The 56223-nt window shown below is 73.8% G+C and carries 51 protein-coding genes, 1 pseudogene and 1 riboswitch (1 of these 53 cut by a window edge); of the genes and pseudogenes, 33 read left to right on the top strand and 19 right to left on the bottom strand.

Annotated elements, in window-relative coordinates:
* On the top strand, nucleotides 1-360 hold the 3' end of the coding sequence (locus ACFWIC_RS19680) for an LLM class flavin-dependent oxidoreductase (RefSeq protein WP_329950505.1). It extends 717 nt beyond the left edge of the window; the window shows 360 of its 1077 coding nt (coding positions 718-1077); the start codon falls outside the window, past its left edge; it ends in the stop codon at nucleotides 358-360.
* Between the two features lie 251 nt (nucleotides 361-611).
* Here ACFWIC_RS19680 and ACFWIC_RS19675 read toward each other — a convergent pair whose 3' ends face one another.
* Nucleotides 612-1601 carry an aldo/keto reductase gene (locus tag ACFWIC_RS19675; protein WP_380519570.1) on the bottom strand — a complete coding sequence of 330 codons (990 nt, stop codon included), beginning with the start codon at nucleotides 1599-1601 and terminating at the stop codon, nucleotides 612-614.
* A gap of 553 nt (nucleotides 1602-2154) precedes the next feature.
* On the opposite strand from ACFWIC_RS19675, the gene ACFWIC_RS19670 reads away from it, so the two are divergent.
* The 5 genes from ACFWIC_RS19670 to ACFWIC_RS19650 all read left to right on the top strand — a co-directional run bounded on the left by ACFWIC_RS19670 (nucleotide 2155) and on the right by ACFWIC_RS19650 (nucleotide 6103).
* Nucleotides 2155-3192, top strand: a complete 1038-nt coding sequence (locus ACFWIC_RS19670) for an LLM class flavin-dependent oxidoreductase (protein WP_329950506.1) — start codon at nucleotides 2155-2157, stop codon at nucleotides 3190-3192.
* Between the two features lie 212 nt (nucleotides 3193-3404).
* Nucleotides 3405-3971, top strand: coding sequence for a TetR/AcrR family transcriptional regulator (locus tag ACFWIC_RS19665; protein ID WP_380519569.1), 567 nt, complete (start codon nucleotides 3405-3407; stop codon nucleotides 3969-3971).
* Between the two features lie 73 nt (nucleotides 3972-4044).
* Nucleotides 4045-4620, top strand: a complete 576-nt coding sequence (locus ACFWIC_RS19660; protein WP_380353362.1) for a DUF4865 family protein — start codon at nucleotides 4045-4047, stop codon at nucleotides 4618-4620.
* Nucleotides 4621-4637: 17 nt separating this feature from the next.
* The gene (locus tag ACFWIC_RS19655; protein ID WP_380519568.1) at nucleotides 4638-5171 is read left to right on the top strand and encodes a carboxymuconolactone decarboxylase family protein; all 534 of its coding nucleotides are present in this window, start codon (nucleotides 4638-4640) and stop codon (nucleotides 5169-5171) included.
* Nucleotides 5168-6103: a phosphotriesterase gene (locus tag ACFWIC_RS19650; RefSeq protein WP_380519567.1), complete on the top strand. Its 936-nt coding sequence runs from the start codon at nucleotides 5168-5170 to the stop codon at nucleotides 6101-6103. The genes ACFWIC_RS19655 and ACFWIC_RS19650 overlap by 4 nt, the downstream gene beginning before the upstream one ends.
* Before the next feature lie 85 nt (nucleotides 6104-6188).
* On the opposite strand, the gene ACFWIC_RS19645 is transcribed toward ACFWIC_RS19650, so the two are convergent.
* Nucleotides 6189-6953, bottom strand: coding sequence for an SDR family NAD(P)-dependent oxidoreductase (locus ACFWIC_RS19645; RefSeq protein ID WP_380353354.1), 765 nt, complete (start codon nucleotides 6951-6953; stop codon nucleotides 6189-6191).
* A gap of 191 nt (nucleotides 6954-7144) precedes the next feature.
* Between ACFWIC_RS19645 and ACFWIC_RS19640 the strand changes: the two genes are divergently transcribed.
* The gene (locus ACFWIC_RS19640) at nucleotides 7145-7765 is read left to right on the top strand and encodes a TetR family transcriptional regulator (RefSeq protein ID WP_355406053.1); all 621 of its coding nucleotides are present in this window, start codon (nucleotides 7145-7147) and stop codon (nucleotides 7763-7765) included.
* Nucleotides 7766-8114: 349 nt separating this feature from the next.
* Nucleotides 8115-9257 (top strand): alpha/beta hydrolase, encoded by a 1143-nt coding sequence (locus tag ACFWIC_RS19635; protein WP_380353351.1) that lies wholly within the window; start codon nucleotides 8115-8117, stop codon nucleotides 9255-9257.
* A 72-nt stretch (nucleotides 9258-9329) separates the two neighbouring features.
* Here the strand turns inward: ACFWIC_RS19635 and ACFWIC_RS19630 are convergent, their stop codons facing one another.
* Nucleotides 9330-9659 carry a MoaF N-terminal domain-containing protein gene (locus tag ACFWIC_RS19630; protein WP_329880511.1) on the bottom strand — a complete coding sequence of 110 codons (330 nt, stop codon included), beginning with the start codon at nucleotides 9657-9659 and terminating at the stop codon, nucleotides 9330-9332.
* Nucleotides 9660-10179: 520 nt separating this feature from the next.
* Nucleotides 10180-10328: riboswitch (cyclic di-AMP (ydaO/yuaA leader) on the top strand.
* Nucleotides 10329-10337: 9 nt separating this feature from the next.
* Here ACFWIC_RS19630 and ACFWIC_RS19625 point away from each other — a divergent pair.
* Complete coding sequence (locus tag ACFWIC_RS19625; RefSeq protein ID WP_380519566.1) at nucleotides 10338-11597, top strand: hypothetical protein; 1260 nt, start codon at nucleotides 10338-10340, stop codon at nucleotides 11595-11597.
* A gap of 42 nt (nucleotides 11598-11639) precedes the next feature.
* Here the strand turns inward: ACFWIC_RS19625 and ACFWIC_RS19620 are convergent, their stop codons facing one another.
* Entirely contained in the window at nucleotides 11640-12164 is a 525-nt protein-coding gene (locus ACFWIC_RS19620; protein ID WP_329950512.1) for a hypothetical protein, read from the bottom strand.
* Nucleotides 12165-12431: 267 nt separating this feature from the next.
* Complete coding sequence (locus ACFWIC_RS19615; protein ID WP_380519565.1) at nucleotides 12432-13253, bottom strand: IclR family transcriptional regulator; 822 nt, start codon at nucleotides 13251-13253, stop codon at nucleotides 12432-12434.
* A gap of 182 nt (nucleotides 13254-13435) precedes the next feature.
* Between ACFWIC_RS19615 and aceB the strand changes: the two genes are divergently transcribed.
* A complete protein-coding gene (gene aceB / locus ACFWIC_RS19610; RefSeq protein WP_380519564.1) occupies nucleotides 13436-15085 on the top strand; it encodes a malate synthase A in 1650 nt (549 codons plus the stop codon).
* Between the two features lie 353 nt (nucleotides 15086-15438).
* Here the strand turns inward: aceB and ACFWIC_RS19605 are convergent, their stop codons facing one another.
* From ACFWIC_RS19605 to ACFWIC_RS19575, 7 genes are all read right to left on the bottom strand, one after another.
* Entirely contained in the window at nucleotides 15439-16824 is a 1386-nt protein-coding gene (locus ACFWIC_RS19605) for an 8-oxoguanine deaminase (protein WP_380519563.1), read from the bottom strand.
* Between the two features lie 57 nt (nucleotides 16825-16881).
* Nucleotides 16882-18369 carry a nucleobase:cation symporter-2 family protein gene (locus tag ACFWIC_RS19600; RefSeq protein WP_380519562.1) on the bottom strand — a complete coding sequence of 496 codons (1488 nt, stop codon included), beginning with the start codon at nucleotides 18367-18369 and terminating at the stop codon, nucleotides 16882-16884.
* 198 nt (nucleotides 18370-18567) lie between these two features.
* Nucleotides 18568-19482, bottom strand: a complete 915-nt coding sequence (gene pucL / locus ACFWIC_RS19595; protein WP_329950517.1) for a factor-independent urate hydroxylase — start codon at nucleotides 19480-19482, stop codon at nucleotides 18568-18570.
* Nucleotides 19483-19510: 28 nt separating this feature from the next.
* Entirely contained in the window at nucleotides 19511-19846 is a 336-nt protein-coding gene (gene uraH / locus ACFWIC_RS19590) for a hydroxyisourate hydrolase (RefSeq protein ID WP_329880501.1), read from the bottom strand.
* 59 nt (nucleotides 19847-19905) lie between these two features.
* On the bottom strand, nucleotides 19906-20409 hold the full coding sequence (uraD, locus tag ACFWIC_RS19585; protein WP_380519561.1) for a 2-oxo-4-hydroxy-4-carboxy-5-ureidoimidazoline decarboxylase: 504 nt from the start codon (nucleotides 20407-20409) through the stop codon (nucleotides 19906-19908).
* A gap of 201 nt (nucleotides 20410-20610) precedes the next feature.
* Nucleotides 20611-20991 carry a helix-turn-helix domain-containing protein gene (locus ACFWIC_RS19580; RefSeq protein WP_329880499.1) on the bottom strand — a complete coding sequence of 127 codons (381 nt, stop codon included), beginning with the start codon at nucleotides 20989-20991 and terminating at the stop codon, nucleotides 20611-20613.
* Complete coding sequence (locus tag ACFWIC_RS19575) at nucleotides 20988-21254, bottom strand: thiamine-binding protein (RefSeq protein WP_329950530.1); 267 nt, start codon at nucleotides 21252-21254, stop codon at nucleotides 20988-20990. Before ACFWIC_RS19575 ends, ACFWIC_RS19580 begins: the two co-directional genes overlap by 4 nt.
* A gap of 192 nt (nucleotides 21255-21446) precedes the next feature.
* Here ACFWIC_RS19575 and ACFWIC_RS19570 point away from each other — a divergent pair, with 192 nt between their 5' ends.
* The 14 genes and pseudogenes from ACFWIC_RS19570 (at nucleotide 21447) to ACFWIC_RS19505 (ending at nucleotide 36662) form a co-directional block, all read left to right on the top strand.
* Nucleotides 21447-22310: a TIM barrel protein gene (locus ACFWIC_RS19570; RefSeq protein WP_329950520.1), complete on the top strand. Its 864-nt coding sequence runs from the start codon at nucleotides 21447-21449 to the stop codon at nucleotides 22308-22310.
* Nucleotides 22311-22376: 66 nt separating this feature from the next.
* Nucleotides 22377-23264: a 2-hydroxy-3-oxopropionate reductase gene (locus ACFWIC_RS19565; RefSeq protein WP_329948904.1), complete on the top strand. Its 888-nt coding sequence runs from the start codon at nucleotides 22377-22379 to the stop codon at nucleotides 23262-23264.
* A 366-nt stretch (nucleotides 23265-23630) separates the two neighbouring features.
* Entirely contained in the window at nucleotides 23631-24773 is a 1143-nt protein-coding gene (locus tag ACFWIC_RS19560; protein ID WP_329948903.1) for a glycerate kinase, read from the top strand.
* 111 nt (nucleotides 24774-24884) lie between these two features.
* Nucleotides 24885-26345 carry an allantoinase AllB gene (gene allB / locus ACFWIC_RS19555; RefSeq protein WP_380519560.1) on the top strand — a complete coding sequence of 487 codons (1461 nt, stop codon included), beginning with the start codon at nucleotides 24885-24887 and terminating at the stop codon, nucleotides 26343-26345.
* Nucleotides 26342-27397, top strand: a pseudogene (gene alc, locus ACFWIC_RS19550) (allantoicase); the annotation flags it as partial. The gene allB and the pseudogene alc, both read left to right, overlap by 4 nt.
* 391 nt (nucleotides 27398-27788) lie before the next feature.
* Complete coding sequence (locus ACFWIC_RS19545; RefSeq protein WP_329948900.1) at nucleotides 27789-29249, top strand: catalase; 1461 nt, start codon at nucleotides 27789-27791, stop codon at nucleotides 29247-29249.
* 347 nt (nucleotides 29250-29596) lie between these two features.
* On the top strand, nucleotides 29597-30376 hold the full coding sequence (locus tag ACFWIC_RS19540; RefSeq protein ID WP_329880488.1) for an IclR family transcriptional regulator C-terminal domain-containing protein: 780 nt from the start codon (nucleotides 29597-29599) through the stop codon (nucleotides 30374-30376).
* Between the two features lie 233 nt (nucleotides 30377-30609).
* Nucleotides 30610-31524: a metal-dependent hydrolase gene (locus tag ACFWIC_RS19535; protein WP_380519559.1), complete on the top strand. Its 915-nt coding sequence runs from the start codon at nucleotides 30610-30612 to the stop codon at nucleotides 31522-31524.
* Between the two features lie 95 nt (nucleotides 31525-31619).
* The gene (locus ACFWIC_RS19530) at nucleotides 31620-32753 is read left to right on the top strand and encodes a PDR/VanB family oxidoreductase (protein ID WP_380519558.1); all 1134 of its coding nucleotides are present in this window, start codon (nucleotides 31620-31622) and stop codon (nucleotides 32751-32753) included.
* 30 nt (nucleotides 32754-32783) lie between these two features.
* Nucleotides 32784-33680 carry a M24 family metallopeptidase gene (locus ACFWIC_RS19525; protein ID WP_380519557.1) on the top strand — a complete coding sequence of 299 codons (897 nt, stop codon included), beginning with the start codon at nucleotides 32784-32786 and terminating at the stop codon, nucleotides 33678-33680.
* A complete protein-coding gene (locus ACFWIC_RS19520; RefSeq protein ID WP_380519556.1) occupies nucleotides 33677-35473 on the top strand; it encodes an SDR family oxidoreductase in 1797 nt (598 codons plus the stop codon). Before ACFWIC_RS19525 ends, ACFWIC_RS19520 begins: the two co-directional genes overlap by 4 nt.
* A 72-nt stretch (nucleotides 35474-35545) precedes the next feature.
* Nucleotides 35546-35743: a type II toxin-antitoxin system VapB family antitoxin gene (locus ACFWIC_RS19515; RefSeq protein WP_329880480.1), complete on the top strand. Its 198-nt coding sequence runs from the start codon at nucleotides 35546-35548 to the stop codon at nucleotides 35741-35743.
* A gap of 58 nt (nucleotides 35744-35801) precedes the next feature.
* On the top strand, nucleotides 35802-35933 hold the full coding sequence (locus tag ACFWIC_RS19510) for a hypothetical protein (RefSeq protein WP_329948896.1): 132 nt from the start codon (nucleotides 35802-35804) through the stop codon (nucleotides 35931-35933).
* Between the two features lie 99 nt (nucleotides 35934-36032).
* Entirely contained in the window at nucleotides 36033-36662 is a 630-nt protein-coding gene (locus ACFWIC_RS19505; protein WP_329880477.1) for a LysE family translocator, read from the top strand.
* Between the two features lie 10 nt (nucleotides 36663-36672).
* On the opposite strand, the gene ACFWIC_RS19500 is transcribed toward ACFWIC_RS19505, so the two are convergent.
* Nucleotides 36673-36966: a hypothetical protein gene (locus ACFWIC_RS19500; RefSeq protein ID WP_329948895.1), complete on the bottom strand. Its 294-nt coding sequence runs from the start codon at nucleotides 36964-36966 to the stop codon at nucleotides 36673-36675.
* 158 nt (nucleotides 36967-37124) lie between these two features.
* Between ACFWIC_RS19500 and ACFWIC_RS19495 the strand changes: the two genes are divergently transcribed.
* Complete coding sequence (locus tag ACFWIC_RS19495; RefSeq protein ID WP_329880474.1) at nucleotides 37125-37421, top strand: hypothetical protein; 297 nt, start codon at nucleotides 37125-37127, stop codon at nucleotides 37419-37421.
* Between the two features lie 60 nt (nucleotides 37422-37481).
* On the opposite strand, the gene ACFWIC_RS19490 is transcribed toward ACFWIC_RS19495, so the two are convergent.
* The 5 genes from ACFWIC_RS19490 to ACFWIC_RS19470 all read right to left on the bottom strand — a co-directional run bounded on the left by ACFWIC_RS19490 (nucleotide 37482) and on the right by ACFWIC_RS19470 (nucleotide 44393).
* A complete protein-coding gene (locus ACFWIC_RS19490; protein WP_380519555.1) occupies nucleotides 37482-38681 on the bottom strand; it encodes an XdhC family protein in 1200 nt (399 codons plus the stop codon).
* 167 nt (nucleotides 38682-38848) lie between these two features.
* Entirely contained in the window at nucleotides 38849-40339 is a 1491-nt protein-coding gene (locus tag ACFWIC_RS19485; protein WP_380519554.1) for an NCS2 family permease, read from the bottom strand.
* Nucleotides 40340-40627: 288 nt separating this feature from the next.
* On the bottom strand, nucleotides 40628-43024 hold the full coding sequence (pucD, locus tag ACFWIC_RS19480; protein WP_380353306.1) for a xanthine dehydrogenase subunit D: 2397 nt from the start codon (nucleotides 43022-43024) through the stop codon (nucleotides 40628-40630).
* Complete coding sequence (locus ACFWIC_RS19475; protein ID WP_329880469.1) at nucleotides 43021-43509, bottom strand: (2Fe-2S)-binding protein; 489 nt, start codon at nucleotides 43507-43509, stop codon at nucleotides 43021-43023. The genes pucD and ACFWIC_RS19475 overlap by 4 nt, the downstream gene beginning before the upstream one ends.
* Nucleotides 43506-44393: an FAD binding domain-containing protein gene (locus ACFWIC_RS19470; RefSeq protein WP_329948891.1), complete on the bottom strand. Its 888-nt coding sequence runs from the start codon at nucleotides 44391-44393 to the stop codon at nucleotides 43506-43508. Before ACFWIC_RS19470 ends, ACFWIC_RS19475 begins: the two co-directional genes overlap by 4 nt.
* 420 nt (nucleotides 44394-44813) lie before the next feature.
* On the opposite strand from ACFWIC_RS19470, the gene ACFWIC_RS19465 reads away from it, so the two are divergent.
* Nucleotides 44814-46406 (top strand): PucR family transcriptional regulator, encoded by a 1593-nt coding sequence (locus ACFWIC_RS19465; protein WP_380519553.1) that lies wholly within the window; start codon nucleotides 44814-44816, stop codon nucleotides 46404-46406.
* A gap of 139 nt (nucleotides 46407-46545) precedes the next feature.
* Here ACFWIC_RS19465 and ACFWIC_RS19460 read toward each other — a convergent pair whose 3' ends face one another.
* The gene (locus ACFWIC_RS19460; protein ID WP_329948889.1) at nucleotides 46546-47673 is read right to left on the bottom strand and encodes an alpha/beta hydrolase-fold protein; all 1128 of its coding nucleotides are present in this window, start codon (nucleotides 47671-47673) and stop codon (nucleotides 46546-46548) included.
* Between the two features lie 355 nt (nucleotides 47674-48028).
* Here ACFWIC_RS19460 and ACFWIC_RS19455 point away from each other — a divergent pair, with 355 nt between their 5' ends.
* The 7 genes from ACFWIC_RS19455 (at nucleotide 48029) to ACFWIC_RS19425 (ending at nucleotide 56079) form a co-directional block, all read left to right on the top strand.
* Nucleotides 48029-49045: a substrate-binding domain-containing protein gene (locus tag ACFWIC_RS19455; protein ID WP_329948888.1), complete on the top strand. Its 1017-nt coding sequence runs from the start codon at nucleotides 48029-48031 to the stop codon at nucleotides 49043-49045.
* Nucleotides 49042-50073 (top strand): ABC transporter permease, encoded by a 1032-nt coding sequence (locus tag ACFWIC_RS19450; protein ID WP_380353299.1) that lies wholly within the window; start codon nucleotides 49042-49044, stop codon nucleotides 50071-50073. The genes ACFWIC_RS19455 and ACFWIC_RS19450 overlap by 4 nt, the downstream gene beginning before the upstream one ends.
* On the top strand, nucleotides 50070-50987 hold the full coding sequence (locus ACFWIC_RS19445) for an ATP-binding cassette domain-containing protein (RefSeq protein WP_380519552.1): 918 nt from the start codon (nucleotides 50070-50072) through the stop codon (nucleotides 50985-50987). The genes ACFWIC_RS19450 and ACFWIC_RS19445 overlap by 4 nt, the downstream gene beginning before the upstream one ends.
* Nucleotides 50984-52090 (top strand): ROK family glucokinase, encoded by a 1107-nt coding sequence (locus tag ACFWIC_RS19440; protein WP_380519551.1) that lies wholly within the window; start codon nucleotides 50984-50986, stop codon nucleotides 52088-52090. The genes ACFWIC_RS19445 and ACFWIC_RS19440 overlap by 4 nt, the downstream gene beginning before the upstream one ends.
* A 463-nt stretch (nucleotides 52091-52553) precedes the next feature.
* Complete coding sequence (gene ggt, locus ACFWIC_RS19435; RefSeq protein ID WP_380519550.1) at nucleotides 52554-54356, top strand: gamma-glutamyltransferase; 1803 nt, start codon at nucleotides 52554-52556, stop codon at nucleotides 54354-54356.
* 151 nt (nucleotides 54357-54507) lie between these two features.
* Nucleotides 54508-55311: an exodeoxyribonuclease III gene (locus tag ACFWIC_RS19430; protein ID WP_329880456.1), complete on the top strand. Its 804-nt coding sequence runs from the start codon at nucleotides 54508-54510 to the stop codon at nucleotides 55309-55311.
* Between the two features lie 153 nt (nucleotides 55312-55464).
* A complete protein-coding gene (locus ACFWIC_RS19425) occupies nucleotides 55465-56079 on the top strand; it encodes a hypothetical protein (RefSeq protein ID WP_329948884.1) in 615 nt (204 codons plus the stop codon).
* The last annotated feature ends 144 nt before the right edge of the window (nucleotides 56080-56223 follow it).

Below are 56223 nucleotides of genomic sequence, written 5' to 3'. Positions count from 1 at the left end.
TGGGCCGCCGCGGACCGGCTGCTCGACGTCACCGGCGAGGCCACCTACGCCCGCCAGCTCGGCGACGCGCGGGGCGAGGACGGGGTCGGCTGGCAGCGGCAGTTCCGCCAGCACGGCGGCAAGGTCCCGGCGCGGGCGCGGGAGTTGGAGGTCTACCCCAACCTCTGGCCGGGGATGAGCCTGTTCCGTCCCGGCCCGGGGACGGCGGTCGTCGGATCGACGGCCCAGGTGGTCGAACGGCTCCAGGAGTTCGAGTCGCTCGGGGTGGACACCTTCATCCTCTCCGGCAATCCACTGCTGGAGGAGGCCCACCGGGTCGCCGAGACGGTGCTACCGGCCCTGGGTGTCAACCGGCGGTAGCGCGCCCGGTCCGAGGGGGAACGGAACCGGTGAGGTCAGCGCCAACTGGCGGGCGAAACGGACGACGGCCCTGAGCAGGTAGGTCCGCACGGTGGCTCCCGGGTGTCTCGACGGTCGCGTACGGACGGTCCAACGACAGCGGCACCCGGTCGGTCACGCACCAGTGACCGACCGGGTGCCGCTGTCGGGCGCCACGGCGGGCGCGTCGCCTGCCGCCGCCCGACCGCTCAGCCGCTCGACTCCTCGGCCGTTCAGCCGCTCAGCGAGTCGATCTCCGCCAGCTCCTCGGCCGTCAGCGGACCGCCGGCCAGCGCGTCGATGTTCTGGTCCAGCTGCGCCACGCTGCTGGCCCCGATGATCACCGAGACCACCCGCGGGTCCTTCAGCACCCATGACAGCGCCAGCTGCGCCAGCGTCTGGCCGCGCCGCTCCGCGACCTTGTTCAGCGCCCGCAACTGCTCCAGCTTCCGCCCGGTGAGCGCCTCCTCCTTCAGGAAGTGCCCGACCGACATCCGCGAACCGGACGGCACCTCGCCCGACAGGTAGCGGTCCGTCAGAAGACCCTGGGCGAGCGGGGAGTAGGCGATCAGACTGGTCTGGGTGTCGCCGACCGCGTTCAGTACCCCGTCCTCCACCGACCGGTTGAGGATCGAGTACGGGCACTGGTTCAGGAGCACCGGCGTGCCCAGGTCGCGCAGGATCGCCACCGCCTCCCGGTGCTGCTCCGCCGGGTAGTTGGAGATGCTCGCGTACAGGGCCTTGCCCGCCCGGACGGCCGAGGCCAGCGCGCCCATCGTCTCTTCCAGCGGGGTGTCCGGGTCGTAGCGGTGCGAGTAGAAGACGTCCACGTAGTCCAGGCCCATCCGGTCCAGCGACTGGTCGAGGCTGGCCAGCAGGTACTTGCGGTTGCCGCCCTCGCCGTACGGGCCGGGCCACATGTCGTAGCCCGCCTTGGAGGCGATGAAGAGCTCGTCCCGGTACGGGCGGAAGTCCTGCGCGAACAGGTGGCCGAAGTTGCGCTCGGCACTGCCGTACGGCGGGCCGTAGTTGTTCGCCAGGTCGAAGTGGGTGATGCCCCGGTCGAAGGCGCGGCGCAGCACCGCCCGCTGGACGTCCAGTGGCTGGGCGTCACCGAAGTTGTGCCACAGGCCCAGGGAGACGGCCGGCAGCAGCACGCCACTGCGGCCGGCCCGGCGGTAGGTCATCGAGGCATAGCGGTCATCCGCGGCGAGGTAGCTCATGCCGGACATCCTGCCAGGCCGGGGGCGTTCGGCCGAGGGACTTGCCGAGCCCGTGGCGCTGCTCGCCCGGCGACCCTTGCCTCGCTCCTGACCGGTGCCTATGCTCGCGGTGGATCGTGTGTGTGCGAGACGAAGGGGGAGCCGGATGTCCGTTCGTACCACCCTCCTTCGCTGTTGTCGTTCCCGCAGCACCTCGCGCTGAGCCGGCCGGAGCTCCGGCTTCCGGCGTGACCCCCTTCCCGGTGCTGCCCCGGCGTGAGCGACCGTCCGTGGTGCGCTGCGCCGGGCTGCCGCGCCGGCCGTCCGGCCCCGTCGAGCCGCACCCCGGCCGCCGTCCGACCCCGCCCCCGACCCCCGTCCCGGCTCCGGCCCCGGTGAACCCACCGGTGCCGACGCCGCCGGTGTCCCGGGCCCCGCGCACCTCCTGAGCGTCGCCGGATCCCCGGCCCTCCGGACCTCGGAGCCCGGAGCCCGGACCCCGGAGCCCGGAGTCCGGCGGCGCTCCCGGGCGGTCCCGACGGGCACCCCATCGAACGTCAACAAGGAGACCGTCGTGCGGTTCACCGTCTCGTCCCTCGTGTCCAACGGGCCCGACCCCGTCACCGGCGTGCAGCGCACCCCGTCCGAGAAGCTGCACAACGTCATCGACCAGGCCGTCACCGCCGAGCGGCTCGGCTTCGACGGCTACGGGGTGGGGGAGCGGCACGGTGAGCCGTTCCTCTCCCCGGCGCCGCCCGTGCTGCTGAGCGCCATCGCCGCCCGCACCTTGACCATCAGGCTGTTCACCACCGTCACGGTGCTCTCCGTCCTCGACCCGGTGCGGGTCGCGGAGGACTACGCGCTGGTCGACCAGCTCTCCGGGGGGCGGCTCGAACTGATCATCGGCAAGGGCAACGACCCGCGCCACTTCGACCTGTTCGGCCTGCCGGAGGACCGCCAGTGGGACGCGCTGGCCGAGAACTACGGCCTGCTGCGCAGGCTCTGGCGGGAGGAGGGGGTCAGCTGGGAGGGCACCACCCGGCCGGCGCTGAAGGAGGTCACGACCTGGCCGCGCCCCTACCAGACCCCGATCCCGGTCTGGCACGGCAGCGCCACCAGCACGCTGTCCACCGAGCTCGCGGCCCGCTACGGCGACCCGCTGTTCTCCGCGAACGCGTTCCACCCGCTGCCGAAGTACAAGGCGCTGGTCGACCACTACCGCGAGCGCTGGGAGCACTACGGCCGCGCCCCCGAGGACGCCCGGGTGGGGACCGGGTTCGGCGGGCTGTTCATCGCCGAGCGGTCGCAGGACGCGGTGGAGGGGTTCCGCCCGTACTGGGACGCCCTGTTCGACTCGGCGGCGGGCCGGCACAACAAGTCGCCGTTCGAGTCGCTGGAGGACGCGCTGGAGCGCGGTTCGGCGCTGGTCGGCAGCCCGCAGCAGGTGATCGAGAAGATCCACCGCTACCACGAGGCCTTCGGCAACGAGGTGGTCGGGATCGGGGTGGACGCGCTCACCGAAGACGTCCAGCACGAGCAGCTGGAGCTGTTCGCGAGCGAGGTCGCCCCCGTGATCCGGCGCGAGCTGCCGTCCGTCCGGCCGCAGGCGTGACGCTCCGTGACGCCCGGCGGTGTGCGGAGTGATGCGCGCCACCGTCCTGCGGTGAATGCCGCCCGGCCCCGCCGGGGACGACGATCTCGCAGGGCCGTGGACCGCCGGGGGGCGGCCCACGGCCCGTGGGCGTCTCCGGGCCTTCGGGCCTCCCGAGGGTTCTGTACCTACTGGTATGTACATCGCGCCCGCCGGTGGGTACCGTGATCGTCATGGCAACCCAGGACCGTCTCGTCGAGAGCACCCAGGAGCTCCTCTGGGAGCGCGGCTACGTCGGCACCAGCCCGAAGGCCATCCAGCAGCGCGCCGGCGTCGGCCAGGGCAGCATGTACCACCACTTCGACGGCAAGCCCGACCTCGCGGCCGCCGCCCTGCGCCGCAGCGCCGAGCAGATGCGCGCCGTCGCCGAGGCCGACCTGGCGGCTCCCGGCACCGCGTGCGACCGGATCGCCGCCTACCTGAACCGCGAGCGCGACGTCCTGCGCGGCTGCCGGATCGGCCGGATGGCCCAGGACCCGGAGGTGGTCGCCGACCCGCGGCTGCGCGCCCCCGTCGAGGAGACCTTCACCTGGCTGCGCGGCCGGATCGCGGAGGTCGTCGCCGAGGGGCAGGCGACCGGCGAGCTCCGCTCCGCCGCCGACCCGGCCGACCTCGCCGCCGCCGTGGTCGCCGTCGTCCAGGGCGGCTACGTCCTCGCCCGCGCCGCCGAGAGCGCCGAACCGTTCGAGCGGGCCGTGCGCGGTGTCACCGCCTTGCTCGCCGCGCACCGGGCCGGCTGAACGGGGCCGCAGGACCGCCGTCCCGCCCGCGTCGCACCCGCCCGCGTTCCGCCGACCCCCGGGGAGTCCGCCCGTGCACGCCATGCAGTACGAGATCACCCTCCCCGCCGACTACGACATGACGGTCGTCCACCGGCGGATCGCCACCAGGGGACACCTCCTCGACGGCCACCCCGGTCTCGGACTCAAGGCCTATCTGGTCCGCGAGCGCGGCCTCGACGGGTCGCCCGTCAACCAGTACGCGCCGTTCTACCTCTGGCGCACGGCCGAAGGCATGAACGGCTTCCTCTGGGGCCCGGGATTCCGAGGGCTGAGCGCCGACTTCGGTCGGCCCGCCGTCCGGCACTGGCTGGGCGCGGGCCTGCGCCGGGGCGGCGCGCCGGGCACCCCGGCCGCCGCCACCCGCCGCCTCTACCGGCTCCCCGAGGACGCCGACCCCGCCGAGGCCGTCGAACGGGCGCTCGCCGAACTGCCCGACCACCCCGACCTGCACACGGCGGCCGTCGCCGTGGACCCGGGGCGGTGGGAACTGCTGCACATCGCCCTCTGGCTCCGCGCCGCCCCCGAGGACGCGCCCGGCACCCGCTACCGCGTGCACCACCTGTCCAGCCCCGAACTCGACCGGCTGCCCGTCGGCCGCCACTGGTGAAAGGACCGCCCTTCCCGATGGACCTCGCCGATCCCGCCGCCACCGGCCCTGCCGCCACCGGCCACACCGCCACCGGCCTCACCGCCACCGGCCCCACCGCCACCGGCTCCGTCCCGGCCGACGTCACCGCCGCCGGCCTCGTTCCCGCCCCGTTCGACCGCGCCGCCGGCTACGCCCTGCTGGACCGGCTGGCCGACCCGCGGACCCGGACCGGCACCCTCGGCCCGCTCGACGAACTCGCGCCCGGCTTCCCCGACTGGATCGTGACCACCCTGTTCGGCGGCACCTACCAGCGCCCGGGGCTCGCCCTGCGGGACCGCCAGGTCGCCAATCTGGCCGCCCTCACCGCCCTCGGCGGAGTGGAACCGCAACTGGCCGACCACGTCCGCAACAGCCTGCGGATCGGTCTGACCAGGGAGGAGATCACCGAGGTCCTGGTCCACCTCGCGCCCTACGTCGGTGTCCCCAAGGCCCTGGCCGGGCTGCGCGTCGCGGCCGCGACCTTCGCCGAGGCGGACGACGCCGCCGCCGCGGGGGCCGGGGCGCCGTGAGCACCACGCGCCCTTCGGTCCGCACCGTCCTCGGCGACCTCGACCCCGTCGACCTCGGTGTCTGCGACGCGCACGACCACCTCTTCCTGCGCAGCCCGCTGCTTCCCGGCGAGGAGCTCGACGACCCCACCGCCGCCGAAGCGGTCCTGCGCGACTTCACCGCGGCCGGCGGGCGGGCGCTGGTCCAGTGGACCCCGTTCGGCATGGGGCGGCGGGCCGAGGAGCTCGCCGCCCTCTCCCGGGCGACCGGCGTCCACCTGGTCGCCGCGACCGGCCTCCACCAGGCCGTCCACTACGACCCGGCGGAACTGGAACGGCGCTACGACGGGCTCGCGGGGCTGTTCGTCGCCGAGCTCACCGTCGGACTGCGGGGTGCCCCCGAGGGGGTCCGGGCCGGGTTGATCAAGGTGGCGGGGGAGTACCACGGGCTCGGCCCGCACACCCGCCGGGTCATGGCGGCAGCCGCCGAGGCGCACCACGCCACCGGCGCGCCGATCGCCGTCCACCACGAACTCGGCACCGCCGCACCCGAGGTCCTCGATCTGCTCTGCGGTCGCCACGGCGTCCGGCCGCAGCGGGTGATCCTCGGCCACCTCAACCGCCACCCCGACCTGCGGCTGCACCGGGAGCTCGCCGCGTCCGGCGCGTACCTCGCCCTGGACGGTCCCTCCCGTGCCCACCACGCGACCGACCACCACCTCTTCGACACCGTCGCCGCGGTGGTGGAGGCGGGCCACGGCGACCGGCTGCTCCTCGGTGGTGACACCACCACCCGCTCGGCCCGCCGCGCCCCTGGTCCCGCACACCTGCTCACGGCCCTGGCGCCGCGGCTCTCCCGGGCGTTCGGCCCCGATCTTCCGCACCGGCTTCTCACCGCCAACCCGGCGCGGGCCTTCGCCGCCGAGTGGCTCGGGCCGGGCCGGCCGGCCTGAGCGACCGGAGCGGCCTGAGCGACCGGAGGGCCCGCCCGGCCGACGCGGGCGGTCGGTGCGGGCGGGCCCCAGGCGGCGCCACGCCTCACATGTGGGTGCCGCCGTCGATCCGGATCTCCGTCCCGGTGACGAACGCGCCGTCCTCCGAGGCGAGCATGGCGATCACGCCCGCGACCGTCTCCGGTCCGGCGAAGCCCTGGCCGAGGGCGGGGGAGAGCTTGGCCAGCAGGCCGAGGTCGGCGTCCGCGGGCAGCCCCGGGTCGTGGGTCATGCCGCTGTCGATGCTGCCGGGTGCGACGCAGACCGCACGCAGGCCCTGCTTGGCGTATTCGGCGGCGATCGCGTGCGTGAAGGACTGGATGCCGCCCTTGGTCGCCGCGTAGGCGGCCATGTAGGGGTGGGCGAAGGTCGCGGAGGTGGAGCTGAAGTTCACCACCACGCCCCGGCCGCCCGCGAGCAGGGCGGGCAGGGCCTCGCGGGTCATCAGGAAGGTGCCGGTCAGGTTGACCGCGACCAGCTTGTTCCAGAACTCCAGGCTGGTCTCGTGGGTGTGCGAGGAGCGCAGGATGCCGGCGGCGTTCACCAGGACGTCGAGCCCGCCGAGTCCTGCCACCGCCTCGGCGACGCCCGTCCGGACGGCGGTCTCGTCCGACACGTCCAGGACCACGGTGGTGAGGCGGTCGGCGGTGCCGTCGGCGGTCGCCCGCTCCAGGGTGGCCCCGAGGCCGGTCCCGTTGACGTCGGCGGCGACGACCCGCCCGCCCTCGGCCAGGATCCGGTGCACGGTGGCCTGTCCGATGCCCGAGCCGCCGCCGGTGACCAGGACGTTCCGTCCGTTGAAGCGCTCCATGGTGGTACTCCGTTCCGTTCGTGGTCTCGCGACCTCACTGGCACCGTACGCCCATGTGGCACGTCGTGCCAAAAAGGCGTGACGCGTCACCTGTGCTCCTCGCGTCACATCGACCGGCCACGCCCTGCCGTCTTCCCGTGCCAGGGCGGCGCAACGTGTCACCGGGCCCGCCGTCCGCGTAGCCTGACCCCGTGACCGGACGCCCCACCCTCAACCAGCGCCGCCGCGAGAGCACCCGGCTGGAGATCGCCCGCGCCGCCGCGGCGCTCTTCGCCGCCCGCGGGGCCGAGGCGACCACCGCGGAGGAGATCGCCCAGGCCTCGGGCATCTCGCTGCGCACCTTCTACCGCTACTTCTCGGAGAAGGAGGACGCCGTCGCCCCGCTGCTCGCGGCGGGCGGCGAGCGCTGGGTGCGGCTCTTCGCCGAGGGTTCGGCCGGCCTGCCGGTGCGCGAGGCCCTGGAACGTTCGGCGGCCGAGTCGCTGACGCCGCCCGACGACGACGCCGTCGAGGCCATGCAGTGGACCCGCGACCTGCTCCGCGACCCCCGCCTCGCCTCGGTGTGGCAGCGGGTGCACGCCGACTCCGAGCAGCGGTTGCACCTGGCGATCGCCGCCCGCTGTCCGCAGGGCACCGACGTGCTGGAGATCCGGCTCGCCGCCGCGGCGGCCACCACCGCCATCCGGGTCGCCCTGGAGCAGTGGGCCGTCTCCGGGGCCGCGGCCACCGGCCCCGGATCGCCCCGGGAGCTCGGCGCCCGCTGCATGCACGAGCTCACCGCGGGCCTCGGTCTCTGGGCCCGCGTCAGCTGACGCGGGCCCAGGCGGAACAACCGGCCCGGACTTCCCGGCGCCGTCCGAGCGTGGTCCCGGCGCCGTGCGGGAGGCCCTCGCCCCACCGCGCCCTCGCCCTTCCCGTGGTCCGGAGCGTGCTTCGCCGGGCCCTCCCGCGCGAGGCCGGCCCGTACGCGCGGCGGGCGTCTCCTCCCGGAGACCGAGGCGATGACCGCTGGTCGGCGGGTCCGGGGCACCGCTTCGGACCGCTAGGGTGGGTGGTCGCGCCCCGGCGACGGCCCCCGTTGTGAACGGGGAACCGGGGCGGCCCTCCCGGGTGTCCTTCCCCCGGGGGCGGGGGAGTACGAGGCGTGGGAGCAAACAAGACATGGGTCTGACGAGCCACAAGGTGCTGGCACTGACCGTCCTGATCGCCGTCGCGGCGATGGCCGGGACGGTCTGGCTGTGGCCGAGACTGTCGAAGCGGACCTGGCAGGCGGTGCTCGGCCGGATCGGCGCGCTGTGCGCGACGCAGCTCACCGTGCTCGCCGCGCTCGGCCTGGTCGCCAACAACTACTTCGCCTTCTACAGCAGTTGGGACGACCTGCTGGGCACCGGCGACAGCGGTCCGGTGGTCATCCACAACAAGGCGGACGCCTCCGGCCGGCTGCGCGTCGAGACCATCGGGCACGCCGAGGTCAAGGGCGGCGGGGCACTGGGCCGTGACCCCGAGCAGTCCGGCGAGATCCGTGAGATCCGCATCGACGGTGCCACCACCCGGCTCTCCACCGAGGGCTACGTCTACCTGCCGCCGCAGTACTTCCAGCCGGAGTACGAGCAGAAGCAGTTCCCGGCGCTGGTCGTCAGCACCGGCTTCCCCGGCATCGCCAAGAACCTCGTGACCCGGCTGAACTACCCGGGCGCGGCGCTCAAGCTGCTCCAGGAGGGCCGGATGCAGCCGACCGTCCTGGTGCTGGTGCGTCCCTCGCCGGCCCTGCCGCAGGACACCGAGTGCGAGGACGTCCCGGGCGGCCCGCAGTCCGAGACGTACTTCACCAAGGACGTGCCCTCGGCGATCCAGGCGACCTACCGGGTCTCCGGCGATCCGCGGGCGTGGGCGTTCATGGGGAACTCGACGGGCGGCTACTGCGCGCTCAAGCTCGCCATGCGCCACCCGGAGGTCTACCCGACCGCCGTCTCGCTCTCCGGCTACTACCGGGCCGCCGAGGACCCGACCACCGGTGACCTCTTCAAGGGCAGCGAGCAGCGCCGCAACGAGGCCGACCTGATGTGGCGCCTCAAGAACCTGCCGCAGCCCGAGGTGGCCGTGCTGCTGGCCGGCACCAAGGAGGGCGACGGCGACTACCGTCGCGAGACCGAGGCGTTCGTGGCCGCGACGCGCAGCCCGATGAAGGTCTCCTACAGCATGCTGGAGACGGGCGGCCACAACTTCGAGACCTGGAGCAGGCTGCTCCCGTCCTCGCTGGAGTGGATCTCGCAGCACCTGGTGGTTCCCGGCCGGACGGTCTGACCACCGGGCCCGATCGGCAGGCGGCCAGGACGGCCGGCACGTCCCCGGTGGCCCGGGGCCGACAGGCGGCCGTCAGGCCACGGACTGCAGCGTGCCGGTGTGCAGCTCGCCGACCCGGCCGCCCTCGCCCTCGTACGTCCAGAACGCGCGGACCGTCATCCGGCCCAGGTCCATGACGTGACTGACGGTGATGCCGCTCTGTTCGGTCCAGCTGACGAAGTACAGCTGCGGACCGACCTCGGCGACGTGCAGGGCGACGTCCTCCCACTGGCCGGCCGACTCACCGAGGCCCTCCCAGCGCAGCCGCTTGCCGTCGGCCGAGTAGGCGTTGCGGAAGGCTGCGCCGTTGTCGACCTGGAACAGGAAGGTGCGGCCGGCGAAGCCGGGCAGGGGGGCGGTCATGGTGGGGCTGGTCCTCGTCTCTCATGCGGTTCCCGGTGCGGTCCGGACGGTTCCGGCGCGGTTGGATCCCCAACCTATCCGACCGCCCCGTCTTTCGCGGCGTACTCGGGCACGGGGCCGGGGCCGACGGGCCGGGCCCCGCACCGGACGTCCTCCTGCCGCGCCCTCCTGCCGGCCGCCTCCCGCTCCGCCCCGCCACCGGTCGGGGAACCTGCCCTCCCGGGCGGTCCTTCCGGGCGGCCCTCCTCGACCGGGCCGCGGTGCTCCTCGGGAGCGCGGCGCCGGTGCCGCCCCGGACCGGAGGGTCCCGGCCGGGGCCTGATCCGTAGCTTCCTCCCAACTGATCAACTCCGCAGGCGCGTTGATCATCCGCGGACGCCGGGTCTGTGACCTGCGCGACAACCGTCCGTGCGAGGTTGTCCGGTCCCCGGCGGCCTGCCTAGCCTGCAGGGGCGTCCGCTGTCGCGGACTCCCGCCGTCGGGACGCCGAGTCCTGTCCACCCGCCGGTCGGCACCCGAGCACCACAGCGGACGGGAGCGGGGGACCCAAGGTCAGTGCCCGGTCCGTGCGCCTCCGCGCCCGGACCGCGGCTAGGGGTGAAGCCGCTCCCCGGGCGGCCGGGCAACCTCAGCCCGAACCCGACAGCTCACCTCGCAGGCGTCGTAGAGGACCCAGCCATGCCCCCTGCCCCGCACCGGCCTGCCCGGCGCCACGCGCCCCGCCACGCCCGCCCCACCCACCGGCGCCGCACCGCCGCCCTCGCCGCCACCGGAGTGCTCGCCGTCACCGGCGCCGGCCTGCTCGGCGTCCCGGCCCTCACCGGAGCCCAGGCCGTCACCGCGCCCACCGTCACCCAGGACGCCCTCACCCCGGCGACCATGGTCGCCGGCAAGGCCTCGACCGCCTCGCTGGCCGTCCACTCCTCGGCCTGCTTCACCGCCAAGACCGTCGGCGTCGGCATCCGCGACGCGGCCGGCCGCAACCTCGACTTCCCCGGCAACGTCAGCAACGCGCAGATCTGCCCGAGCGGCCTGTCGATCACCACCGGTGCGCGCACCCTGGCGGCCGGCACCTACACCCAGTTCGGTTTCTGGCAGGACCTCGGTGGTGCCTGGCACAACCTGCCCTCCCGGCAGCTGGTGGTCTCCGCCACCGCCACGCCGAGCCCGACCCCCACCCCGTCGCCGACGACGCCCCCCACCACGCCCCCCACCACGAGCCCGACGACGCCCCCCGCCACCGGTGCCCCCGTCGCGGGCAAGAAGCTCACCTGGTCCGACGAGTTCAGCGGCCCGATCGCCTACGGCTCCCGCTGGACCGGCGACCGCAGCAGCGCCTACCGCTACGGCAACCACAACCCCGACGACAACAAGCTCGACTGGCTGAACAAGAACAACGTCACCGTCGGCGGCGGCGCCGCCACGTTCACCGCCAGGCCGGGCGCCAACAAGCTGGAGAACGGCAAGCAGTCCTGGGACACCGGGCTGCTCACCACCGAGTACTCCGGTGAGGGCTTCCAGGTGAAGACCGGCGACTACGCCGAGACCCGGGTCAAGCTCCCGGCCGGCACCGGCGCCTGGCCGGCGCTGTGGACCTGGAAGAACGGCAACGGGGAGATCGACACCTTCGAGTACCACCCCGACAACCCGAACCTGCTGGAGCTGACCAACCACGTCAAGCCGGGTCACCTGTACTACACGGACGCCAAGGCGATAGCCAAGGACGGCTGGGTGACCATCGGCACCCACTACGGCGCCACCTCCGTCGACTGGTACGTCAACGGGGTCAAGGTCTTCTCGGACGGCAAGGGCGTCGGCACCACCTGGTCCGCGTACCTGATCCTCAACCTGTCCCTGAGCGCGGGGCAGTACCACCCCGCGCCCCAGGGCACCGCGCCGATCACCTTCGCCGCGGACTACGTCCGGGTCTACCGCTAGGACCGGCCCCGAGACCGTCCGCTCCCGGAGGAGCGGGCGGTCTCAGGCGGTCTGCACGACCTCGATCGCGAACGGCTGCCGGTTGTTGGCCTCGTTGTGGTCGTCGTCGCCGCGCACCGCGACGTAGCCGCCCTCCAGGTTGCCGAGGGGGACGGTCGTGGCGAGCCTGACCGGGATCAGGGCGGTCGCGCTGCGGTACACCCCCAGCCCGGCCGGGAAGGTGCAGCGCACCCGGTGGCCGTTCTGGAACTCGTAGCAGTTCTCCGGGAAGAACGGCCCCTCGGCCGTCACCCCCTCCGGCAGGGTGACGACGACGGTGAACGCGGAGGCCGTCCGCTCCGGGCCGGTGTTGCTGATGAAGGCGTGCACCGTGGTGGTGCCGCCGGGCGCGGCGGCGTCCGGGTCCAGCCGGACCACCGCCAGGTCCGAGTCGGAGACGGCGGGCGTCGCGGGCGCCGCGGGTGCCGTCGCCGCGCTCTCCTTGCCCGGGTCGGTGCCCGCCGTCGCGTCGGCGTCGGGACACGCCCACGCCGGTCCGGCGGCCAGCGCCACCAGCGCGGACCCCACCGTCAGCGACCTTCCGAGGAAACCCCGTACGGACCCTCTGCGCGACATCGCCGCTCACCCTGCCTCTGCGTTCGTGCGCCCCGCGCCGTCGCGGGCACGTCCCGATCCACAGTGACCGACCCGTCCGCCGCGGCCGGGCCAACCCGCCCTCGGGTCGCCCGGGCGGGCGAACCCGGGCAGGGGAGGGCGGCGGCTCCGACGTCCCGCACGGTCGGCCTCCGGCACTGCCTCCGACAGCGCCTTGGCCGGGCCTCCGGCGGGGCGGTGTCAGGGGGCCAGGACCTGTCCCAGCCGGGCCGCGATCTCGTGCATCACCGGCACCAGCGAGGCGGATCCGGCCTGCTCCTCCAGCGCCCGGACCCGGGCCTCCGGTCCGGAGACCGAGAGCGCCGTCGGCGTGGGCGCGCCGGGGACGGCGAGCGCGATGCAGCGCACCCCGATCTCCTGCTCCTGGTCGTCCACCACGTAACCGCGCTCGCGCGCCTCGGCGAGCTGGCGGATCAGCTCCTGCGGGTCGGTCACGGTGTGCGGGGTGTGGGCGGCCAGCGGGTTGGGGCCCAGGACGGCGCGCGCCTCCTCCTCGGGCAGCTGTGCCAGCAGCGCCTTGCCGACCCCGGTGCAGTGCGGCTGCACCCGGCGGCCGACCTCGGTGAACATCCGCATCGAGCGCCGCGACTGCACCTGCCCGACGTACACCACCTCGCCGCCCTCCAGCACGGCCAGGTTGGCCGTCTCGCCGGTGGCCTCCATCAGCTCGGCCAGGTAGGGACGGGCCCAGCTGCCGAGCAGCCGCCCGGCGGTCTCGCCGAGCCGGATGAGCCGCGGGCCGAGGGTGTAGCGGCGCGCCGTGTCCTGGCGGACATAGCCCTGCTGTACGAGGGTACGAACCAGGCGGTGGATGGTGGGCATGGGCAGACCGGAGGAGGCGGAGAGTTCGCTGAGCGTCGCCACGCCGCCGGAGTCGGCCAGTGCCTCCAGCAGGTGGAAGGCGCGCTCGACGGACTGCACGCCGCCGGTGGCGCGCTCCGGGGCCGGGGCCGGGGCCCGGTCGGAGGCTCTGTCGGACGGGCTGTCGGAGGTCGGGGCCACCGGCGTTTCCTTCGCTGTCGGGGGAGGGGTACAGTCTCGGCGATCTCCTCAACAAACCGTTGAAATTCTGTATCGCGGAAACTAGTCTCCACCTTACAGAATCAAGTCCTCCGCTTGCCGGGGTTCGGATCACCTGCCGATCAACCGTCTCAAGGATCAACTGTCTTAGGAGTGTCCTGCTCATGGCTACAGATCAGGGACCCGGCGCCTCTCCCGCCGCTCCGGTCGTCACTGTCGCCGGTCCGCGCGTCCACCGGGCCGAGGAGGTGCTCACTCCGGAGGCGGTCGCCTTCGTCGTCGGCCTGCACCGCGCGTTCGAGGACCGCCGTCGCGAGCTGCTCGCCCGCCGCCGCACGCGCCGTGCCGAGATCGCCCGCACCGGCACCCTGGACTTCCTCCCGGAGACGGCCGCCGTCCGCGCCGGCGACTGGAAGGTCGCCGAGGCGCCCCGGGCGCTCCAGGACCGGCGGGTCGAGATCACCGGCCCCACCGACCGCAAGATGGTGATCAACGCGCTCAACTCGGGCGCCCGGGTCTGGCTCGCCGACTTCGAGGACGCCACCTCCCCGACCTGGGAGAACGTCGTCGGCGGTCAGCTCAACCTGATCGACGCCTTCGAGGGCCGGATCGACTTCACCTCCCCGGCCGGCAGGGCCTACACGCTCAGGCCCGCCGCCGAGCTGGCCACCGTCGTGGTCCGCCCGCGCGGCTGGCACCTGGACGAGACCCACCTCCTGGTCGACGGCGAACCGGTGGCCGGCGCCTTCCTCGACTTCGGCCTCTACTTCTTCCACAACGCCGCCCGGCTGCTCGCCCGTGGCGGCGGGGACCCGAACTCCGGTCCGTACTTCTACCTCCCGAAGACCGAGAGCCACCTGGAGGCGCGGCTCTGGAACGACGTCTTCACCCACGCGCAGGCCGAACTCGGCATCCCGCACGGCACCGTCCGGGCCACCGTCCTGATCGAGACCGTCACCGCCGCGTTCGAGATGGACGAGATCCTCTACGAGCTGCGCGAGCACGCCGCCGGGCTCAACGCGGGCCGCTGGGACTACCTGTTCTCCATCGTCAAGAACTTCCGCGACGCCGGCGAGCACTTCATCCTGCCGGACCGCAACAGCGTCACCATGGCCTCGCCGTTCATGGCCGCCTACACCCGGCTGCTCGTCCGGACCTGCCACCGGCGCGGTGCCCACGCGATCGGCGGCATGGCCGCGTTCATCCCCAGCCGCAGGGACCCCGCGGTCAACGAGGCCGCCCTGGTGAAGGTCACCGCCGACAAGGAGCGCGAGGCGGGCAACGGCTTCGACGGCTCCTGGGTCGCCCACCCGGACCTCGTCCCGGTCGCCCGCTCCTGCTTCGACGCCGTCCTCGGCGACCGCCCGCACCAGAAGGAGAACCCCGGGCCGGCCGGACCGGTCACCGCCGCCGACCTGCTGGACGTCGCGGGCGCCGGCGGCAGCTGCACCCGTGCGGGTCTGCACAACGCGGTCCAGGTCGGGGTCCGCTACATCGAGGCCTGGCTGCGCGGCGTGGGCGCGGTCGCCATCTTCCACATGATGGAGGACGCCGCCACCGCCGAGATCTCCCGCTCGCAGATCTGGCAGTGGATCCACAACGACGTCGTCCTCGCCGACACCGGGGAGAAGGCCACCGCCGACCTCGTGCGCCTCCTGGTGGCCGAGGAACTGGCCGGGCTCCGGGCCGAACTCGGTGCCGAGGCCTACGCCGCCGGACGCTGGCGCGAGGCCGCCCAGCTCTTCGAACAGGTCGCCCTGGCCGAGGAGTTCGAGGAGTTCCTGACCCTCCCCGCGCTTCCCCTGCTGGGCTGAAACCCCAGGCTACCCGGCGCAACGCCTGCCGCCCTCTGCCGTGTTGGAGCAGGGGGCGGCTCCTTTTCGGCCGTCCCGTACGGTGCGGTGGACGTGGTCGCCGGCCCGTCGGCACTCGGCCGCCCCCCGCCCGACCCCGCCCCCGCCCGACCCCGCCCCCGGCCCCGGTGCGGGCTCGCCCGGAGACGGGCACGCCGCCGCCCCGGACCCTCGCCGTGGGTCCGGGGCGGCGGTCCGCCGGGAGCCCCCGAGGGGGCGACCGGCGGAGTCCGGGTGACGCACCGTCCCTGGGCGGCCCGGAGTTCGGAGGTGTGGTGCTCGTGCGGGGCGGACGGCGCGCCCCGGTGGCGGGGTCAGACGGGCCGGGCGGCGAGCTCCCGGGCGGCGCGGGCGCAGGCCCGGGCGATGCGGTCCTCGTTCACCGTCGTCAACTGCCCCTTCTCGACGACCGCGTTGCCGTTGACGAAGAGCACGGACAGCGGCGGCAGGGCGCCGAGGGTGAGGGCGGCGACCGGGTCGGCGATCGAGGAGTGCATGAGACCGTCGAGCTTCCAGAGGGCGAGGTCGGCGAGCTTCCCGGCCTCGACCGAGCCGATCTCGTTCTGGCGGCCGATGACCCGGGCGCCGCCCATGGTGCCCAGCCGCAGCGCCTGGCGGGCGGTGAGCGCGCGGGGGGAGCCGTGCAGGCGGTTGATCAGCAGCGCGTTGCGCAGTTCGGTGCCCAGTTCGCCGGACTCGTTGGAGGCCGTGCCGTCGACGCCGAGGCCGACCGGTACGCCGGCCCTCAGCATGTCGGGGACGCGGGCGATGCCGGCGGCCAACCGGGCGTTGGAGGACGGGCAGTGGGCGACGCCGGTGCCGGTCTCGGCGAACTTGGCGATGTCGGAGTCGTTCATGTGGACGCAGTGCGCCATCCAGACGTCCTCGCCGAGCCAGCCGACCGACTCGAAGTAGTCGGTCGGGCCCATCCCGAACAGCTGCTTGCAGAACGCCTCCTCCTCGGCGGTCTCGGAGCCGTGGGTGTGCAGGCGGACGCCCTTGCGGCGGGCCAGGACTGCGGACTCGCGCAGCAGTTCGGTGGAGACCGAGAACGGGGAGCAGGGCGCGAGGGCGATCTGCAGCATGGAGTCGGAGGAGGCGTCGTGGTACCGGTCGACGGCCTCCTCGGAGGCGGTCAGGATGGTGTCGAGCTCCTCGACGGCGTGGTCCGGGGGCAGCCCGCCGTCCTTCTTGCTGCGGTCCATCGAGCCGCGCAGCGCGGTGAACCGCAGGCCCAGCTCGCGGACGGCCTCGATCTCGGCGCCGAGGATGTCGCCGCCGTCCTTCGGGAAGACGTAGTGGTGGTCGGCGGCGGTGGTGCAGCCGGACTTGAGCAGCGCGGCGGCGGAGCCCTGGGCGGCGGCGTGGACGAGCCGGTCGTCGACCCGGGCCCAGGTGGGGTAGAGGGCGACGAGCCAGTCGAAGAGGATGTCGTCCTGGGCCAGGCCGCGGGTGATCCACTGGTAGAAGTGGTGATGGGTGTTGACCAGGCCGGGGGTGACGAGGTGGCCCTCGGCGTTGATCCGGCGCACCACGTTGTCCAGCCACTGCGGGGCGGGGCCCTCGCCGACCGACTCGATGCGGTTGCCGAGGATGACCACGTGGCCGCGGGTGTACTCGGTGTCGCGGGCGTCGACGGTGGCGATCGCGGCGTTCTCGATGACGATCCGCTGATCGGCGGGCGGGGGCTGGACTGCCATGGTGTGACTCCAAGGGGGAGGGCCGGGCGGGCACGGGGCGCATGCCCGCCCGGTGGGTCAGGACGGTGTCGCCGTCGGCGCCGGCGCGTCGGGTGCGGCGTCGGGGGTGGACCGGCGGGCGGCGCCGAGGTGGTGGAAGAGCAGGTTGAGCAGGACGGCCGCCACGCAGCCGGCCGATATCCCGGAGTGCAGCAGGGTGCGGACGGCCTCCGGGAACGCGTCGTAGAAGGTCGGTGCGGCGATCGGGACGATGCCGACGCCGAGCGAGACCGAGACCAGGACCGTGTTGGCGCCGGAGTCCAGGCCGGCCTCCGCGAGGGTGCGGATGCCGCTGGCGGCGACCGTGCCGAACAGCACGATCCCGGCGCCGCCCAGGACGGGCTGCGGGACGACCGAGACGACCGAGCCGAGCACCGGGAAGAGCCCGAGCAGGATCAGGATGCCGCCGCCGGTCGCGACCACGAAGCGGCTGCGGATCCGGGTCAGGGCCACCAGCCCGATGTTCTGGGCGAAGGCGCTGGCGGCGAAGCCGTTGAAGACCGGGCTGAGCGCGGTGGCCAGCCCGTCGGCCCGCAGGCCGGCGGCGAGCACCTTCTCGTCGGCCTCGCGGTCGACGATCCGGCCGAGCGCGAGCATGTCGGCGGTGGACTCGGTCATCGAGACCACCATGACGATGCAGAGCGAGGCGACCGCGGCCGCGTCGAACGCCGGTGCGCCGAAGTGGAAGGGGGAGGGCAGCGCGAAGATCCGTGCGTCCTGGACCGCGCCGAAGTCGGCGAGGCCCAGCGGGAACGCGAGCAGGGTGCCGGCCGCAAGCCCGAGGAGCAGGGAGAGCTGCTGCCAGAAGCCGCGCAGCAGCCGGTTGCCGAGGACCACCGCGGCGAGGGTGAGCGCGGCGAGTCCGACGGCCCGCATGGAACCGTATCCGGGGGCGTCCGGCGAACCGCCGCGCGCCCAGTTGACGGCCACCGGGAGCAGGGACACCCCGATGAGGGTGATCACGGTGCCCTGGACGACCGGCGGGAAGAACCTGATCAGCTTGCAGAAGTACGGCGCCGCGAGGAGGCACAGGACCCCCGCGACGATCACCGCGCCGAAGATCACCGGGAGGGCGTCCTCGGGTCCGTGCTCCTTGGCGATGGCGATCATGGGGGCGACGCCGGCGAACGACACGCCGTTCACGAACGGCAGCCGTGCGCCGATCCGCCGGACGCCGAGGGTCTGGAGCAGGGTGGCCAGCCCGGCGGTGAACAGGCTGGCCGATATGAGCAGGGCGAGTTCGGCGGGGGAGAGGCCCACGCCGGCGCCGACGATGAGCGGGGGAGCGACGACTCCCGCGTACATCGCGGCGACGTGCTGGAGTCCGGTGGTGACGAGCCTGACGGGTGGCAGCAGCTGGTCCACGGGGTGGACCTCCGCCGTCCTCGCCGGACTGCCCGGGGCGCCCGGGGCTCCGGACCCGGAGGCCCCGGAGGCCGCGTCCGGACCGGGGGATCCTTCAGGGGTGGAACCGCCGTCGGTGGTGCCGGTGGTGCTGGGTGCCATGTCGAGCCCCTCTTGTGCCCGTGGCTCCCGGCGCGCCCGTGGCGCTGGAGAGCGGTCGATCACGTGGTGGCCGAGGTCGGGACGGCGGTGCAAGGGTCCCTCGGCCGGTCTCTCCGGCTCCCCGGGCCGGCCGCCGCGAGGGGGGCACGGTCTCCGGTGGGTGGGGGTGGAGAAAACGGGTGGAGCGGGTGGCGGAGGTCAGGCGACCGGGATGACCGGGACGACGCCCTCACGGTGCACGGTGCCCTCGATGAGGCCGTACATCCGGTCGGCGGCGTAGTAGACCTCGTTCTCGTTCTTCAGGCCGAAGGGTTCCAGGTCGACCAGGAAGTGGTGCTTGTTGGGCAGTTCGAGGCGTACCTCGTCCACCTCGGCGCGGTTGTTGAGGACGCGGGTGCCCATCGCGTGCAGGGTCTGCTGCAGCGAGTAGGAGTAGGTCTCGGCGAACGCCTCCAGCAGGTGGCGCCGCACGTGGGTGTAGGAGCGGTTCCAGTTGGGCTGGGCCTCGTCGTCCCGGCCGGTGTAGCCGTACTTCCACCGGGCGGTGACCTGGGTGGCCAGGATGCGGTCGTAGGCCTCCCGGAGTGTGGTGTACCGGTCCTTGATGTAGCCCCAGAACTCCGAGTTGGTGGAGTTCAGCACGACCAGGTCCTTCAGGCCGGAGACGACCTGGACCGACCCGCCGTCGTAGACGATCTCGGTGGTGCGGGTCTCCTGGCCGGAGCGGACGAAGGAGTGGCCGACCTCCTCGGAGCCGATGAAGCGCGCGCTGCTGTCCGGGGTGCGGATCCGGTCCCAGGCGTACTCCTCGATCCGGATCCGGGCGCTGTGCACCGGTTCGGTGCTGTCGACGAAGTGGCGGGCCAGGGTGATGCCGAAGGCCTCGGCCGACTCGATCCCGTGCTCCTTGGCGAAGGCGTACACGGTGTTCTTGGTGGTGTCGGTGGGGAGGCAGTGGGCGTTCGACCCGGTCAGGTGGACGTCCTCGAAGTCGCCCGAGAGGGCGACCGAGACGTTCAGGTCCTTGATCTCGTGGCGGGTGGAGTCGCGGTAGACCCGGACGATGCGGTTCTCCGCCTTGCCGTACTGGTTCTGGCCGAGCACGTGGGCCATGGCGTGGCTCCCATATCAATCGAGCGGTCTAGCTTCCGCGGTAGACCGAGTATCCGAAGGGGTTGAGCAGCAACGGCACGTGGTAGTGGTGCTGCGCGGGTGCGACCGTGAAGACGATCGAGACCTCGGGGAAGAACGGCGGCTCGGCCGACGCCGGCGCGTAGTACGCGGCGGTGTCGAAGAGCAGCCGGACGACCGAGCCCGCCTCCACGGCCGGCAGGTCTTCGACCCGGCCGTCGGAGTCCGTGGCGGAGGTGCCGAGCACCTGCCAGCCACCCTCGGTGTGCTGGGCGAGCTCGACCGGGACGCCCTCGGCCGGGCGGCCGAGGCTGGTGTCGAGCACGTGGGTGGAGATGCCGGTCATGAGTGGGTGACCTTACTGATGGCAGTGGTGATCCTGCGTCAGTGATACCTGATGATGCGTCAGTTATCGTCGAGCAGGCGGTTGATGCGAATGTCGTTGATCTTCCGCAGTTCCTCCCGGACGATCTCGGCCTCGGTGGCCGGGTCGTTGGGGTGGCGCTCGCGCAGGGCGGCGAGCATGGTGGCCGCGGTACGGCCGGTCGCGCAGATCAGGAACACGTGGCCGAACTTGGCCTCGTAGGCGGCGTTGGCCCGGCGCAGTTCGTCGAGCAGGGCGTCCTCGGCCCCGAGGACGCCGGCCTGCTCGCGCTCGGAGGCGGCGTCGCCCGGCCTGGGCGTGCCGATCCGGGCGTGGCCGGCCATCGCGTCGTGCAGGTCGGCGGCGGAGAGCTCGGCCACGGCCTCGGCGTTGGCGTCGAGCAGTGCCCGGCGGTCGGTCCACGGTCGGGCCGCGACGACGGCGTCGGCCCAGCCGGGGCTGGAGCAGACGTCCAGCAGGATCTCCCTCAGCTCGGCGGCGTCGGCCGCCGTCAGGGCTTCAAGGGCGTGGGGGTGGTTGGTCACGGGTGGACCTCCTGGGGAGTGGTGCCACCCGCACAAGCTAGATCGGTGGGATCGGGTCGTCAACACTTTGTTGAACGGTTGGTGGTTACGTTTCGCGGCGGCCCTGGTCGCGGGGTCTCTCGTGTGTGATGCGACAAGTGCGCCCCGCCGGGGACGGGGTCACACTGACCCTGCCGGCGGGGCGCACCCGGGCCCGCGGGCTCAGCCGGACTTCGAACCGTCCTGGCGGTTGAGGTAGTTGTACACGGTGAAGCGGCTCACGCCGAGTGCCGTGGCGACCGTCTCGACGCCGTGCCGGACGGTGAACGCGCCGCGCTCCTCCAGCAGGGCGACGACGCGCTGCTTCTCCCAGCGGTCCAGCTCGGCCAGCGGCCGGCCGTCGAACTGGCGGGCCGTCTCGGCCAGCAGGCGGTCCAGCGCGTTGCTGAGGTGGGGCAGCCGGACGGCCAGTGCCGGTGCGCCCTCCCACTCCAGGACGACGTCCTCGGGCTTCGCCTCGCCCACCGGGAGGGGCGTCGCGCCGACCGCGTCCAGCAGCGGCTTCAGCGCCGCGGCGAGCGGGTGTTCGACGTGCTCGGTCACGGCCTACCACCCTCCTCGGGCGCGTCGGCGCCTTCGTCGCCGAGCACGCTGACCTGGACCGATATCCGGGTCGCGCCGGCGTCCAGGCTCTCCCGGAGCAGCCGGGTCACGGCGGCCAGGACCTGGTCGGCCTCGCCTTCGGCGCCGGTGCCGAAGGGGCCGACCGCGACGGCCAGGCCCGCTTCGTCGACCGCCTTCCGGGCCGCCGCGGCGTGCTCCGGGAACGTGTCCAGCTCGAACGGTTCTGTCGTGAACTCCACCATCAATCGCACCCGCTCACTGTAGCGAGCGAGGGGTGGGGCGGTCAGTGGCCGGTTCGGGCCGCTCGGTGGCGACTGCGCGGTCGGGGCGGGCGGAGTCTTCAACAAAATGTTGTAGACGCCTTGACAGTTCTCCGAGGGGCCGGACATGCTTCCACCAGACAGAATCCCTCTTCCGCATCGTGGAAGTTGTGGATGACGGAAGAGAGACACGAGGTGATGGACGTGACCGCCGCTTCCCGGCACAGTTTCACGGTCAACCTGTCGATCCTGTTCGGCGAGCTCCCGCTGCTGGAGCGCCCGGCCGCGGCGGCCGCCGCCGGATTCACCGCCGCCGAGCTGTGGTGGCCGTTCGGCGAGGACCACAGCCCCGCCGAGGCGGAGCTGGACGCGCTCCGCAAGGCGTTCACCGACGCCGGCGTACGGCTCACCGGCCTCAACTTCCTCGACGACCTCGTGAAGGGGGCGCGCGGTACCGTCTCGGTGCCGTCCGAGAAGGAGCGGTTCCGGGCCAACGTCCCCGTCGCCGCCGCCCTCGCCGCCTCGCTCGGCACCCCGGCCCTCAACGCCCTCTACGGCAACCGGGTCGCCGGCGAGGACCCGGCCGGGCAGGACGCCCTCGCGCTGGAGAACCTCGTCCTCGCCGCCCGGGCCGCGCACGGGATCGGCGCGGTGCTGCTGATCGAGGCGCTGAACCGGCCGGAGTCCCCGGACTACCCGCTGGTCTCCGCCGCCGCCGCGGTCGAGGTGGTCGACAGGGTCAACGCCGCCACCGGCCTGGGCAACGCGAGGTTCCTCTGCGACCTCTACCACCTGGCCCGCAACGGCGAGGACCCGGCGGCCGTCATCGACGCGTACGCCGACCGGATCGGCCACGTGCAGATCGCGGACACCCCCGGCCGCAACGAGCCGGGCACCGGCGGGCTGGACTTCGAGGACCTCTTCGCCCGGCTCACCGCCGCCGGCTACACCGGCCCGATCGGCCTCGAGTACCGCCCGTCCACCGGCGTCAGCGCCGACAGCTTCGGGTGGCTCCCGCGCGAGCACCGCGCCGCCTAGGCCGTGCCCGGCCGCGCCGGCCGCCCACCCCACCCTCCCCGCTCCACGGACAGAAGGAACGACGCGATGAGCCGCAAGATCGCCTTCATCGGCCTCGGCATCATGGGAAGCCCGATGGCCGCCAACCTGGTCGGCGCCGGCCACCACGTCACCGGCTACAACCTCACCCGGCCGCAGATCGACGCCCTGGTCGCGGCCGGGGGCCACGGCGCCACCAGCATCGCGGACGCGGTGCGGGACGCCGAGGTCGTGATCACCATGGTCCCGGCCGACCCGCAGGTCGAGCAGGCCGTCCTCGGCGAGGGCGGCGTCCTGGAGAACGTCCGGCCCGGCACGCTCGTCATCGACATGTCGAGCATCACCCCGCAGACCTCGATCAGGGTCGAGGCCGCCGCCCGGGAGAAGGGCGTCCGTGCGCTGGACGCCCCGGTCTCCGGTGGCGAGGCGGGCGCGGTCGAGGCCGTTCTCTCGATCATGGTCGGCGGCGCCGCCGAGGACTTCGCCGAGGCCAAGCCGCTGTTCGACGTGCTCGGCACCACGGTGGTCCACGTCGGCCCGGCCGGGGCCGGCCAGACGGTCAAGGCCGCCAACCAGCTGATCGTCGCCGTCAACATCCAGGCCGTGGCCGAGGCCGTGGTCTTCCTGGAGAACGCCGGCGTCGACCTCGGGGCCGCGCTGGACGTGCTCGGCGGCGGTTTGGCGGGCTCGACCGTGCTGAACCGCAAGAAGACCAACATGCTGAACCGCGAGTTCGCCCCCGGCTTCCGCATCGACCTGCACCACAAGGACATGGGGATCGTCACCGAGGCCGCCCGCGCCGTCGGCGCCGCCCTCCCGGTCGGCGCGGTCGTCGCCCAGCTGGTCGCCTCCGCCCGTGCCAACGGCGACGGCTCCCTCGACCACTCGGCGCTGCTGCGCGGCGTCGAGCGGCTCTCCGGCCGCGAGGTGAAGTAGCCCTCCCGGCCCCTCGACTCCTCCCGGTGGCGTGTACCTGTCCGGTCGTGCCCGCGCCACCGGGAGGTCGCCACCTGCCGCTCCGGCCGCGTGCGTACCCGTGCGGCCGGGGCGGCGACCGGCCCGACCGGCGGGCGGTGCGGGGCTCATCCGCCCGCCCGCCGGTCGACCGGACGGTGACGCGCCCACCCTCCAGGGGCACTTCGGTCGTGCCGAGCGGCGCGTCGCCCGGCTCCCTCCCCCGTCGAGGGGAGTCCCTCGCCCTCCGGAAGCGGGACGAGGGGGACGGCGGGGAGGGAGCCGCCCCGGACCTGCCGGGGCCCATGCTTGACGGACCATCGCCAGACCAGAAGTGAGGCCCACGCCATGCCCCCCACCTCCCACCAGGGCCATGTGGTCGTAGCTCCCGACAAGTTCAAGGGCACCCTGGAGGCCGCCGAGGCCGCCGCCCGGATCGCCGCCGGCATCCGCCGTGCCGCCCCCGGTACCGAGGTCCGCGAACTGCCCGTCGCCGACGGCGGCGAGGGGACCCTGGCCGCCGCGCTCGCGGCCGGCTTCGCCCGCGTTCCCGCCAAGGTGGCCGGCCCGACCGGCCTGCCGGTGGACGCCGCGCTCGCCGTCCGGGGCGACACCGCCGTGGTCGAGCTGGCCCAGGCCTCCGGGCTGGCCCGGCTCCCCGGCGGCCGGACCGCCCCGCTCGCGGCCGGCTCCTACGGGGTCGGCCAGCTGATCGGCCGGGCCGTCGGGCTCGGGGCGAAGCGGATCGTGCTCGGCCTCGGCGGAAGCGCCTGCACCGACGGCGGGGCCGGGATGGTCCAGGCGCTCGGCGTCTCGCTGCTCGACGGCGAAGGCGTCGAACTCCCGCCCGGTGGAGCGGCGTTGAGGCGCCTGGAGCGGATCGACCCCGGACGGCTCGCCGGCACCCTGGCGGGCGTCGAGATCGTGGTCGCCTGCGACGTCGACAACCCGCTGCTCGGTCCGCGCGGCGCGACGGCCGTCTACGGCCCGCAGAAGGGCGCGAGCGGGGAGGACCTGCTGGTCCTGGAGGAAGCTCTGACCCGGTTCGCCGACGCGGTCGGCGCGACGGTCGGCCGCGAGGTGCGCGACGCCCCCGGCGCGGGGGCCGCGGGCGGGGTCGGCTTCGCGGCGCTCGCCCTGCTGGGCGCCACCATGCGACCCGGCATCGAGCTCCTGCTCGACCTGCTGGGTTTCGACGCGGCCGTGCGTGGGGCACGCCTCGTCGTCACCGGCGAGGGCTGCCTGGACGCGCAGACGCTCCACGGCAAGGCCCCCGCCGGCGTCGCGGCGGCCGCCGCCCGGGCGGGGGTCCGGGTGGCCGCCGTGGCGGGACGGGTGGAACTGTCCGAACGCGAGTGGCGGGCGGCCGGCTTCGCCGCCGCGTACGCGCTCAGCGAGTTGGGCGAGCAGCCCGGTGACGGCCTGACCAGGGCGGGAGAGCTCGCCGAGGTCGCGGGGGAGCGACTGGCGGCGGAGTTCCTCCACCGGTGACCGGCGCGGACCCTCGTAGTTTCCTCCATTGACGATTTGTTGAAGGCGGCCCTAGGCTCCGGGCCATCCTTCGGCGCACCCCACCCCTCGACCAGGTTTCGGAGGTCCCCCATGCCCATCAGCGAGACCGCGGTGATCCGCTCCCGCCGGGTGGTCCTGCCGGACGGCGAGCGCCCCGCGGACGTGCTGGTCCGGGACGGGAGGATCGCGCGGATCGCCGCGCACGGCTCCCTCCCCGCCGGTGGCCACGCGCTCACCGACCTCGGTGACACCGCGCTGCTCCCCGGCCTGGTCGACACCCACGTGCACGTCAACGAACCCGGCCGCACCGAGTGGGAGGGCTTCGCCACCGCCACCCGGGCGGCCGCCGCCGGCGGTGTCACCACCGTCGTCGACATGCCGCTCAACTCGGTGCCGCCCACCACCACCCCGGCCGGGCTGGAGGTCAAACGGAAGACCGCGGAGGGTCAGGCCTGGGTCGACCTCGGCTTCTGGGGCGGGGCCGTGCCCGGAAACCTCGCCGACCTCGAACCCCTGCACCGTGCGGGCGTGTTCGGCTTCAAGTCCTTCCTGGCACCGAGCGGCGTCGAGGAGTTCCCGCACCTCGAACAGGCCGATCTGGAGGCCGCCCTCGCCGAACAGGCCCGAATCGGCGCGCTCGCCATCATCCACGCCGAGGACCCGGCCGTCCTCTCCGCCGCACCGCAGCAACCCGGCGTCCACTACCGGGACTTCCTCGCCTCCCGGCCCGCCGGTGCGGAGACCGCCGCGGTGGCCCGGCTGCTCGACACCGCCCGGCGCACCGGCGCCCGGGTGCACGTCCTGCACGTCTCCTCGGCCGCCGTGCTGCCGCTGCTCCGCCGGGCCCGCGCGGACGGTGTCGAGGTCACCGCCGAGACCTGCCCGCACTACCTGACCCTCACCGCCGAGCAGGTCCCGGACGGCGGCACCGCGTTCAAGTGCTGTCCGCCGATCCGTGACGAGGCCAATCGCGACGCCCTCTGGGAGGCCCTGGCCGCAGGGGAGTTCGCCGCGGTCGTCTCCGACCACTCGCCGTCCACCCCCGACCTCAAGCTGCTGCCCGAACGCGGCGGCAGCGGGGACTTCGCGGCCGCCTGGGGCGGCATCGCCTCGCTCCAGCTGGGCCTGCCCGCGGTCTGGACCGAGGCCCGGCGGCGCGGTCACACCCTCTCCGACGTGGTCCGCTGGATGTCCGCCGGCCCGGCCGGGCTGGCCGGCCTCACCGGGACGAAGGGCGCCGTCGCCGTCGGCCACGACGCCGACCTGGTGGCCTTCGACCCCGACGGCCGCTTCGCCGTGCACGCCGCCGACCTGCACCACCGCAACCCCGTCACCCCGTACGCGGGCCGGACGCTCACCGGCGCCGTCCGCACCACCTGGCTGCGCGGCCGGGTCGTCGACGTCGCCGGCGAGCCGTTCGGCGTCCAGCTCACCCGCCCGCGGCCCACCGGCTCCGGGCCCACCGGTCCCGTGTCCACCGGTCCCGTGTCCACCGGTCCCGGGCCCGCCCGGTCCACCCGTCCGACCCCCGGCCCCGAGGAGTCGCAGTGACCACCGTCCCCACCCCGAACGCCCCGTTCACCGAGCTGGTCGACCTGGCCTCCCGCCGGCTCGGCGCCGGTGTCGTCGCCACCAACGAGGACACCTTCGCCGACGCCGAGAACCTGCTGGTCGCCGAGGCCGCCGTGTTCCGCCCGCACACCTTCGGCCACAAGGGCCAGATCATGGACGGCTGGGAGTCCCGGCGGCGCCGGGGCACGGGCGCCGAACAGCCGCACCCCACCGACGAGGACCACGACTGGGCGGTCGTCCGGCTCGGCGCCGCCGGAGTGATCCGCGGCCTGGTCGTCGACACCGCGCACTTCACCGGGAACTACCCGGAGAGCGCCTCCGTCGAGGCCGCCTCGATACCCGGCCACCCCTCGCCCGCCGAGGTCGCGGCCGCCGCGTGGGTGGAGATCCTGCCGCGCACCCCGCTGCGGGGCGACACCGCCCACGCGTTCGCGGTGAGCAGCGCCACCCGGTTCACCCACGTACGGCTCAACATCTTCCCGGACGGCGGTGTCGCCCGGCTCCGCGTCCACGGCGAGGTGCTTCCCGACCCGCGCGAGCTGGACGGCCTCACCTTCGACCTGGCCGCCCAGGAGCACGGCGGTGTCGCCGAGGCCGCCTCCGACCGCTACTTCTCCTCCCCGCACAACCTGAACGCTCCCGGCCGCGCCTCCGTCATGGGTGAGGGCTGGGAGACCCGGCGTCGGCGTGACAAGGCCAACGACTGGGTGCGGATCGCCCTGGCCGGGGGCGGCGAGGTCCTGGCCGCCGAGGTGGACACCACCCACTTCGTCGCCAACGCCCCCGGCTGGGCCGACCTGGTCGGCTACGACGCCTCCGCCGGCGGTGACCCCGCCGCCGACCCGGACGGCTGGTTCGCGCTCCTGCCGCGCACCCGCCTCCAGCCCGACACCCGCCACCGCTTCCGGTTGGACCCGGCCCGCCCGGTGACCCATGTGCGGATCAACGTGTACCCCGACGGCGGCCTCGCCCGCCTCCGCCTCACCGGCCGCCCGACCGAGGCGGGCCGGGCCGGTCTCGCGCTGCGCTGGTTCGACGCCGTCCCGGTCGACGAGGCCGCCGCGGCCCTCGTCGAGGCCGGTCTCACCGCCGGGGAGGCCGCCGAACTGGCCGCGGCCCGCCCGCTGGTGGACGCCGACGCCGCCCGCACCGCCGTCGCCGCGCTCAGCCCGGCCGACGGCCCCGACGGCGAGCACTCCTCCCGCCGCCGCTCGGCCGCCTGGCGCCTGCTCGGCATCTGAACCGGCGCCCGAGCCGGCATCCCGACCGGCGCCGGAGCCCGTGTCCCGACCGGCGCCGCCGCAGGCCGGGGGCCGCGGCCGCGGTGGCTCCGCGCCACCCGCGGAGCCCTCCGGCCGCGGCCCGGGGCGGCGCCGCATTCCCCCAAGCGTCACACCCTTATCGACATCCGAAGGACCCGTCATGTCCAAGATCCTGACCACGGAGTCCGGCGCCCCGGTCGCCGACAACCAGAACTCGGCCTCGGCCGGCGCCTACGGTCCGCTGCTGGTCCAGGACCAGCACCTGCTGGAGAAGCTCGCCCGGTTCAACCGCGAGCGCATCCCGGAGCGCGTCGTGCACGCCCGCGGTTCCGGCGCGTACGGCTACTTCGAGGTCACGGACGAGGTCTCGCCGTACACCCGGGCCGCCTTCCTCGGCGAGGTCGGCAGGCGCACCGAGGTGTTCCTCCGCTTCTCCACGGTCGCGGGCAACCTGGGCTCGAACGACGCGGTCCGCGACCCGCGCGGCTTCGCGCTCAAGTTCTACACCGAGGAGGGCAACTACGACCTCGTCGGCAACAACACCCCGGTCTTCTTCATCAAGGACCCGCTGAAGTTCCCCGACTTCATCCACTCCCAGAAGCGCGACCCGTACACCGGTGTCCAGGAGGCCGACAACGTCTGGGACTTCTGGGCCCACTCGCCCGCGTCGACCCACCAGATCACCTGGCTCTTCGGCGACCGCGGCATCCCCGCGTCCTACCGCCACATGAACGGGTACGGCTCGCACACCTACCAGTGGGTCAACGAGCAGGGTGACGCCTACTGGGTGAAGTACCACTTCAAGACCAACCAGGGGATCCGCTCGCTGGACGCCGCCCAGGCCGCCGAGGCGGTCGGCGGCGACGCCGACAGCCACCAGCGCGACCTCCACCAGGCCATCGAGCGCGGGGTGTTCCCGTCCTGGACCCTCTACGTCCAGCTGATGCCGGTCGCCGAGGCCGCCGACTACCGGTTCAACCCCTTCGACCTGACCAAGGTCTGGCCGCACGCCGACTACCCGTTGGTCAAGGTCGGCCGCCTGGTGCTCAACCGCAATCCCGAGAACGTCTTCGCCGAGGTCGAGCAGGCCGCGTTCTCGCCGAACAACTTCGTGCCCGGCATCGGCCCGTCCCCGGACAAGATGCTCCAGGGCCGCCTGTTCGCGTACGCCGACGCCCAGCGTTACCGCCTCGGGGTGAACCACACCCGGCTGCCGGTCAACGCCCCGCGCGCCACCGAGGCCGCCAACTACGGCCGGGACGGCCTCGGCGCGCTCAACCCGGCCGGCCGTGCCCGCAACTACGAGCCCAACTCCTACGACGGGCCGGCCCAGACCGGCGCCGCGCTCGCCGCGCCGACCGGGCTGAGCGGCTGGACCGGCACCCACACCACCCCGGCCCACACCAAGGACGACGACTTCTTCCAGGCCGGTGAGCTCTACCGGCTGATGCCGGAGGCCGAGCGGGCCCGCCTGATCGACAACCTGGCCGGCTTCCTGGCCCAGGTCTCCCGCGACGACGTCGTGGAGCGGAACCTCGCCCACTTCCACGCCGCCGACCAGGAGTACGGCGCCCGCCTGGAGGCCGCCGTCACCAGGCTCCGGGCCGGCGACGAGGGCTGATCCACCGGACCACCCTCCCCGGCCGCCGGGGCCCGCACCCCGGCGCCGCCCCCCGACCGGGCCGTTCCCCCAGGCAGTGGGGGAGCGGCCCGGTGCCCGTCCGCCAGCCGGACGCCCGCCCCCGCCCGCCGCAGGCGCCCTGCCGCCGATCGACGGTCAGGAACGTCCGCCGCTGCGCCACCCGGCGGGCGGGGGTACGCGGGGGCATCGGCGGGGCATATGCCCGTCAAGTGCTTCACCGCACCTGCACGAAAATCCGCAGAGGGGCGGATGGCGGTGTACAGCGGTGGATAGGCTGGACACCACCCGCCGGTCACACCTGCGGGGGGACATCGGAAGGGGACGACATGTCGACACCAGCCCCCGGTCGCCACGCCGCGCCGGCCCAGGGCCTGCCCGGTCCGTTCACCTCCCTGCAGCACGCCCTCAGACTGCTGGAGGCGGTCGACCGGCACCCCGGAGGGGCCACGCTGGTCACGCTGGCCAGGGAGACGTCCCTCGGGCTGCCGACGGTCCGTCGGCTCGCCGAGATCCTGGAGATCGAGGGCTACCTCATGTGCCAGGACGGCGGTTGGGTGCTCGGCGGCACCTTCGCGCTGCTCGGGCAGCAGAACCGGGAGCAGCTGGTGCGGGTCCGGCTGGATCGCAAACTGGAGGAGCTCCGGGACGAGTTGGGCGCGGCGGTGTACTTCAGCCGCTACCACGACGGCGAGCTGTCGGTGGAGGCGGTGTCGGCGGGCGACCACGCGCCGGCGGTGCAGGAGTGGGTGGACTTCCGGGCCACCGCGCACGCCAGCGCGATCGGCAAGTGCCTGCTCAGCCAGCTCGACCACGACGCGCGCCGGGACCACCTCGCCCGGCACCCGGTGGCCCGGCTGACCTCCCGGACGGTCACCGACGCGGACCAGCTGATGCACCGTCTGGAGCGTCAGCCGGCCACCGTTCCGGTGCTGGACATCCAGGAGTACGCGCTCGGCACGGTCTGCGCCGCGGTCCCGGTCACGGCCGGCAGCACGGTCGGCTGCCTGGCCACCTCGATGCCGGTGGACAACGTGCACCGGCTGAAGGCCGCCGCCGAGCTGCTCGCCGTCCGGGCCGCGCCGCTGATGCTGGCCATGGCCGTCTGAAGCACCGCGGAGGATCGCAGGACCCCGTCGCGCCGCGGCGGGGTCCTCGTGTTTCCCGGGGTGCCGGGCCGTCGGCCCCGGGTGTTTCGCCGGGCCCGCCGCGGTGCACATCACTTATTAGACTCGATGTCGATAAGAGGTGTCGAACCTCTTGTGGCGCGCACTACCCGCGAGTACGTTTTGCCGGGTCGAGCCGCCACGAGCCGCCACCCGCAGGTCAGGAGGGCCCCGTCATGCCCAGCCCCACCCCCGTTCCCGCCCTCGCCGCGCCGGCCGTCCGGGTGCACGAGAGCCTCGTCCTGGAGCCCCGCGACGTCCGCTTCGACTGGTCCGGACTGCCGCTGCACTGGATTCCCGACGAGCCGATGGCCACCCACGTCATCAACGTCCTGCACCTCCTCCTCCCGGAGGGCGAGCGCTGGTTCGTCAAGGTGTTCAAGGACGCCCTGCCGATGATCCGGGACGAGCAGCTGCGGGACGAGGTGCTCGGCTTCATCGGCCAGGAGGCCATCCACGCCGAGGCCCACCAGGAGGTCCTCGACCACCTGTTCGGGCAGGGCCTCGACCCCCGCCCGTACGTGCGTCAGATCTCCTGGCTGTTCCAGCGGGTCCTCGGCGACAAGCCCGGGCTGACGCCCGCGCGGCAGCGCGAGAACATCATCGAGCGGGTCGCGTTCGTCGCCGCCATCGAGCACTTCACCGCCTTCCTCGGCAACTGGGCGCTCAACTCCCCGGGCCTGGACCGGGCCGAGGCCGACCCGACCATGCTCGACCTGCTGCGCTGGCACGGCGCCGAGGAGGTCGAGCACCGCAGCGTCGCCTACGACCTGATGGTCCACCTCGACCCCGGCTACCTGCGGCGGATCCGCGGCATGGCGATCTCCGGGCCGCTCCTCGTCCACCTCTGGGTGCGCGGCGCCCGCTTCCTGCTCGCCGCCGACCCGACCCTCGACGGCCGGATCAGGCCCACCTGGCGCGAGGCCGGCCGGATCGCCAGGCGCGGACTGCTGCCCGACCCGCTCACCTCGATCCGCTCCGGCCTGCGCTACCTCCGGCCCGGCTACCACCCCACCCAGGAGGGGTCCTCCAGCCAGGCCCTCGGCTACCTCGCCACCTCCCCGGCCGCCCGCGCCGCCGCCGGCCGCTGACGGGGACGGCGGCCCCCGCCCCGGGGCCCGTCGCCGGCCCACCCGCCCCCGGCCCACCCGCCGCCCAGGACCCAAGGACCCAAGGACCCCGCCGGATGGATCTGCGCACCCCACCCCCCGACCTCTACGGCCGCCCCCGCGCCGACACCTTCTTCCGCTTCCTCACCGCCTTCGGCGACCGCTACAGCCCCGCCCTCGGCAGCCCGCTGCTCCGGCGCAACCCCCGCCGCCCGCCCGGCCGCCCCACCCCGGCGCTCCAACTGGTCGTCACCGCCCGGCGCCCGGCCGCCACCGACGTCGTCGAACTCACCCTCGCGGACCCCTCCGGCGGTCCCCTCCCGCCCTGGCAGCCCGGCGCCCACCTGCGGCTCGTGCTGCCGTCCGGCCGCGAGCGCCACTACTCCCTCTGCGGCGACCCGGCCGACCCCGCCGCCTACCGGATCGCCGTCCGGCACCTGCCCGCGGGCGGCGGCGGCTCCGCCGAGGTCCACGACACCCTCCGCCCCGGCACCCGGCTCACCGCCCGCCGTCCCCGCAACGGCTTCGCCTTCTGCGCCGAACCGGCGGTCCTCCTGGTGGCCGGCGGCATCGGCATCACCCCGCTGCTCCCGATGGCCCGCGAGGCCCGGCGGCACGGCCTGGACTGGCACCTCGTCCACGTCGGCCGCAGCGCCGGCACCCTCCCGTTCTCCGAGGAGCTGCGGGCCCTCGACCCGCACCGGGTCCACCTGCGCACCGACGACGAGCACGGCGGCCCGCCCACCGGGGCCGAGCTCCTCGCCCGCGCCCCGCGCGGTGCGGCCGTCTACTGCTGCGGCCCGGCCCCGATGCTCGCCGCCGTCCAGCGGGCCCTCGACGGATCGCCCGCCGCCTCCCTGCACTTCGAACGGTTCGGCGCCGCGCCGATCACCGACGGCGAGCCGTTCACCGTCCGCCTCGGCACCGACGGACCGGCCCTCGACGTCCCGGCCGACCGCTCGGCCCTGGACGTGCTCCGGGAGGCCCGCCCCGACCTGGCGTACTCCTGCCACCAGGGCTTCTGCGGCACCTGCGAGGTCCGGCTGCTGGCCGGTACCCCCGACCACCGCGACCGCCGCCTCACCGCCGAACAGCGGGCCGCCGGCGCCCTGCTGCCCTGCGTCTCCCGGGCCGCCGCGGGCGAGACCCTGGTGCTCGACCTCGGTGCGCCCGGCCGGCCCCGGGTGCAGGACCCGTCCGACCGGCCGTAGGCCGCCGATCCCCCAGAAGGAGCCCCCGCCGTGCCGCGCACCCCCGCCTTCCCCTACACCGAGCACGACCTCGCCCGCTTCCGGGAGACCCAGCAGCTCGCCTACCACTGCGCCGAGGAGGTCGCCGCCTGGATCGAACCCGGTGTCACCGAGCGGCAGGCGACCGCGCAGCTGCGCCGCCGGCTGGTCGCGGCCGGTGTGCAGGACTTCTTCCACGTGCCGTTCGCCTGGTTCGGCGACCGGACGGCGTTCCGGCACTTCCACACGCCGCTGCAGTTCTTCGCCGGCAACCGCTGGCTGACGGAGGGCATGCCGTACGTGCTGGACTGTGCGCCCGTCGTCGACGGCTACACCGCCGACATCGGCTACGGCGGCAAGGTCGGCGAGAACCGCGTGTGGGACCGCCTCGCCGCCGACCTCCGGGTCTACCGCGAGCTGATCCTCACCGAGGTCCGCGCCCGCAGGCCGCTCGCCGACGTGTACGCGGCGGTCGACGCGCAGATCGAGGCGCACGGCTACGACAACCGCCACCGCGTCTACCCGGGCCGAGTGATCGGCCATCAGGTCACCCGGACGACCGCCCGCGGCCCGGCGGGGGTGAACGTGTTCGGCTTCGGGGTGCGTACACTCCAGACGCTCGGCCGCGAGCTGATCAGCGAGCGCCTGCACGGCCGCTCCCCGCTCTGGGCGGACGGCCGCTCCTCCCGGCACGCGCCCACCCCGGGCCTCTGGGCGGTGGAGCCGCACATCGGCTTCCGGGAGGTCGGCATCAAGTTCGAGGAGCTGCTGGTGGTCACCGAGGACGACGCGTACTGGCTCGACGACGACCTCCCGCACGTCCGCCGCTGGACCGGGGCAGGCGCCGCCGCGACCACCGCGACCACCGTGACCCCGACCACCGTGACCGCTCAGGAGGCGACCCGATGACGACCAGCCGCGACACCGGACGCGCCGGGCACCCCGCCCCCCGGGTGCCGCACCGTGCCGCCTCCCGCCGCCGGACCGTCCACTCCGGTGGCCTGCCGCTCGCCGTCTTCGAGGACGGCGACCCGGGCGCCCCCACCGTCCTGCTGGTCCACGGCTACCCGGACACCCACGCGGTCTGGGACGACGTCGCCGCCGACCTCGCCCGCGACCACCACGTCGTCCGCTACGACGTCCGGGGCGCAGGCGCCTCCGGCGTCCCGGCCGGCCGCGAGGGCTACCGCCTGGAACAGCTGGCCGACGACCTGTTCGCCGTCGCCGACGCGGTCAGCCCGGACCGCCCGGTGCACGTCGTCGCCCACGACTGGGGCTCGCTGCAGTCCTGGGAGGCCGTCACCACCCCCGGTGCCGAACGACGGCTCGCCTCCTACACCACCATGTCCGGGCCCTGCCTGGACCACATGGGGTTCTGGCTCCGCGACCGCTTCCGCCGCCCCACCCCGCGCCACCTGAGGCAACTGATCGCCCAGGGCGCCCACTCCTGGTACATCACCGCCTTCCACCTGCCCTTCCTCGCCCCCGGCGTCTGGCGGCTCGGCCTCGCCCGCGCCTGGCCCCGGGTGCTGCGCGACCTGGAGGGCGTCAGCCCGCGCCCCGGCCACCCGCAGCCCACGCTGCGCCGGGACGCGGTGCGCGGCATCGAGCTGTACCGGGCCAACATGCGGCCCACGCTGCGCAACCCGCGCGAACGGCCCACCGAGGTGCCGGTCCAGCTGATCACCCTCACCCGGGACCACTACGTGGGCACCTACCTCTCCGAGGGCCTGGAGCGCTGGGTGCCGCGGCTGACCCGCCGGACCCTGCACGCCACCCACTGGTCCGCACTGCTGGAGAAGGGAACCGCCGTGGCCCGGATGGTCCGTGAACACGTCGCCCGCACCGAGGCCGGCCGGGACGCCCCCGAGGACCGCGCCGCCGCTGCCGCCGGGGACGGCCGGCTCGTCGTCGTCACCGGCGGTGGCAGCGGCATCGGCCGGGCCACCGCGCTCGCCTTCGCCGAGGACGGTGCCCGGGTGGTGGTCTGCGACCTCGACCTGGACGCGGCCCGCCGCACCGCCGAACTCGCCGCCCTGATCGGGCCGCCCGCCCACGCCTACCGGGTCGACGTCAGCGACGGCGCCGCGGTCGACGCCTTCGCCCAGCAGGTCGCCGCCGAGCACGGGGTGCCGGACGTGATCGTCAACAACGCGGGCATCGGCCACTCCGGGACGTTCCTCCAGACGACCGAGAAGGAGTGGCAGCGCGTCCTCGACGTCAACCTCTGGGGCGTCATCCACGGCTGCCGGGCGTTCGGCAGCCTGATGGCCGACCGCGGCGAGGGCGGTCACATCGTCAACCTGGCGTCGGCCGCCGCCTACCTGCCGTCCAAGGCGCTCACCGCCTACGCCACCAGCAAGGCCGCCGTCTTCATGCTCTCCGACTGCCTGCGTGCCGAGCTGGCCGGCCACGGCATCGGCGTCTCCACGATCTGCCCCGGCATCGTCAACACCAACATCACCCGCACCTCCACCTTCTCCGCGACCACCGCCGACCAGCAGGCCGCCAAGCAGGCCCGTGCCGCCAGGCTCTACGCCCGCCGCGGCTTCCCGCCCGAGAAGGTCGCCACCGCCGTCCTGCACGCGGTTCGGACCGGGAAGGCCGTCGTCCCCGTGACGCCCGAGGCGAAGGCCGCCCGCTTCCTCTCCCGCCTCTCCCCGGGCCTGCTCCGCCTGGCCGCCCGCCTCAACGTGACCTGATCCCGCGGCCGAGATATCGGATACGGTGAATTTCGATATCACCACAGGCTCTTCGATCCCCGGAGGTCCGCTGTGACCCGCACGGTGATAGACGTCAAGGACGAGCTGCTGGCCGAGGCCGCAGAGATCTTCGGGACGACCACCAAGGTGGCGACGGTCAATGCCGCCCTGGAGGACGCGGTCAACCGTCGGAAGCGTGAGTCCTTCCTCAACTGGCTTGCCGAAGGGGGTCTGCCTGACCTCACCGGTTCGGCGGACCACGGTGAGTGAGCGCTTTCCGATCGACAAGTCGGCATTCGCGCGGTACCCGAAGCCGGCGGTTCGAGCGGTGATCGAACCGCTCCACAACGCCGGGCTGCTCGCCGTCTGCGGTGCTGTCGAGCTGGAGATCGTGCACAGCGCCCGTTCCAAGGCGGATGCCCTGCGCATTCGGGTCGTTCCACCCGGGACGGCCGACTGACGTCGTGCCCGGCGGGGAGCGGACGCTCGTCCGCCCGCCGCCGGGGCCGCCGCGCAGGGTGTCCGTGTGCGGGCGGGGCGGCCCGTACGATCACGGACCATGGAGATGAGCACCGCCCTCTGGTCCTTCGCCTTCGTCGTGGGGCTGCTGACCCTCACGCCCGGGCTCGACACCGCGCTGGTCCTGCGCACGTCCGCGCTGGGGCACCGGCGGCAGGCGTGGGGCGTGGTGCTGGGGATCCAGACCGGGACGCTGCTCTGGGGCACCCTGACCTCGGCGGGCGTCACGGCGCTGCTCACCGCCTCCCAGCTGGCGTACGAGATCCTGCGGTGGGCGGGCGCCGCGTACCTGGTGTGGCTGGGGATCGGGATGCTCCGGAGCAAGGGCGGCGACGCCGAGCCGGAGGAGGCGCAGCCGTCCGGCGGCGGGCTGGCGCACGGCTGGCGGCGCGGCACGCTGACCAACCTGCTCAACCCCAAGGTCGGCGTCTTCTACGTGGCGGTGCTGCCGCAGTTCATCCCGGCGGGGGCGCCGCACTTCGCCGCGGGCGTGGCGCTGACCTGCGTGCACGTCGCGGAGGGGCTGCTCTGGTCGGCGGTCCTGGTGGGCTTCGCCCAGGTGCTGCGCGGCTGGCTGCGCAGGCCGGCCGCGCGCCGGGCGATGGACCGGGTGACCGGGCTGGTGGTGCTGGGCTTCGGCGTGCGGCTGGCGGTCTCGGACACGCCCTAGCGTCGCCGGTTCAGCTGCCGAGACGGCGCAGGCCCTCGCGCAGTTGGTCGGTGTCCATGCAGAGGTGCACGTCGACGGAGGCGTTGAACTCCAGCCAGAACGGCTCGCAGACGGACGGCAGCGCGGCCTCGTCGGGTACGTCGATGACGGCGATCTGGCAGCGCCGGCCGTTGCGGGCGAAGGCGTAGACGGCCTCGGGCTTCAGACCGGCCATGATCCGGTCGAACTTCTCGGCGACGGCGCCGTCCCTGACGACCTGGTTGGCCGTCGCGGTGTCGAGCTCGATCTCCAGCAGGGCACGCATGGCGGTGCTCCTTCCGCGGGCTCGCGGTGAGTCCTCCTCTCCAGGCTCCCGCTGCCCCGGCGGCCACGCAACGTCACCCGGGCGGCGGCGCCGGATGGCCGCCCGGTGGGTCGCGGGCTGCACTGGGATCGCCACCCCGGCGCGGACAGGAGCACCTCATGGCGATCATCGTGACCTTCGACTTCCCCGAACTCTCCCAGGCGCAGTACGAGGAGGCGGTGGACCGGCTGACCGGCGGCGCGGGGCTGAACAGTCCCGCCGACTGGCCGGTGCGCGGGCTGGTGCTGCACGTGTCGGGGCCGAATCCGGACGGTCGCGGCTGGCACGTCACCGACGTCTGGGAGTCCCGGGAGGCGTTCGAGCAGTTCGGGACGGTGCTGCTGCCGATCCTCCGCGAGATCGGGATCCCGTCGGCGCCCCCGCTGATCTGCGAGGCCTACAGCGTGGTGACCTGACCGACCCGATCCGTTCCTGACCGGGCCTGACCTGTTCCCGACCCGATGCGGCCCGTCGGGTCAGGCCGCGTGCGGCTTCCGCACGCTCCCCGGCTCCGCCGCGTCCGCCGGGGCGTCCGCGAGCGCCAGGTCGTGGTGGATCGGCCCGTCCCCGGCGCTGAGCGGCAGGCAGCTGCCGCCCCTGCGGTGGGCGACGATCTCGGCGGCGACCGACACGGCGGTCTCCTCGGGGGTGCGGGCGCCGAGGTCCAGACCGATGGGGGAGCGCAGCCGGCCGATCTCGGCGTCGGACAGGCCGCTCGCGCGCAGCCGGGCCTCCCGGTCGCGGTGGGTGCGGCGGGAGCCCATCGCGCCGACGTAGCCGACCGGCAGCCGCAACGCGCGCTCCAGCAGCGGGATGTCGAACTTGGCGTCGTGGGTGAGCACGCAGAGCACGGTGCGGCCGTCGAGCCGGTCGAGCTGGGTGTCGAGGTAGCGGTGCGGCCAGTCGACGACGACCCGGTCGGCGTCGGGGAAGCGCTGCCGGGTGGCGAAGACGGGGCGGGCGTCGCAGACGGTGACGTGGTAGCCGAGGAACTTGCCGATCCGGACGACCGCCGCCGCGAAGTCGATCGCGCCGAAGACCAGCATCCGCGGCGGGGGCACGTAGGACTCGACGAAGAAGGTCACGGTGCCCCGCTCCTGCTCGTCGCAGGGGCGTCCGTCGAGGCCGAGCACCAGCTGTCCGGTGCGGCCGGCGTCGAGCATGGCCCGGGCCTCGGTGACCAGGGCCCGTTCCAGGGCGGCCACCGTGGAGGGGGCGGGGGAGAGGGCGCCGTGGTGGGTGTCGGCGGTGACGGTGAGGGTGGCGCCGAGCAGGGCGGCGGGGCCGGCGACGGCACGGGCGAGGGCGACCGGGGTGCCCGCGGCGACGGCGGCGAGGCCGGTGTCGAGGGCCGGGTCGGCGCCGGGGACGACCGGCTGGACGAAGACGTCGATGACGCCGCCGCAGGTCAGGCCGACGGCGAAGGCGTCCTCGTCGCTGTAGCCGAACCGTTCCAGGACGGGCCGGCCGGACTCCAGGGCGGCCCGGCAGAGCTCGTAGACGGCGCCCTCGACGCAGCCGCCGGACACGCTCCCGATCGCCTCGCCGGCCTCGTCGACGGCGAGCGCGGCACCGGGGTCGCGCGGCGCGCTGCCGGAGACCCCGACCACCGTGGCCACGGCGAAGGCGCGGCCGGACGCGTGCCAGGCCTGCAGCTGCTCGGCGATGTCCTGCATGGCGGGAGCTCCTTGTCGCTTTCGAGGGTAGCCGGAGAGGGACCGGCGGGCGCGGACGGAAGGGTCACGGACGGAAGGGTCGGCCGACGGACCGGGCCGCCGACGGACCGGGCCGCCGTACGGGAGAACGATCCCGTACGGCGGCGGTACCGCTTCGGACGGGTCGGTCAGTGCACACCCAGCCAGGACTTGACCGGGGTGAGCGCGAAGTAGACGACGAAGAGGGCGGTCAGGATCCACATCAGCGCGCCGGGCTCGCGCCACTTGCCCCGGCCGGCCTTGATCACCGTGTAGGAGATGACGCCGGCCGCGACCCCGGCGGTGATGCTGTAGGTGAACGGCATCAGGACGCAGGTGAGGAAGGCGGGGATGGCCACGTCGCGGTCGGACCAGTCGATGTGCCGGGCCTGGCTCATCATCATCGAGCCGATGACGACGAGGGCGGCGGAGGCGACCTCGACCGGGACGATGCCGGCCAGCGGCGAGAAGAACAGCATCAGGGCGAAGAGCCCGCCGGTGACGGTGGAGGCGAGGCCGGTGCGGGCCCCGTCGCCGACCCCGGTGGCGGACTCGACGAAGACGGTCTGGCCGGAGGCGCCGGCCAGACCGCCGACCGCGCCGCCGGCGCCGTCGATGAACAGCGCCTTGGAGAGGCCGGGCATCCGGCCCCGCTTGTCGGCGAGGCCGGCCTCGGTGCCGACGCCGATGATGGTGGCCATCGCGTCGAAGAACCCGGCGAGGACGAGGGTGAAGACGGCGACCGAGGCACTGATCGCGCCCATGCCCGAGCCGCCGAAGGCGCCGAACAGGTCGACGTCGCCGAAGAGGCCGAAGTCGGGTGCGGAGACGGGGGATCCGGGCCAGACGGGCACGGAGTTGCGCCAGGCCCCGGCGGGTACGCCGGCCGCCTTGTTGACGATCACCGCGAGGACGGTGCCGCCGGCGATGCCGATGAGGATCGCGCCGCGCACGTTGCGGGCCATCAGGACGAAGATGGCGAGCAGGGTGACGCAGAAGACCAGGACCGGCCAGCCGGCGAGTTCGCCGGCCGGGCCGAGCGACAGCGGGGTGGGTCCGCCGGTGTGCACGAACCCGGCCTTGAAGAGGCCGATGACGGTGACGAAGAGGCCGATGCCGATGGTGATGGCGTGCTTGAGCGGCAGGGGTATGCCGTTCATGATCTTCTCGCGCAGGCCGGAGACCACCAGCAGCACGATCAGCAGGCCGTAGATGACGCACAGGCCCATCGCCTGCGGCCAGGTCGTGTGCGGGACGACCAGCGCGGAGACGGCGCCGGAGACGGAGAGGCCGGCGGCGAGCGCGAGCGGGACGTTGCCGACCACGCCCATCAGGATCGTGGTGACGGCGGCGGCGAGCGCGGTGGCGGTGGTGAGCGCGGCGTGGTCCAGCTTGACGCCGGTGACGTCGGCGCCGCCCAGGATGAGCGGGTTGAGCAGGATGATGTAGGCCATCGCCATGAACGTGGTGACGCCACCGCGGAGTTCGTTGGCGAGGGTCGATCCCCGGGCGGAGATCTTGAAGTAGGCGTCCAGGGCGTTCCTGGGCGGGGCGGCCGCGGCCGGCGTGGGGGCGCCGTCCTCGGTGGACTCGGTGGGTCTGTCTTCAGTGGTGCCGGGCTCCGTGGGGATCCTGGTCATGTCCACTCCCAAGTGTCAAAGGGGGTTGGGGTGGGCGAGCCGACCTGACAGCCAGTCAACGAAGCTGTGGCACAGGGGGACGTTTCGACTCACTGGTGCGCGGGTGGTCCGGGCCGCCGCCGAGCCCCGGCGTGGGAGGCGGCGGTCCGTGCTGCGGTGACGCGAGGGTGCGGTGACGCGAGGGTGCGAGGGCGCAGGGGTGCGGTGGTTCGGTGACGTGCCGGTGGTGCGGCCCCGGGGCGGCGGGGAAGACGGTCGCCGCCCCGGGGAGGTCCTCGGGTCCGGTGGCTACAGCGCCCCGGGCCGTTCGGTGGTCAGGTGCTCGGGCCGGACCGGGATCCGGTGGAGCGCCAGGCCGGTGGCGTTGCGGATGGCGGCCACGATGGACGGCGTCGCCGAGACGGTCGGCGCCTCACCCACTCCGCGCAGCCCGTACGGCGCGTTGGGGTCGGGGAGTTCGAGGATCTCGACCGGGATCGGCGGGGTGTCGAGGATGGTCGGGATCAGGTAGTCGGTGAAGGAGGCGTTGCGCACCTTCCCGTCCTTCACGATGATCTCCTCCATCACGGCCAGTCCGAGCGCCTGGGTGCAGCCGCCCTGGATCTGGCCGACCACGGAGAGCGGATTGAGGGCCTTGCCGACGTCCTGGACGGCGGTCAGCTCGACCACCTTGACCAGGCCCAGCTCGATGTCCACGTCGACCACCGCGCGGTTCGCGCAGAAGGTGTACTGGACGTGGCCGAAACCCTGCCCGGTCTCCTTGTCGAACGGCACGGTCGGCCGGTGGTGGTGTTCCCGGGTGAGGTCGATCGCCTCGTCGCCGAGCAGGTCGACCATGGAGACCAGCGGGCCGGCCGACGCCGAGACCACCTTGCCGCCGACCAGCGTGATGTCGTTCTGGGACCAGCCGTAGCGGCCCCGGCCCTTCTCGATCAGTGCGTGCCGGACCGCCTCGGCGGCGAGTTTGACGGCGCCGCCGGTCATGTAGGTCTGCCGCGAGGCCGAGGTCGAACCGGCCGAGCCGACCTCGGTGTTGGCCGGCTGGATGGTGACCTGCTCGACGCCGAGCTCGGTGCGGGCGATCTGCGCGTGCACGGTGACGCCGCCCTGGCCGACCTCGGCCATCGCGGTGTGCACCAGGGCGACCGGCTCGCCGCCGATCACCTCCAGCCGCACCCGGGCGGTCGAGTAGTCGTCGAAGCCCTCGGAGAAGCCGACGTTCTTGATGCCGACGGAGTAGCCGACGCCGCGCACGATGCCCTCGCCGTGCGAGGTGTTGGAGAGCGCGCCGGGCAGCTGCCGGACGTCCAGGTCGTCGAGGTCGAGCGGCGGGGGCAGCGGCATGTCCTTGACCCGCCGGAGCAGTTCGGCGACCGGCGCGGGCGCGTCGATCTCCTGGCCGGTGGGCATCAGGTCGCCCTGCTGCACCGCGTTGAGCTGCCGGAGTTCGACCGGGTCCATGCCGAGTTCGGCGGCGAGCCGGTCCATCTGGGTCTCGTAGCCGAACGCGGCCTGGACGGCGCCGAAGCCGCGCATCGCCCCGCAGGACGGGTTGTTGCTGTACAGCGCGACGGCGTGCATCCGCACGTTCGGGATCACGTACGGGCCGTGTCCGAGCGAGGCCGCGTTGCCGACCACGGCGGGCGAGGCGGAGGCGTACGCGCCGCCGTCGAGCACGATCCGGGCGTCGGCGTAGACCAGCTTGCCGTCGCGGGTGGCGCCGTGCTCGTAGAACATCCTCGCCGGGTGGCGGTGGACGTGGCCGAAGAAGGACTCGTCCCGGGCGTAGACGATCTTGACCGGCTTGTCGGTGCGCTGGGCCAGCAGGCAGGCGTGGATCTGCATCGAGAGGTCCTCGCGACCGCCGAAGGCACCGCCGACGCCCGCCAGGGTGAGCCGGACCTTCTCCTCCGGCAGGCCGAGCACCGGCGCGATCTGCTGGCGGTCCACGTGCAGCCACTGGGTGGCGACGTAGAGGTCGATGCCGCCGTCCTCGGCGGGCACGGCCAGCCCGGACTCCGGGCCGAGGAAGGCCTGGTCCTGCATGCCGACCTCGTACGTGCCGGTGACGACGACGTCGGCGAGCGCCCGCACCTCGTCGGTCACGCCGCGGCCGGAGACCAGCCGCTGCTCGTGGCAGATGTTGCCGTGGGCGTGCGACTTGTACTCGTGCGGCTCGTGCACGTAGCCGTGCGTCTCCGGGTCGAGGCACTGCTCCTCGGTGACGATCGGGGTGAGCACCTCGTACTCGACCTTGATCTTCTTCATCGCGCGCCGGGCGGTCTCCGGGTGGTCGGCCGCGACCAGCGCGATCGCCTCGCCGTGGTAGCGGATCTTGTCGATCGCCAGCGCCGGCTGGTCGGCGATCTCCAGTCCGTAGTACTTGGTGCCGGGGATGTCCTCGTGGGTGAGGACCGCGTAGACGCCGGGCACGGTGAGCGCCTCGGAGACGTCCACGCTCAGGATGGTGGCCCGGGGGTGCGGCGAGCGCAGCGCCGTGCCCCAGAGCATGTCCTCGTGCCAGAGGTCCGAGGAGTACGCGAACTCGCCGCGCACCTTCAGCGTGCCGTCGGGACGCAGCGGCGAGCCGCCGATGCCGTCCTTGCTGGACTGCCGGATGTCCTGGAGGTTCTTCTGCCCCTGGATGCTGCGCGCGGCGTTCCGCGCGCTCGAACGCGTGGTCATTCCGCGACCGCCTTACCCGCGCACTTGCGGGCGGACGCCAGCCGCACCGCGTCCATGATCTTCTCGTAGCCGGTGCAGCGGCACAGGTTGCCCGACAGCGCCTCCCGGATGTCGGAGTCGGACGGCTGCGCGTCCTCCTCCAGCAGCGCGTCCGTCTGCACCAGCAGGCCGGGGGTGCAGAAGCCGCACTGGACGGCGCCGGCGTCGACGAACGCCTGCTGGACCAGGCCCAGCTCGCCGTCCTCGCCACCGAGCCCCTCGACGGTGCGCACCTCGCGGTCCTGCACCTGGCCGGCCGCGACCAGACAGGAACAGACCGGCACCCCGTCCAGGTAGACCGTGCAGGAACCGCACTCGCCCTGCTCGCAGGCGTTCTTCGAACCGGGCAGGCCGACCCGCTCGCGCAGCACGTAGAGCAGGCTCTCGCCCTCCCAGACGTCGTCGGCCTCGACCGGCCGGCCGTTGGCGGTGAAAGTGACCCTCATGCCGCGCTCCTGATCTGCTTGCGGTAGTCGTTCCAGGTCCAGGTGAGGGTGCGCCGCGCCATCACGGCGAGCGCGTGCCGCCGGTAGTCGGCGGTGCCCCGGACGTCGTCGATCGGGGAGGCGGCGCCCTTGACCAGCTCGCCGAACCGCTGGACGACCTCGGCGCCCAGCAGCTCGCCGGTCTCCCAGAGGCCGCGTTCGGCGAGCACGTCCCGCAGGTACTCCTCGGCCTCGACGGCGCGGCGCGGCGTGGGGGCGGCCGAGCCGATCCCGGTCCCGACGGTGCCGGTCCCCGGGTGCAGGGCGAAGCCGAACGCGCAGACCGCGATCACCATCGCGTTGCGGGTGCCGATCTTCGAGAACTGCTGGGGGCCGTCCGCGACCGGGATCCGCACGGCGCGGATCAGCTCGTCGGCCTCCAGGCAGTTGCGCTTCACCCCCACGTAGAAGTCGTCGATCGGGATCAGCCGGGTGCCGCGCACCGAGGCCGCCTCGACGAACACGTCGCGGCCGGCGGCCAGCAGCGCCGGGTGGGAGTCGCCGGCCGGCGAGGCCGCGCCGAGGTTCCCGCCCACGCCGCCCCGGTTGCGGATCTGCGGCGAGCCGACGGTGTGGGCGGCGAGTGCGAGACCCGGCAGCGGGCCGGACAGCTCGTCGATGATGCGGCTGTAGGGGACGGCTGCGCCGAGCCGGACGACCTCGCCGTCGTCGGTCCACTCGGTGAGCTCGGTGACGCGGTTCAGGTCGAGAATCGCGGGTGGCCGGTGCACGTCGAAGTTCATCTCGACCATGACGTCCGTGCCGCCCGAGATGGGCAGCGCGGCCGGGTACTCGGCCTTCGCCGCGAGCGCCTCGTCCCAGGTGGCGGGCCGAAGGAACTCCATGCGGGTGTCTCCTCAAGTCGTTTCCGGCCGGACGGGTGGGCACAGTGCCCGGACCGTGTGTTCGGGCCGTGCTCGCCGCGTCGTTCCCTCCGCGTCGGGCCCCGGTCACCGGAGTGTGTCCGGCGGCGTGTGGCCAGTGAACCGCTGTGACGGGGCCCACTGGCAGTCACCGATGGCATGAAGCCCCGGCTGTGGTCCCGCCCGGCATCCTGTACGTTCCTCTAAGGAGAACGACGTCGCAGCCCAGCCGTGCGCCGAGTGCCACCCACGACCGTGATCCGGCCGTGATTTCCGAGCCGCGACCCCGTGATCCGGGCACCCGTTGGGACGTAACACCGAGCACGCGTGTTCGGGCACACTGTCACCCCGGACCGGACGCCCGGTCCCGTTCCCCACCCCCAGCCCGTTAGGAGCCCGCGGATGCGTGTCCGTGATCTGCTCGCCCCCGGCGCCCCGCGCCTGCGCCTGCTCGCGGCCGAGGACGAGCTGGACCGGCAGGTCAGCGGTGTGATGACGACCGACCTGCACGACCCGGGCCGGTACCTGCACGGCGGCGAGCTGGTCCTCACCGGCATGCTCTGGCGCACCGGACCGGCCGACTCCGAGCGGTTCGTACGGACGATCGTGGCGGGCGGGGCGGTCGCCCTGGCGGCGGGCGAGGCCGAGGTCGGGCCGGTCCCCGAGGACCTGGTGGAAGCCTGTCGGCGGCACCGGATGCCACTGCTGGCCGTACCCGACGACATCGCCTTCGGCACCGTCACCGAGTTCGTCGGCCGCCAGGTCTCCGCGGACCGGGCCGCCGACCTGTCGGCCCTGGTCGACCGGCACCGGCTGCTGGTCTCCGCCGCGGGCGGCGGCGGCCTGGACGCCGTCCTCGACCTGCTCGGCGGGGACCTCGACCTCGACTGCTGGGTGCTCACCCCGACCGGCGCGGTGATCGCCGGCCCCGCGGACCGGCTCCCCGCGGCGGACCGCGACCAGTTGGTCCGCGCCCATCTGGCCGCGCAGCGCCAGCGCCGCCGCCCGCCGCACCGGGCCCGGCTGGCCGTCGGCCCGTACTCGTTGCTGCCGGCGCCCGTCGCCCCCGAGACGCAGGCGCCGCTCGCCGACTGGGTGCTGGTGGTGGCCGGTGACGTCACCGAATGGACCGGCAAGCGCCAGCAGCTCGCCGAGAACCTGGCCCGGCTGGTCGCCGCCGAGCGGCACCGCCGGGACGAGGGGCGCCGGCTGCGCCGCCGCCTCGCCGACGAGGTGCTGACCCTGCTCCAGCGGGACGCCGACCCGGCGGAGATCAGCCGCACCCTGTACGCGTCCTCGGCGATGGCCGCCCGCTACGAGAGCCCCGAGCCCGGGCCGCAGGCGCCGGACGGCTCCTGGCTGGTGCTCAGCGCCGAGGGCACCGGCCTGCCGGAGGGCGCGGTGCGCGCGATCCTGGAGGAAGCTCTCAACGGCACCACCGAGCGCGCGCTGGTCGCCGGGGCCGGCACCGGCGCGGTGGTGGTGATGCCCGCCCTGGAGAGCGCGGTGCCCGCCGAGACCCTGCGCGAACTGCTCGCCCCGCTGGACGCCGGGCTCGGCTCGGAGGGCCGGATCACCCTCGGCGTCTCCGCCCCGGCCTCCGAGGCGGGCGGCCTGCGCGGCGCACTGGAGGAGGCCCGGCACGCCCGCCGGATCGCCGCCGCCCGGGTCGGCCGGGTCTGCGTGGCCGGGCCGGAGGAACTCGCCTCGCACGTGCTGCTGCTGGCCGCCGTCCCGGACGAGGTCCGCCGGGCGTTCCGCAGCCGGCTGCTGGACACGGTGATCGCCTACGACATCGAGCACCAGGCCGACCTGGTCCGCACCCTGGAGGCGTTCCTCCGGTCGGACGGCTCGTGGACGCGGTGCGCCGCGCAGCTCCACGTCCACGTCAACACGCTTCGCTACCGGATCGGCCGGATCGAGGAGTTGACGGGCCGCGACCTGTCCCGGCTGGAGGACCGGGTGGACTTCTACCTGGCCCTCGAACTGGCCTGACCGGGCCGGCCGCCGCCCGGACGGACGAGGCCCCCGGAGCACCGTGCTCCGGGGGCCTCGCCATGACCGCGTGTTCGTCGTGTCAGCCGTGTCCGGGTGTCCGTCGTGTCCGCCGGGCGGACCGTGACCCGTCGGGGGGCTACTGGACCGGGATGACGCCGGTCAGCCACTCGAAGACGCCCGGCACCATGTCCTTCCAGACGTCGCTGGAGTGCGGGCCGGTGGTCTCGACCGCCTGGACGGTGGTCGGCGCCTTCGCCGCCGCCGCGATGGCCTGGCCGTCCTCGAAGCCGTCGCCCTTGTTGCCGGAGACGTAGAGCGCCACCTTCGGCGGCTGGGCGGCGTGCTTGACGATGGTGACCGGGTTGTTGGCCTCGCGCAGCGCCGGGTCCTTGCCGACCAGCGAGTCCTTCTCGGTCGCCGGGTCGTTGTAGCCGGAGAGGCTGATCCCCGCCCGGTAGCGGTTGGGGTGGGCCAGCGAGAGCTTGGAGGCGCAGTGCGCGCCGGCCGAGTACCCGGCGATCGCCCAGCGGTCGGCGGACGGGTCGGCCCGGAAGTTGTCCAGGATCATCTGCGGGACGTCGCGGGTCAGCCAGGTGTCCGCGTTGACCTTGCCCGGGATGTCGGTGCACCCCGCGTCGGTGCGGTTGCCCAGCAGCAGCGTGCGCGGCGAGACCAGGATGAACGGCGCCACCTTGCCCTGCTGCATCAGCGGCTTGAGCTGCTCGGAGACCTTCAGCGTGCCGTACCAGGTGGAGGAGGAGCCCGGGTAGCCGGGGATCAGCTCGACCACCGGGAACTTCTTGTCCTTGAACGCCGGGTCGTTGTACTGCGGCGGCAGCCAGACCAGCACCTCGCCGTCGACGCCGGAGAGCTGGCCCTTGAGGTCGGTCTTCTGGACGTCGCCCGGCACCTTCGGGTCGTCGACGCCGCGGAAGGCCTGCTGGACCTTGGTGGCCGGCGGCTTGGCGTCCCCGCCGCCCGCCGGTGCGCCGGTGGCCCCGGGGGTCGGGGCCGGCCCGGTGCCGTTCGCCGCGCCCGGGTCGGCCGGCGGGACGGCGGGCACCGCCCGGACGTGCTTGCCGGTGCCGAGCAGGTCGTCCCAGCTGCCGTAGATCAGGTTGGCGTTGTTGACCATGACGAAGACCATGATCACGGCCGTGACCTGGCAGAACACGAGCATCGCGAGCCTGGACAGGACACGCACCGGCTGCGGCCCTCGGACCTTGCCCCAGAGCAGCATCGCCACCGCGATGGAGATCGGCACGAGAATGACCGTGCAGATGAAGAATGGCGTACCTGTCAGTTGCATGAAGTTCTCGTATCCGGGTTGGAAGCCGCCCGGGCCCCACTCGCCCGGAACGCCACCTCAATGGCATCAGACGGCCTGAAACGGGGATCGGTTGCCGTCCGAATCTGTGCGAAACCTGAGAGGAACATCACGTTTACGCGCTGCTCCCTTTTCGGGCCCGCCCTAGTCTGCCACCCTGGCAGCCTCTGCCCGGACGTCGCGTCCAGCGGACTCCCAGGAATCCCCCGCAGGGCACGATACCGCCCGTACGGATCCGGTCGCCGGGCGAGGCGGTGCGAAGCCGCGTCCGCCGGGCAGCGAGACTAGGGGGATGAGCACAACCCGCACTGGTCCCCTCCGCCGGCTCCTGCCCGCCTGCGCCGTCCTGGCCCTCCTGGTCGCCGTCGCCGGCTGCAGCAGCACCGGAGGCAGACGCGCCGAGCAGGCCCGCGCCCAGGCCTCGGCCGCCGGCGGCGCCGTCACCACCCCCCGCTGGAAGGTGGCCATGGTGACCCACGCGGGCGCCGGCGACGCCTTCTGGGACACCGTGCGCAAGGGCGCCGAGCAGGCCGCCGCCAAGGACAACATCACCTTCCTGTACTCCAACGACGCGCAGACCCAGAACCAGGTCCAGCTCGTCCAGGCCGCCATCGACCAGCGGGTCGACGGCCTGCTGGTCACGCTCGCCAAGGGCGAGGCGATGGCCGACGTGCTCGGCAAGGCCAAGGCCGCCGGCATCCCGGTGATCACCATCAATTCGGGCCAGGAGTACTCCGCCCGGTTCGGCGCGCTCACCCACATCGGCCAGGACGAGTCCACCGCCGGCCAGGCCGCCGGCGCCGAGCTGGCCGCCCGCGGCCGCAAGAACGTCCTCTGCGTGATCCACGAGCAGGGCAACGTGGGGCAGGAACAGCGCTGCTCCGGTGCCCAGGCCAAGTCCGGCGGCCCGTTCCAGGTGCTCTACGTGGACGGCGTCAACATGCCGGACGCCCGCGCGGCGATCTCCGCCAAGCTCCAGTCCGACCAGGGCATCGACACCGTGCTCACCCTCTCCGGCCCGATGGCCGCCACCGGCCTGCAGGCCGTCCAGGACGCCCGCCGCCAGGTCGAGCTCGACACCTTCGACCTGGGCACCCAGGTGGTGTCCGGCCTCAAGTCCGGCTCCGTCGGCTTCGCCGTCGACCAGCAGCCCTACCTCCAGGGCTACGAGGGCGTCGACCTGCTCTGGCTCTACCGCTCCAACCTCGACATGCTCGGCGGGGGCAAGCCGGTCGCCACCGGCCCGCAGATCCTCACCCGGGAGAACGCCGACGCGCTCGCCGAGTACGTGGCGAGGGGGACGCGTTGAGCACCCCGGACGTCCTGGCCCAGGACCGCCCGGCGGCGCTGCGCAGGCTGGCCGCCCGGCCCGAACTGGGCGCGCTGATCGCCGCCGCCGCGGTCTTCCTGGTCTTCGCCGCGGTCGCCGAACCGTTCCTGCGGGTCTCCTCGCTGGGCACCGTGCTGTACGCGGCCTCCACCATCGGGATCATGGCCGTGCCGGTCTCGCTGCTGATGATCGGCGGCGAGTTCGACCTGTCCGCCGGCGTGCTGGTCACCACCGCCGCGCTCACCTCCTCGATGGTCTCCTACCAGCTCACCGCGGTGACCTGGGTGGGCGTGCTGGTCTCCCTGGGAGTGACGCTCTCCGTCGGCCTGTTCAACGGCTGGATGCTGGCCCGCACCAAGCTGCCGAGCTTCATCGTCACGCTCGGCACCTTCCTGATGCTCACCGGCGCCAACCTCGGCGTCACCAAGCTGGTCTCCGGCACCGTCTCCACCAAGCCGATCTCCGACATGGAGGGCTTCGCCTCCTGCCGCTGGCTGTTCGCCTCCGAGGTGACGGTGGGCGGCCTGACGATCAAGGCCACCGTCTGGTGGTGGCTCGGCCTGCTGCTCGTCGGCAGCTGGGTACTGCTGCGCACCCGCTTCGGCAACTGGGTGTTCGCGGTCGGCGGCGACGCGGACGCGGCCCGCGCGGTCGGCGTCCCGGTCGCCCGCACGAAGACCGTGCTCTACCTGTTCGTCGGCTTCGGCGCCTGGGTGCTCGGCCAGCACCTGCTGTTCTCCTTCGACACCGTGCAGTCCGGCGAGGGCGTCGGCAACGAGCTGATCTACATCGTCGCGGCCGTCATCGGGGGCTGCCTGATCACCGGCGGCTACGGCTCGGTGGCCGGCTCCGCGCTCGGCGCGCTGATCTTCGGCATGGCCAGTAAGGGCATCATCTACGCCCAGTGGAACCCGGACTGGTTCAAGTTCTTCCTCGGCGGGATGCTGCTGCTCGCGGCCCTGCTCAACTCCTGGGTGAAGCGCCGTGCCGAACGGGGGCCGCGATGACCGCGCCTGACACGACGACGGCGCCCGCCCCGGGCACCGAGCTGCTCGCCCTCGAAGGCGTCGGCAAGACGTACGGCACGGTCCGTGCGCTGGAGGACGTCTCGCTGACCCTGCGGTCCGGCGAGATCAGCTGCGTGCTCGGTGACAACGGTGCCGGGAAGTCCACGCTGATCAAGATCATCGCCGGGCTGCACCGGCACGACGCGGGCACCCTCACGGTGGGCGGCGAGGAGGTCCGCTTCGACTCGCCGCGCCAGGCCCTCGACCGCGGCATCGCCACCGTCTACCAGGACCTCGCCGTGGTGCCCCTGATGCCCGTCTGGCGGAACTTCTTCCTCGGCTCCGAGCAGGGCTACAAGCGCTGGGGCGGGCTGCGGCTGGACGCCGACGGCATGCGCGCCACCACCCGGAGCGCGCTCGCCGACATGGGCATCGACCTGCCCGACGTCGACCGGCCGATCGGCACCCTCTCCGGCGGCCAGCGCCAGTGCGTGGCGATCGCCCGCGCCGTGCACTTCGGCGCCAGGGTGCTCATCCTGGACGAGCCGACCGCCGCGCTCGGCGTCAAGCAGTCCGGAGTGGTGCTCAAGTACGTCACCGCCGCCCGGGACGCCGGTCTCGGCGTGGTGCTGATCACCCACAACCCGCACCACGCGTACCTGGTCGGTGACCACTTCACCCTGCTCAGGCGCGGTCGGATGGCCGGCAGCCACGCCAGGGCGGAGATCGGCCTCGAACAGCTCACCACCGAGATGGCCGGCGGCTCCGACCTCGCCGAGCTCTCCCACGAGCTGGCCCGGCCCACCGCCCCCGGCCCGGCCGCCGATCCCGCGCCCGGCGACCCGCGGTCCCCCCGCCCCGCGTCCGCCGATCCCGCGTCCACCGACTCAGCCGAGGAGCGCCCGCAGCCGTGACCAGCCCCCAAGGCACCACCCGGCCTCCGGTCCTGCCCACCCTGCTCGGCCTCGGCCCGCGCGCCGAACGCCGCCGCCGCTCCCTGCCCGCCGGCCTGCTGAGGCTGCCGACCATCGGCGTCGACATCGGCGGCACCAAGGTCGTCGCCGGCGTGGTCGACGGCGAGGGCAAGGTGCTGGAGAAGCTGCGCACGGACACCCCGGACAAGTCCAAGAGCCCCCGGGTGGTCGAGGACGTCATCGTCGAGCTGGTGCTCCGGCTCGCCGACCGGCACGACGTCCACGCGGTCGGCATCGGTGCGGCCGGCTGGGTGGACGCCGACCGGGCCACGGTGCTCTTCGCCCCGCACCTGAACTGGCGCAACGAGCCGCTCCAGCAGGCGCTCAGCGAACGGCTGCGGTTCCCGGTGATCGTCGAGAACGACGCCAACGCCGCCGCCTGGGCCGAGTGGCGGTTCGGCGCCGGCCGGGGCGAGGACCACATGGTGATGCTCACCCTGGGGACCGGCATCGGCGGCGCCGTCGTCCGCGACGGCTTCGTCGACCGGGGCAGGTACGGGCTGGCGGGCGAGTTCGGGCACATGCAGGTGGTGCCCGGCGGTCACCGGTGCCCGTGCGGCAACCGGGGCTGCTGGGAGCAGTACTCCTCGGGCAACGCGTTGGTCCGCGACGCCCGCGAGCTGGTGGTCGAGGAGTCCCCGGTGGTCCAGCCGCTGCTGGCGCGGGCCGGCGGCGTGATCGAGGGCATCACCGGCCCGCTGGTGACCGAGGCCGCGCGGGCCGGCGACCCGACCGCCACCGAACTGCTCTACGAGGTCGGCACCTGGCTCGGGGTCGGCATCGCCAATCTGGCCGCGGCCCTCGACCCGGGCCGCTTCGTCATCGGCGGCGGCGTCTCCGAGGCCGGTGACCTCCTCCTCGGCCCCGCGCGGGACACCTTCCGCCGCGCCCTGACCGGCCGCGGCTTCCGCCCGGAGGCGACCATCGTGCACGCCGCGCTCGGCAACGAGGCGGGCCTGGTCGGCGCCGCCGACCTCGCCCGCCAGGTCGCCCGACGCTTCCGCACCATCAAGCGGCGCCGGGTCGAACGCACCCTCCCGTAGGCCCTGCAAGGCGGCCGGGCGGAGGGCCGGAGCACAGGAAGTCGGCCCGGCCGACTTCCTGCGCAGGGAGCGCCCCGCAGGGACGCGTCAGCCGGCCGAGGAACTGCCCGGGGTGGTGGAGCCTCCGCCCGTCGTGGTGGTCCCTCCGGCCGACGTGCGCCCCGCGCCGATGCCACCAGGGGCGCGGGGCAGGACGGGCGGCGCCGGGGAGCGGCGGCGGCGGGGCCGGGTGCACGGAGGGGCCGCGCCCTTCGTGCCGGGATTCGACGGGTACGCGCGCCGGCCACCGGCCGCACGGGCGGCTGCCCGTTCGTTCCGGCGGACCGGAGCCGAAGCGTGCCCGTCCGTCTCCTCCGGGCCGGCCGCCGCGCGTCAACTACCCGTTGGTAGCGCCGTGGCCCTGTTGTCGGGGTCATGGCTCCTGTGAAACAACGGAGTTGACGCCTATTCAGGAGGAGTTCGGATGAGAGCGCTGGCTCGAATCGCCCCGCCGTTGCTGCTTGCCACCGCCCTGGTGTGCTCGGTCGCCGGCCCTGCCGGGGCGGCCGGGCCGCCGTCGGCGACACCGGCCAAGGTGCCCGAGGCCGTGGGCCGGGGCGGGGCGGTGGCCAGTGTGGACGCCGACGCCACGGCCGCCGGGATCGAAGTCCTGCGCAAGGGCGGGAACGCGGTGGACGCCGCCGTGGCCGTCGCCGCGGCGCTCGGCGTCACCGAGCCGTACTCGGCCGGGATCGGCGGCGGCGGGTACTTCGTCTACTACGACCACGACACCGGCCGGGTGCACACCATCGACGGCCGGGAGACCGCCTCCCGGACCGCCGACGCGTCCCTGTTCCTGGAGGACGGCAAGCCGCTGCCGTTCGCCGACGCCGTCACCAGCGGCCTCTCCGTCGGCGTGCCCGGCTCCCCGGCCACCTGGGAGACCGCCGTCCGGCTCTGGGGCAAGCGCCCCTTCGCCGAGGCGCTCGCACCCGCCCGGCGGATCGCCGAGCAGGGCTTCACCGTCGACCAGACGTTCCAGGACCAGACCGCCCTCAACCAGGCCCGGTTCAAGGACTTCCCGGACACCGCGAAGCTCTTCCTGCCCGGCGGCGGCCTCCCGGTCGTCGGCTCGACGTTCCGCAACCCCGACCTCGCCGCCACGTACGCGCAGCTCGGCCGGGAGGGCGTCAAGGCGCTCTACCAGGGAGACCTCGCGGCCGACATCGTCCGCACCGTCCAGCACCCGCCGGTCGACCCCGCCTCCGGCCGCGTCGCCAGGCCCGGCAAGGTGGACGCCGTGGACCTGGCCGGCTACCAGGTCCGCCGGCAGCAGCCCACCCACGTCTCCTACCGGGACTACGACCTCTACTCGATCGCCCCGTCCAGCTCCGGCGGCACCACCGTCGGCGAGTCCCTCGGCATCCTGGAGGACGGCGAGGTCGGCGACTACGACGCCACGCAGTACTACCACCACTTCCTGGACTCCACGCGGATCGCCTTCGCCGACCGCAACCGCTGGGTCGGGGACCCGGCGTTCAACGACGTCCCGGTGCGGGAGCTGCTCTCCGCGCGCTACGCCGCCTCGCGCGCCTGCCTGATCAGCCCCGACCGCGCCCTCACCAGCCCGCTCCCGCCCGGCGACCCGCGTCACCCCGCCGACTGCGCGAGCGAGGGCGTGGCGCCCACCGCCGAGCCGTACGAGGGTCTGAGCACCAGCCACCTCACCGTGGCCGACCGCTGGGGCAACGTCGTCTCCTACACCCTGACCCTGGAGCAGACCGGCGGCAGCGGCATCACCGTCCCCGGCCGCGGCTTCCTGCTCAACAACGAGCTGACCGACTTCAACTTCACGCCGCTCGTCCCCGGCGTTCCCGACCCCAACCTGCCGGGCCCCGGCAAGCGCCCGCGTTCCTCGCTCTCGCCGACCATCGTGCTGCGCGACGGCGAGCCCGTGCTGGCGGTCGGATCGCCCGGCGGTGCGACCATCATCACCACCACCCTCCAGGTGCTGCTCGGTCGCCTCGACCGGGGGCTGAGCCTGGAGCAGGCGATCGCCGCACCGCGGGCCAGCCAGCGCAACACGGCCGCCACCCAGGCCGAGCCGGCCTTCCTGGCCCTGCCCGAGCGGGCCCGGCTGGAGGCGCTCGGTCACGTCTTCGCGAGCACGCCGGAGATCGGCGCCGCGACCGGCGTCGAGCGGCTGCCGGACGGCCGCTGGGTCGCGGCCGCCGAACCGGTGCGGCGCGGCGGCGGTTCGGCGGCGGTGGTCCGCCCCGCTCCCTGACCTGCCCCCCGACCCGGGCCCGACCAGAGCCCGACCAGGGCCCGGGCCCTGCGGCCGGGCCGGATTGTCGGTGCCGTTCGGTAGATTCGGGGTGGACGCCTGCCAGGGCGTCCACCCCTCGTCCGTACCGCCATCGGGAAGGCCGCCCGCCGTGACCGTCCGCATCGCCACCTGGAACATCAACTCCGTCACCGCGCGGCTGCCCAAGCTCCTCGAATGGCTGGAGAGCGCCAAGCCCGACGTGCTCTGCCTCCAGGAGCTCAAGTGCGCCGCCGACGCGTTCCCGTACGAGCCGGTCCGCGAGCTGGGCTACGAGACGGCCGCGCACGGCACCGGCCGGTGGAACGGCGTGGCGATCGTCTCCCGGATCGGCCTGGAGGACGTCGTCCGGGACCTCCCCGGCCAGCCCGGCTACCTCGCCGACGACGCGCTGCTGCCCGACGTCGAGCCGCGCGCCGTCGCCGCCACCTGCGGGCCGGTCCGGGTCTGGTCGGTCTACGTGCCCAACGGCCGCGAGGTCGACCACGCCCACTACCGGTACAAGCTGGAGTGGCTGGAGGCGCTGCGCCAGGCCTCGCTGGAGGACGCGGCCGGCAGCCGCCCGTTCGCCGTCCTCGGCGACTTCAACATCGCCCCGGCCGACGAGGACGTCTTCGACGTCGCCGCCTTCGAGGGCCTGACCCACGTCACCCCCGCCGAGCGGGCCGCGCTGGCCGCCCTCGGCGAGGCCGGCCTGCACGACGTGGTGCCCCGCCCGCTCAAGTACGACCACCCCTACACCTACTGGGACTACCGGCAGCTGGCCTTCCCGAAGAACCGCGGCATGCGGATCGACCTCACCTACGCCAACAAGCCCTTCGTCGACGCCGTCACCGACAGCTACGTCGACCGCGAGGCCCGCAAGGGCAAGGGCACGTCGGACCACGCCCCGGTCGTCGTGGACCTCGACCTCTAAGTCACGGTGGGTGACGGCCGGTCGCTCGAACGGCTCCGAGCGGTGGCCGGGCGGGGGAGAGGTGCCTACCGTCGGTGAGTAACTGGGTGTAGTTGTTCGATCACGTGGACATCCGAGTCCGCGGCTGCGCCCGAGAATCCCGGAGGTTCCGGCATGCGCCCCACGCGTACGGCCGCCGCCGCCCTGATCGGCGCAGCGGTGCTGACCGGCCTGACGGCTCCCACCGCGCTGGCCAAGGACGGCGCCGCCACGGTCAGCCCGACCCAGGCCGCACCGGGCCAGACCGTGACGGTCACGGTCTCCTGCGAGAAGTCCGACAAGCCCGAAGCCAAGACCATCACCGCCAACTCCCCGGCCTTCGAGGGCGGGCCGGCCACCCTCACGCTCGGTTCGGACGGCAAGCACACCGGCTCCGCCCGGCTGGCGGGCAAGCACAGCGGCGACAGCAAGGTCGACGGCACCTGTCCGGACGGCGGGGCCTTCGCCACCACCGTCACCGTGACCACCGTGACGGTCTCGTCCTCCGGCGCCGGGTCCACGCCCTCGGGTCTGGGCGGGTGGAGCGAGGCGGCCGGCGAGTGGGCCGGGTCGCTCGGTCAGTCCGGCGCGGGCAGCCAGCAGGTCGCCCCGCACGGCGCGGTGAAGACCGGCCTCGGCGGCTCGGTGGCGGCCGACCCGCTGGAGCTCGCGGGTGGCGCGCTGCTGATCGCCGGCGGCGTCGGTGGCTTCTGGCTGCTGCGGCGGCGGGCCGGTACCGGGTCCGCCTGAAGACGTGCCGGCCCCGGAGGGGTTCGCGCAGAGGTGGGGGCGGGCGGGGCGGGCGGCGGGGCCCCCCGGGGCCGCGCGGGGGGCGGCCCGGGGGGGGGGGGGGGGGGCCGCCGGGGGGGGCCGCCGGGGGCCGCCGCCGGCGCC

The organism is Kitasatospora sp. NPDC127035 (assembly GCF_042726075.1).
Lineage (GTDB): Bacteria > Actinomycetota > Actinomycetes > Streptomycetales > Streptomycetaceae > Kitasatospora.
Note: the sequence above shows the minus strand (reverse complement) of the source record. Positions and strands in the feature narration are given on the sequence as shown.

Excerpts from the sequence above, each read along its gene's own strand:
- ACFWIC_RS19495 (WP_329880474.1), top strand. The coding sequence starts at position 37,125 with ATGGCGATCATCGTGACCTTCGACTTCCCCGAACTCTCCCAGGCGCAG.
- ACFWIC_RS19645 (WP_380353354.1), bottom strand. The coding sequence starts at position 6,953 with ATGGAGCGCTTCAACGGACGGAACGTCCTGGTCACCGGCGGCGGCTCG.
- ACFWIC_RS19455 (WP_329948888.1), top strand. The coding sequence starts at position 48,029 with ATGAGCACAACCCGCACTGGTCCCCTCCGCCGGCTCCTGCCCGCCTGC.
- allB (WP_380519560.1), top strand. The coding sequence starts at position 24,885 with ATGCCCATCAGCGAGACCGCGGTGATCCGCTCCCGCCGGGTGGTCCTG.
- ACFWIC_RS19445 (WP_380519552.1), top strand. The coding sequence starts at position 50,070 with ATGACCGCGCCTGACACGACGACGGCGCCCGCCCCGGGCACCGAGCTG.
- ACFWIC_RS19520 (WP_380519556.1), top strand. The coding sequence starts at position 33,677 with ATGACGACCAGCCGCGACACCGGACGCGCCGGGCACCCCGCCCCCCGG.
- uraH (WP_329880501.1), bottom strand. The coding sequence starts at position 19,846 with ATGACCGGCATCTCCACCCACGTGCTCGACACCAGCCTCGGCCGCCCG.
- ACFWIC_RS19535 (WP_380519559.1), top strand. The coding sequence starts at position 30,610 with ATGCCCAGCCCCACCCCCGTTCCCGCCCTCGCCGCGCCGGCCGTCCGG.
- ACFWIC_RS19540 (WP_329880488.1), top strand. The coding sequence starts at position 29,597 with ATGTCGACACCAGCCCCCGGTCGCCACGCCGCGCCGGCCCAGGGCCTG.
- ACFWIC_RS19505 (WP_329880477.1), top strand. The coding sequence starts at position 36,033 with ATGGAGATGAGCACCGCCCTCTGGTCCTTCGCCTTCGTCGTGGGGCTG.
- ACFWIC_RS19570 (WP_329950520.1), top strand. The coding sequence starts at position 21,447 with ATGACGGAAGAGAGACACGAGGTGATGGACGTGACCGCCGCTTCCCGG.
- ACFWIC_RS19605 (WP_380519563.1), bottom strand. The coding sequence starts at position 16,824 with ATGGCAGTCCAGCCCCCGCCCGCCGATCAGCGGATCGTCATCGAGAAC.
- ggt (WP_380519550.1), top strand. The coding sequence starts at position 52,554 with ATGAGAGCGCTGGCTCGAATCGCCCCGCCGTTGCTGCTTGCCACCGCC.
- ACFWIC_RS19665 (WP_380519569.1), top strand. The coding sequence starts at position 3,405 with ATGGCAACCCAGGACCGTCTCGTCGAGAGCACCCAGGAGCTCCTCTGG.
- ACFWIC_RS19655 (WP_380519568.1), top strand. The coding sequence starts at position 4,638 with ATGGACCTCGCCGATCCCGCCGCCACCGGCCCTGCCGCCACCGGCCAC.
- ACFWIC_RS19575 (WP_329950530.1), bottom strand. The coding sequence starts at position 21,254 with ATGGTGGAGTTCACGACAGAACCGTTCGAGCTGGACACGTTCCCGGAG.
- ACFWIC_RS19625 (WP_380519566.1), top strand. The coding sequence starts at position 10,338 with ATGCCCCCTGCCCCGCACCGGCCTGCCCGGCGCCACGCGCCCCGCCAC.
- ACFWIC_RS19500 (WP_329948895.1), bottom strand. The coding sequence starts at position 36,966 with ATGCGTGCCCTGCTGGAGATCGAGCTCGACACCGCGACGGCCAACCAG.
- ACFWIC_RS19635 (WP_380353351.1), top strand. The coding sequence starts at position 8,115 with ATGGGTCTGACGAGCCACAAGGTGCTGGCACTGACCGTCCTGATCGCC.
- pucL (WP_329950517.1), bottom strand. The coding sequence starts at position 19,482 with ATGGCCCACGTGCTCGGCCAGAACCAGTACGGCAAGGCGGAGAACCGC.
- ACFWIC_RS19675 (WP_380519570.1), bottom strand. The coding sequence starts at position 1,601 with ATGAGCTACCTCGCCGCGGATGACCGCTATGCCTCGATGACCTACCGC.
- ACFWIC_RS19425 (WP_329948884.1), top strand. The coding sequence starts at position 55,465 with ATGCGCCCCACGCGTACGGCCGCCGCCGCCCTGATCGGCGCAGCGGTG.
- ACFWIC_RS19545 (WP_329948900.1), top strand. The coding sequence starts at position 27,789 with ATGTCCAAGATCCTGACCACGGAGTCCGGCGCCCCGGTCGCCGACAAC.
- ACFWIC_RS19565 (WP_329948904.1), top strand. The coding sequence starts at position 22,377 with ATGAGCCGCAAGATCGCCTTCATCGGCCTCGGCATCATGGGAAGCCCG.
- ACFWIC_RS19465 (WP_380519553.1), top strand. The coding sequence starts at position 44,814 with ATGCGTGTCCGTGATCTGCTCGCCCCCGGCGCCCCGCGCCTGCGCCTG.
- ACFWIC_RS19470 (WP_329948891.1), bottom strand. The coding sequence starts at position 44,393 with ATGGAGTTCCTTCGGCCCGCCACCTGGGACGAGGCGCTCGCGGCGAAG.
- pucD (WP_380353306.1), bottom strand. The coding sequence starts at position 43,024 with ATGACCACGCGTTCGAGCGCGCGGAACGCCGCGCGCAGCATCCAGGGG.
- ACFWIC_RS19475 (WP_329880469.1), bottom strand. The coding sequence starts at position 43,509 with ATGAGGGTCACTTTCACCGCCAACGGCCGGCCGGTCGAGGCCGACGAC.
- ACFWIC_RS19485 (WP_380519554.1), bottom strand. The coding sequence starts at position 40,339 with ATGACCAGGATCCCCACGGAGCCCGGCACCACTGAAGACAGACCCACC.
- ACFWIC_RS19600 (WP_380519562.1), bottom strand. The coding sequence starts at position 18,369 with ATGGCACCCAGCACCACCGGCACCACCGACGGCGGTTCCACCCCTGAA.
- aceB (WP_380519564.1), top strand. The coding sequence starts at position 13,436 with ATGGCTACAGATCAGGGACCCGGCGCCTCTCCCGCCGCTCCGGTCGTC.
- ACFWIC_RS19560 (WP_329948903.1), top strand. The coding sequence starts at position 23,631 with ATGCCCCCCACCTCCCACCAGGGCCATGTGGTCGTAGCTCCCGACAAG.
- ACFWIC_RS19530 (WP_380519558.1), top strand. The coding sequence starts at position 31,620 with ATGGATCTGCGCACCCCACCCCCCGACCTCTACGGCCGCCCCCGCGCC.
- ACFWIC_RS19490 (WP_380519555.1), bottom strand. The coding sequence starts at position 38,681 with ATGCAGGACATCGCCGAGCAGCTGCAGGCCTGGCACGCGTCCGGCCGC.
- ACFWIC_RS19630 (WP_329880511.1), bottom strand. The coding sequence starts at position 9,659 with ATGACCGCCCCCCTGCCCGGCTTCGCCGGCCGCACCTTCCTGTTCCAG.